This window comes from Janthinobacterium sp. 1L-D-8-B-C4 (assembly GCF_057291295.1).
Genome location: NZ_JBXAVX010000006.1, coordinates 113,264 through 170,069, shown reverse-complemented (window position 1 = coordinate 170,069; position 56,806 = coordinate 113,264). Strand labels below are relative to the sequence as shown.

Below are 56,806 nucleotides of genomic sequence, written 5' to 3'. Positions count from 1 at the left end.
TGGGCTGGGACGCCGATCCGGTGGCCGAAAAGGCGCCCGAACGCGTCATCCCGCGTATCGAGGCCCTGCTCGGCAAGCAAGCGCAGTTCGAACTCGAATGGGTCAGCATCTACACCTTCTGCTGCCTGCGCATGGACAAGTTCCGCCATGGCCGCGTGCTGTTTGCCGGCGATGCTGCGCATGGCGTGTCGCCGTTTGGTGCGCGCGGCGCCAACAGCGGCGTGCAAGATGCCGACAACCTGGCATGGAAGCTGCGCCTGGTGATCGAAAACAAGGCGCCGGACGCGCTGCTCGACAGCTACGGCCAGGAACGCGAATACGCCGCTGACGAGAATATCCTGAACTCGACGCGCGCCACCGACTTCATCACGCCCAAGAGCGCGGCCAGCCGCTTGTTCCGCGACGCCGTGCTGCAGCTGGCCAAGGAACAACCGTTTGCCCGCAAGCTGGTCAATAGTGGCCGGTTGTCGACGCCGTCGGTGTATGCGCAATCGGCCTTGAACACGCCCGATGCGCATGTTTTCCGGCAAGGCTTGCAGCCAGGCTCGCCAGCCGCCGACGCACCGCTGATGTTCGAGGGTCGCGCCGACTGGCTGCTGAGCCATACCGGCAACGAATTTACCGGTATCTATTTTGCCGGCTCCGAACACGATGGCCAAGCCATCGCCGCGGCGCTGGCGCTGGCAGCCGAGGCCGTTCCCGTACGGCTTCTGGTCATCGCGGCGGCTGGCCAGGCGCAAGCGGGTATGCTGGAAGACAGCGCCGGCCTGGTGGCGGCGCGCTACGATGCCGCGCCCGGCAGCTTCTATCTGTTGCGCCCCGACCAGCATGTGTGCGCGCGCTGGCGCAGCTTCGATGCGCATGCGGTGCGCGCGGCGGTGGCGCGCGCCTGCGGCCACCAGGACCTGGCGACCAACGCCACACCGACCCGAAACCAGATGGAGCCCGCATGAACCGGCACCTGAATCTTGAACCAAACCTGGCCGACCCCGATGCCTACTACGAGATGCTGGTCGACACGCATCAGGACCTCAGCGACGAGCAGAGCAAGATGCTCAATGCCCAGTTGATCCTGCTGCTGTCGAACCATATCGGCGACCCGGAGGTACTGCGCGTGGCGTTTGCCATCGCGCGGGGAAACGTTGAGACAGCGATGACGTGATCGGTCGGCGATTCGGTTATGCTGGTGCTTTCCCTTCGGCATAACTTATATCGGCATCGTCATGACCATCCATCTCCTGAAATGCTTCGGCGCCGCCCCCGGTGGCGGCAACCCGGCGCTGGTCGTCGAGCACGACGGCGGCACGGAAAGCGAACGCCAGCAGTTTGCGCTTGCAAACCAGGTCAGCGCCTGCGTCTTTATCGACCGCCAGCCCGGTGGCGCCATCGTGCTCGACTATTTTTATCCGCACACGCGCAGCCCGCTGTGCCTGCACGCCACCCTGGCCGCCGCGCATGTGCTGCTGGCGGCGCCCGATGCGCCAGCGGGCCTGACTGTGCATACTGCGATGCGCAATCAGCCTTTGCGGCTGGCGCGCCGCGCGCAGGGCCTGTTTATCGGGCTGGCGCCGCAAGCGGCGCCCTCGGTTGAAATAGAACGGTATGTGCCATCAGAACTGATGGGCCAGCACATGCACTTGCTGTCGCCGCCGGTCGTCGCCTCCATCGGCAGCCCCAAGCTGCTGCTGGAAGTGGCTGACAGCACCACCTTGCGCGCGTTGCGGCCGAATCTTGAACTGATTGCCGACTGGGGCCGCTTGCATGGCGTCAACGGCTGCTATGTGTATTGCAAGCTGGCCGAAGGGCAGTATGAAGGGCGCAACTTCAACCATCCGGATCCGGCCATGGAAGACAGTGCTACCGGCGTGGCGGCCGGCGCGCTGGCATATCATTTGCAACAGTCGCTGAGCCTGTCCCAAGGCCATGTCACCGATCAGCCTTGTTTGATCCGGGTCGAGTATGCAGAAGGTGAGATTTGGGTGGGCGGAATGGTGCAAAGCAGCACCTGAACGGGGCATGCTGCACCAAGGCAATGCAGACAAAGAGGCAACAAAACAGCTGCGTACCAGGAAACAACAGTTACGCTTTATTTGTAATAAGAAAATACGGTATTGCTGGCAGATAGTTAAAAAGTGGCACTAGAATCAAGTGACAAAATCACTTGGAGATACCCGCGTGCCAACCCTGACCATCTTGCGTAAAGCCGTTCTGATCAGCCTGTATGGCAGCGCCGCCCTCGGCGTTCTCGGCATCTTCGCCGCGCCCGCCATGGCGCAAACCGCCGAGTCCGCCAGCGCAGCCGACGCCGTGCAAACGGTCAGCGTGGTCGGTTCGCGCCGCGTCACCGCCAGTTCCGCCACCGACACCATGGTGCCGGTCGATATCATCCCGATGACGAAGGTCGCCGAACAGGGCGGCCAGTTCGACCTGGCGCAGTCGCTGCAATATATTTCGCCGTCATTCAACTCCACCCGCCAGACCGGTGCCGACGGCGCCGACCTGGTCGATTCAGCCGCCCTGCGCGGCTTGGGTTCCGACCAGACCCTGGTGCTGGTGAACGGCAAGCGCCGCCACACGACGGCGCTGGTCAACCTGTTCGGCGCGCGCAACCGCGGCAACACGGGCACCGACATGAATGCGATTCCGCTGCTGGCGATCAAGAACGTGCAGGTGCTGCGCGACGGCGCCGCTGCCCAGTACGGCTCGGACGCGATTGCCGGCGTGATCGATATCGAACTGAAGAAAAGCCTGGGCTGCGAAGCGGTGGCCGGCTACAGCCAGTATTCGGAAGGCGACGGCAAGAACTACATGACCTCGGCCTACTGCGGCATGGCGCTGGGTGACAAGGGCACGATTGCGATTACCGGCGAATACCTGGACCGTGGCCGCTCGAACCGCGCCGACGCCGACAGCATGCGCATCATTGGCGACACCAAATCGGAAAACAAGACCTTGTACGTGAATGGCGATTACGCCACCAGCGCTACCGGCAAACTGTATTTCACGGCTGGCGCGCAGACGCGCGACGCCTCGAGCGCCGCGTTTGGCCGCGGCGGCATCGGCAGCGACGATATTCCATCGCGCAATTCGGCCGCCATGTATCCGAACGGTTTCGTGCCCTTCATCAATGGCAAGATCGACGACCAGTACGCCACCATCGGCCACCGTAGCCAGATCGGCGAATGGAATGCGGACTTCTCGCAGACCTACGGCTACAACAAGATGCGCTACGACATCAGCAACACCCTGAATGCGTCGATCGCCAACCTCGACCTGCTGAACGGCGGCAAGGGCGTCAGCGCCAGCCGTTATGACGCGGGCGGCTTCTCGTTCCAGCAGCTGACCACCAATGCCGACTTCAGCCGCTACTACGACACCGTGTTGCGCGGCATGAACGTCGCTTTCGGCGCCGAATACCGCAGCGAGGAATACAAGATCATCGCCGGCGAGCCTGGTTCCTACAGCGACGCCGACGGCGTGGGCTTCGGCGGCAATGCGGGCAGCCAGGGCTTTCCCGGCTTCCAGCCCGGCGACGCCACCAAGGCCAAGCGCCACAGCATCGCCGCCTATGGCGACGTGGAACTGGACATTACCGAGCGCCTGAAAACCCAGGGTGCCGTGCGCTACGAAAAATTCAGCGACTTCGGCTCGACCGTCACCGGCAAGCTGGCCGCCAGCTACAAGGCGGCGCCGACGGTGCTGCTGCGCGGCTCGGCCAGCACGGGTTTTCGCGCGCCATCGCTGCAGCAAGTGTATTTCTCGTCGACCTTTACCGACTTTATCGGCGGCGTGCCGACCGACGTGGTGCTGGCGCCGAACGGTGGCGCGGTCGCCAACGCGGCCGGCATCCCGAAACTGAAGGAAGAAAAATCCACCAGCTTTACGCTCGGCACCACCTGGACCCCGACCCAGGCCATCTCGGTCACGGCCGATTTGTACAACATCAAGATCAAGGACCGCATCGTGCTGTCGGGCCGCTTCAATGCCGACAACTACCCGGACCTGGCGGCCCGCTTGTCCCTGCTGGGCGTGGGCGAAGCGCAATTTTTCGTCAACTCGATCGACACGCGCACGCGCGGCCTGGACCTGACCGCCTCGCACAAGGGTGAATTGTTCAGCAACCGCCTGACCACCTTTTTGGCGCTGAACCTGAGCAAAACGGAAGTAACGAAAGTGAAAACCCCGGCTTCGCTGGCCGGCTTCGAAGACGTGCTGCTGTCCGAACGCGAACGCCTGTTCATCGAGCAAGGCGGCCCCCGTTCAAAAGCCACGCTGGGCTTTGATTACCTGACCGGCAAGCTCGAATCGAACTTGCGCGTGATCCACTTCGGCCCGCAAACCCTGGGCACCTTCAGCGGCACCGCCGAAGGCGTACCGAACGCGCGCTACAAGGCCAAGACTTCGGCCGACCTGAGCTTTACCTACAGCATCACGAAAAACACCAAGCTGACTTTTGGCGGCAACAACATCTTCAACGTCAAGCCGACCACGCAGAACGCCGACGAAACCGACAACGGTTTCAAGTATGACAGCGTGCAGTTTGGCCTGAATGGCGCGTCGTATTTTGGACGCTTGTGGGTCAAGTTCTGATGTAGTGGTCATGTCGTAAAAAACAGCGGCTGCGCCAGGGATGGGCAGCCGCTGTTTTGTTGGCGCCGTGATCAGCATGGCATGCATTAAAAGTTGCCTAATCACAACAAAATCACGCTCACATTGCTTTTTGTGATTTTTAGTGAGAAACTAAATTCAACCAATAAAAATAACAAAACGAAATAACTGAACAATTTATTTCGTTATTCCAGCACCCAGCCCCGTGCCCACGATCGCGCACCACCTTGCTCGGCCCCGCCTTCACCATGGCGTTGCCTGACTTGATCGATAGTCCATCACGCCCGTCGACTTCCATCTCGTGCATCCCTGACGTCCTCATATCACGACGGATAAGGATCACATATAAATAATTCCCAAGGGAATGTTATGAAAAACTTATCCGTACGTACCCAGCTTGCACTTGCCTTCGGCGGCATCACATTGCTGCTGGCGGGCATCGCTATCATTGCCATCTTCAGCATGTCGCGTCAGGCAGCCACCTTTGAAAATTATGTGCATGGCGTGCGCGCACGTTCCGAAGCTGCCCACATCGTGCGCGAGTCGGTAGGCATGCGCGCCGTGGCGGCCAGGAACCTGGTCTTCGTCACCACGCCGGCAGACCGCGAGCTGGAGAAGAAAGTGGTCTTCCAGGCACAGGAAGAGGTAGTGGCCAATTTGCGCAAGCTCAAGGAGCTGGCCAGCGATGCCTCCGTCTCGGACGATGCGCGGCGCATGATCACCAAGATTGATGACATCGAAAAACAGTATTCGCCGGTGGCGCTGGCGATTGTCGATCTTGCCCTTAAAGAAAAGAAAGAGGAAGCGATCGCCAAGATCAACCAGGAATGCCGTCCCTTGCTGGCGGCACTGGTTGCCGCTTCCAATCAATACGCGCAATACACGACGCAACACTCGCTGGAACTGATCAAGGCAGCGGAAGAGAAATTTACGGCAGCCAGGAACCAGCTGATCCTGCTCAGCCTGCTCGCCACCGCACTGGCGATTGCCGCCGGCATCCTGATCTCGAAGCGCCTCTTGAGCGCGCTGGGTGCGGAACCCGTCGCTTTATGTGACGCCGTGACCAGGGTTGCCAGCGGCGACCTGACCGGCGAACTGAATGTCAGGCCCGGCGACAGCGGCAGTGTATTGGCGGCGGTACAGCGCATGCAGTCGTCGCTGGTCCAGGTCGTGTCGTCCGTTCGCCAGGATTCGGAACTGGTGTCAACCGCGGCAGTGGAAATTTCCACAGGCAATAACGACTTGTCGAGCAGAACCGAGCAGCAGGCCAGTGCTCTGGAAGAAACAGCCTCTTCGATGGAAGAGCTGACGTCGACCGTCAAGCAGAATGCCGAGAATGCACGCCAGGCCAACGTATTGGCGATCACGGCATCCGATGTCGCGACCAGGGGCGGCGCCGTGGTTTCCCAGGTAGTGGGCACGATGGAATCGATCAGCGAAGCGTCCCGCCAGATCGTCGACATCATCAGCGTCATCGATGGCATCGCCTTTCAAACCAATATCCTCGCGCTCAATGCGGCGGTGGAAGCGGCCAGGGCCGGTGAACAGGGGCGCGGATTTGCGGTGGTCGCTTCCGAGGTACGCAGTCTTGCCCATCGCAGCGCCACTGCCGCCAAGGAAATCAAGGTACTGATCGACAATTCGGTGGAACGGGTCGACCTGGGCACCAAATTCGCCAACGAAGCGGGCGCCACCATGTCAGAGGTGGTCAGCAGCGTGACGCGGGTCACCGATGTGATCGCCGAGATCGTCAGCGCCAGCCAGGAGCAATCGACGGGGATCGAACAGATCAATCATGCCGTCAGTGCGATGGACAATGTCACTCAGCAAAACGCCTCGCTGGTCGAGGAAGCTGCCGCCGCAGCTGAATCTCTGCGTGTTCAAGCCGACAATCTGGTGCGCACAGTGAGTGTCTTCCAGATCCCTGCAGACGGCGCACGCCCCACTACCCGGCCCACGCTGGCCCATGCCGGCAAGGCTGGCGGTGTGGCCAAAGCACCTGCACGCGCGGTGCCTGCAAAGCGCGCGCCCGTGTCGAACGTCATGCCCTTGTCACAGGCAAAGGCACGCAAGGCAGCGGCTGCCGGGGGTGACTGGGAAGAGTTCTAGACATGACAGGCGCAGGGTGGTTGCGTGACGACACCCTGCAAGCAACCACGTCCAGACCAGTCATGAAAATCTGGCCCGTGTAGATGCTGATGGCGCCATGCTCGCCCGCATGGTTGACCTTCATGATGCGTCCAACCAATTGAGCGCAATGGATGGTCACTATAATCGTCCGTCCCTATCGAGGCACTGCTGATGCCTGGCGGCGACTTGTCGCAGCTTGTGCATTGATGAAAAAGACCAGATCCATGACGGTATCCACGCGTCCATGCCAAGGGTTGTCTTCCGTTTTGTCCAAGCAACGTCCTGACCTGGCTGCGATATCCTGCAACAAATCATCCAGCTCGTCCGCCTCAAGTTGAAAGTCCGCAGACAGCCTGTCCGAGGCGCGCACGGGAAAAGCGGGCACGTACGGCTGCAGCCATTGCTGGAGTTCCTGGTAGGTCGCACGTATGATCCAGGTATCTGTCTGGCGCAGGTCAAAGCTGCGGGCAAACTCGCAGATCGATACGCCTTGACGCGACCTTGCCAGCGCTTCGTAGCGGCGCTTTTCTCGCTTGGTCACGGCTGCGCCATAGCAGCAGGCGGCGCAGCATGACATCGCGATCATGCACCGCGCAAACGTCGATGCTGAATACAGAAAGTATCCGAACCCCAACACCAGAACCATCAAAAATAACACTGCGGCATAGCCAAGATTTTCGCTATGGCGGGGTGGCAGTAACCGGGATGGCAATCGCATGGTCTTCATCCTGTTCCTTATCCTGAAGCTTGCAGAAGCAGAAGCAACGGCCAGTATCAGTCAATTATCAAGGGGACTCCGGTGGAGTACCGCTGGTACACCTCATCAATGAATGCCACATCCGTACCTGGAGCAAAGATCAACGCAAACTCCTCATCGGTCGCAGCGAAGATATCGTAGACCGCATTCTCGGCCGCATCAAAAATCTGGATATTCTTCATATTCCAATCTTTATTATTCCTCAGCGGTATAGCTTGTTGCTGATTTTTCTGCGTGTACGGAAAGGCACGATTGATCTGGCAGCAGGCCTCAAAAAGTTGACCATGCACCCAAGCTGGCCTTGTCGACATGGCCATCGCTCAAGGCTTTCAGTGCGCGGATAAAATCATCGAGCAGCGCCGGCTCGGTCAACATATACAAGGTACTTTCGGTAGCGACATGCTTTTTACCGAAGTCAAAATATTCGGACTGGGCGGCAATGGTGATGTACAAATTTCCCATCTCCTGAAAATGCAGGCGGGCATGAAAGGCGCCGGATGCATATTCAGGGCCGAATTCTCCGAATCGCAGGTCATGAATGCCGCCGTGGACATGATTCTTGAAACGGTCCAATCCCGCGGCGGCATCCTTCAAGCGCTGGTGTCCCGCATACACGTTGATGCCGAAGGTTGAGGTGCCGTCGTTGGCCTCGATACGCAACTCGACCATATCCTCATCGGCCCACTTCCTGAGAAAGCTGATTCCTGTTTCCATATCCCCTCTTTTGTCGGCATGTCTGGCCCCATTGGCTGTGCCTGGCTGCTTGCTACTTTAACGTATTGCAGCATGGCGTAGCCTCTTATCGCAACCTTGATCCGTCCGGATTGGCAGCTTCTTCCTGGATATTCTTCATGTACTCATCTTCGTCAGGCTGGCATGGACAGGCAGCGATCGGCTTGAAATAGCCTCGTGGGCAGCACGGCGAATTCACTCATCCCTGAGCCGAAGCCTTGCCGCTTCCAGCATGTCCGGGTAGCCGGTATCGGATGGGAAAGACACCTGCTTTTCGAAGATGCAGCACAAATTCCACAGTGCCCGCTGCTCGGCCCCATCTTCGATCGACAAGGTGTCAGTGTTACTGAAGCGCTGCAGGAATGCGAACAGCACCAGCGCCTCGTCCGTGGTCAAGGTAATCGTCACATCGGCTGATGGCGCTGTCATTGTCGACGCCAGGCTCAGGCCACCGCCAGCGCCACAATCTCGCGCTGCATGTTCTCGATCGCCCGCTGGTTGTATTGATTGGAGAAGTACGCATCGCCAAACAGCTGCCCGGCCTGCGCCTTGGCCGAGAGGTGCTGCAGGGCCAGTCCCCGCTGCTGGTTGAAACGGGCCGGCTCGACATGCGCGTATTCGCGCGCTATGGCTTGCGTGTACGCCTGGTAGACCTCTTCATCCTGGCCCAGGATGGCCAGGTCGGCGCTCAGCATCACGTCCTTCAGCACATGCGCAATCGATAGGACCTGGAAGTGGTCGGTGGCGCGTATCAGCTGGGCGACTTCCTGGTTGTCGCCGGCATCGAGGCCGCTGCCCAGCCATAGCTGGGCGCTGGCTTCTTCGCTTGAATACAGGGCGTCTTCGTCGTGGCTGTAGACGGCGTCGTGGAACCAGAAGGCTTTTTTGACCAGCGCGCTGTCGCGTGGCGCAGCGTAGGTATTGTCGGCCCAGACGCGGATTTCGGACAGGCCGTGCACCAGGTGGTCGAGGTTGTGATAGTGGCGGTCCGCGCCGCCATACGCGTCCGGCCCGGTCAGGTGGGCGAACCAGCGATCGAACAGGGCGATCTGGTCAAGCGAGGCGGTGGCGTACTGCCACAGCGCTTCCCACTCCTTGCGCAGGCAGTCGAGTATCCAGGCCTGGTAGGCAGGGCCGGGGACGAATTTTTTCATGGTCCAGTTCCAGCCGACCGGGCCTTCCAGCGCTTTGACGAAGCTGGAGCTGACGGAACCCAAGTCGCGCGGTGGCATCACGAAGATGGTTTTGGCGCCCTGCAGCACGTCGACATTGGTCTGCTGGATCAGGTTTTCATAGTCGAAATCGGCGGTGGTGCGGATACCGCGGATCAGGTAGTCGCAGCCGTGCTTTTTCGCCGCGCGCGCGGTGTAGTCGCCCTTGACGATCACTACCTGCACATTGTCCCAGCCGCACTCGCGCGCGCTCTGCTCGATGATGCGCTTGCGGTCTTCGGCCGGGAACTGCGGCTTTTTGGCGGGGTTCTGCGACAGGAAAACGATCACCTCGTCGGCCAGTGAGCGCGCTTCGCCGATCACCCACATATGGCCGTTGGTGATGGGGTCGAGGGTGCCTGAAAAACCGATCTTCTGCATGCTGCGCTCCGTTCATTAATGTACTTATTGGGCAGACAATATAGGCCTGCGCCGCGCACGTCAATGCAGCATGCCAAAGATCCGTATCAAATCGCTATTTTTTCAGCGGCAGCGGGAACTCTACCCGCACGCACAGGCCGCCGAGCCGTTCGGAACTGTCCAGCACCAGGCGCGCGCCATGGCGCTCGGCAATCGCCTTGATGATGGCCAGGCCCAAGCCGCTGCCGTTGGCGTCGGTGCCGGGCACGCGGTAGAAGCGGCTGAACACCCGTTCGCGCTCTTCCTCGGGAATGCCGGGGCCGCTGTCTTCCACCGACAGGGTCACGCCAACCGGCGTCGAACGCAGGTCGATATCGACCGTGCCGCCCTGCGGCGTGTATTTGATGGCGTTGTCGACCAGGTTGCGCAGCAAGATGTTCAGGGCGTCGGCCTGGCCGGCGGCGCTGGCCGGGTCCATATGGTGCAGGCCCAGGTCGATCTTGCGCGCCTGCGCCACGCCGGCCATGTCGCCCAGCGCGCGCTTGACGACATCGTTCAGGTCCACCAGCTGCAGCTGGTCGCCGCTGGCCGCGCTGGCCTCCTGGCGCGCCAGCACCAGCAACTGCTCGACCAGCCGCGTGGCCCGTTCGATGCCGGCGCTGACGCGCGAAATAGCCAAGCTGCGCTTGTCTTCCGACTCGGCGCGCTCCAGGCTCAGCACCTGCAACTTGAGCGCCGCCAGCGGCGTGCGCAATTCATGCGCGGCGTCGGCGACGAAATGCTGCTGCGCGTCGAAGGCGGTTTTCACGCGGTCGAACAACAGGTTCAATTCATGCACCAGCGGGCGCACTTCGTCGGGCAGGCCGGACTCCGACACCGGCGACAAATCGTCGGCCTGGCGCGCCGCCACCTGCTTGCGCACGCGAGACACGGGCGCCAGCGAACCGCTGACCACCCACCACACCACCAGCATCAATATCGGCGCCATCAGCGCGATCGGGCCCACCGTGCGCAGCGCCAGGCTGCCGGCCATGCGTTTGCGCACCGCCATGTCCTGCGCGATCTGCACGGTCTGTGAACTGGTCTGCACCGAGAAGATGCGGTAGGTGGTGCCGTTCGCCTTGACGTTCGAAAAACCCAGCACGGCGCGTTGCGGCAGTTCGGCGCGCGTGATCGAACGGAACACCTGCACCCCGTCCGGCGTCCAGACCTGCACCACCATGTCGTTATTGGCCGGATCGGCCGGCAAGGCTTCGGCGTGATTGGCCAGCGGCGCGCCCGAACGCAGCGACAGCGCCATCTGCTGCATGTGATAATCAAAAATCTGGTCGGCGTCGTACAGCGCGCTGCGGTAGGCGATCGACGCCTGCGCCAGCGCCGCCATGATGATGGCGGCCAGCAGGAACCACAGCAAGCGGCCGCGCAGCGAGTGCGTCACGGTCACCTTCACCTTCATTCTCATGCCTTGGGCACCATGTAGCCCAGGCCGCGCACGTTCTGGATCAATTCGCTGCCCAGCTTCTTGCGCAGGCCGTGGATATACACCTCGACGGCATTGCTGTTGACTTCATCCTTCCAGCTGTACAGCTTTTCTTCCAGCTGCGCGCGCGACAGCACGATGCCGGGCCGCGCGATCAGCGCTTCGAGCACCGCCCATTCGCGCGCCGACAGGTTGACCGGATGGCCATCAGCGATCACTTCGCGCGTGAGCGGATTGATCGACACGCCCTGGTGTTCGAACACCGGTTCCGGCCGGCCCGAAGCGCGCCGCAGCAAGGCGCGGATGCGCGCCAGCAGTTCGTCGAGGTCGTACGGCTTCAATACATAGTCGTCGGCACCGGCGTCGAGGCCGGCGATGCGCTGCTCGATGGCGTCGCGCGCGGTGGCCACCAGCACGGGCGTATCGAGTTTGCGCAGGCGCATCGAGCGCAGCACTTCCAGGCCATCCTTGCGTGGCAGGCCCAGGTCCAGTAGCACCAGGTCATAGGTTTGCGTTTGCAGGGCCGTGTCGGCCATGTCGCCATCCTTGACCCAGTCCACCGCGTAGTGCTCGGCGCGCAGCAGGTCCAGCACCACTTCGCCGATCATTGTGTCGTCTTCTACCAGCAGTAAGCGCATGGTTGCTCCTTGTTTTATTTTTTACCCCAACAGCGAAAATGCCGGGGTCGGACCCTAGGGTCCGACCCCGGTATTGCCATTGGGTTTGCTTCTTCATTATCCTAAACGCACCGGTATAAAAATCTTGTCCGGTCCACGCTGTATCAGCAAGGCGACCGACTTGGCCGATTTGTCGACCACGTCGCGCACTTGCTCGACGGTGTTGACGGGGCGGCCGTTGACCGACAATAACACGTCGCCCGGCTGCACTCCGGCATTGGCCGCCGCGCCGCCCGCGTCTTCCACCAGCAGGCCGGCGCTGATGCCCGCTTCGCGCTTTTCATCCGATTGTAACGGACGCAGCGCCAGGCCCAGTTTCACCTTGCCGGCTGCGCCATGCTCGGGCGCCGCTTCGGCCACCTTGTCGGCGGCATTGCCCAGCGTGGCCGTGATGGTGACGATCTTGCCGTCGCGCCAGACATCCATGTTGATCTTGTCGCCCGGCAGCGCAATACCGACCATGGCCGGCAAGTCGCCCGAGGCGATGATGCGCTCGCCATTCATCTTGCGGATCACGTCGCCGGACTTGAGGCCCGCCTTGTCGGCCGGGCTGCCGCGTTCCACATTGGCAACCAGGGCGCCTTCCGGCGTGGCCAGCTTGAACGAGTCGGCAAAACCCTGGTTCACTTCCTGCACCGTCACGCCCAGCTTGGCGTGGCTGGCCTTGCCGGTAGAAACGATCTGGTCCTTGATGCGGCCGGCCAGGTCGATCGGGATCGCGAACGACAGGCCCTGGAAGCCACCCGTCTGGCTGTAGATCTGCGAATTGATGCCGACCACTTCGCCGCGCGTATTGAACAGCGGGCCGCCCGAGTTGCCGGGGTTGACCGCCACGTCGGTCTGGATGAAAGGCACGTTGCTGTCGTCGGGCAAGGAGCGGCCCTTGGCGCTGACCACGCCGGCCGTCACCGTGCTGTCGAAGCCGTACGGCGAGCCGATGGCCAGTACCCACTCGCCCACTTTAAGGTCGTTCGAGTGGCCCAGCGGCACTACCGGCAGGTTGCTGGCGTCAATTTTCAGCACCGCGATATCGGTCTTCGGATCGGAACCGAGCACCTTGGCGCGGAACTCGCGGCGGTCGTTCAGCTTGACGGTCACTTCGCGCGCATCGCGCACCACGTGGGCGTTGGTCATGATGATGCCGTCGGAGCTGACGATAAAGCCGGAACCGAGGCCGTGCGTGGGCACGTCGCGCCCGCCGCGCTGGCCGCCTTGCGGACCCTGGAAGCGACGGAAGAATTCAAGGAAAGGATCGTTGCTGAAATCGTCGGCGCCGGCCTGGCCGGAGTTGTCAAGCGCCACCTTGGTGCTGCCGGTAACGCTGATGTTGACGACGGCCGGGCTGTTGCGCGCGGCGATCTGGCTGAAATCGGGCAAGGCCACCAACGTGCCTGGCGCTGCGGTAGCTGCGGCGGGCGCCACGGCAGCGGCCACCGGCGTGGCGGGTGCGCCATTGGCGCCGGCGTTGTTCTGATGCACCACCATCGCGCCACCGGCGCCGAGCACACCGATCGCGGCCAGCGCGGCTACGGTGCGTTTGATTTTCAGTGATGGGCTGGCCGTTTTTTGTTCTTGGTGTTCCATGGATTGCTCCTCATTCGATGAGATTTGATGTATGCAATAGTGGGCCACCAGACTTAGGCGCTGCTTAACATTTTTCCCATGAGAAACAGGTGTTCAGTCCTTTTTCAGCCCTTTAAGCATCGCCTAATCTTGTGTTTCAAAGGGGCCAGACGTGACACTGGCCGGATCAACCGGCCAGTATTTTACTGCATCAGCAGGAGGCTCTCCTGCCGCTCAGCGCAAGCTCACGTATCAGGCTGCCTGGCGCTGTTCCAGTGCACTGACATTGTCGCCTACCACTTCGCCGCTGCCGCCGCCGATCTCGATCTTGCGCGGTTTCAGCGCTTCCGGCACTTCACGCACCAGCTCGATGGTCAGCATGCCGTTTTCAAACGTGGCGCCAGTGACCTTCACATGGTTGGCCAGCTGGAAGCGTTGTTCGAAATCGCGTGCTGCGATACCGCGGTGCAGGAAGGTGCGCTCGACGCCATCTTTCTGCTTGCGACCCGTGACATGCAGCGAGTCGCGTTCGGTGATGATGTCGATCTCGGCGCGCGAGAAACCGGCCAGCGCCATCACGATCCGGTATTTGTCTTCCGATACCAGTTCGATGTTGTACGGTGGATAGCTCGGCTGCGCGTCGGCGCGCTGATCGTTGAGCAATTGAGCCAGGCGGTCGAAACCGATGGCGGAACGATACAGGGGAGCGAGGTCAAATGTACGCATGATAAATATCCTTTTCAAGTTAAGCGATAAGAGGGGCGGACCTCACGATGAGCATCCGCCTGCTACCAATATACGACTCTCGCGCCATCTTTCAAGGCCTTGAAAAACACGATTTTTGCCCCAGTCGCCAAAAAAAATTCGCTTTTTTTTCAAAGCACTTTATTGCTCGCTCAGCAGGGCGCAGGACAGCGCCGTGCGGTTGCTCACCCCCAGCTTCTGGTAAATCATGTGCAGCTGGTTGCGCACCGTGGCCGGTGACTTTTCAAGGCTGCGCGCGATGATTTTGTAAGGCGTGCCGTGCATGGCCATCGCCGCCACCAGCCGCTCGGCCGGGGTCAGACGCTGCATGGCGCCACTGCTGTGTAAAGTATTACCGTGTTCTTTGTTCATCATGCATTCCCGATGTGAGGCCACGTTCTTGCGGCCATTCACCGTCTTGTTCGCAGCCGGACACGCTACGGTTCAATCTTTTTGCAGATAATTTTCAAGCCGGCTCACGGCCCGCACCACCGCGCGTGCTCCATCGGACAATGTTTCCCCAATGCTATAATCGCCTGGCCCTGTCGCCTACCCTCTCCCCATGAGTGCATTGCCCGTCAATCCCGCCGAACTGCTTGCCGCCATGGCAGCGGGTGACCAGCGCGCGCTCGATGCTTTGTTCCGCGCCTGGTCGCCGAGGGTGCGCGTGTTTGCGCGGCTGCAGCTGACCGGCTGCGGCCTCGATGCGCAGGCGATCGCCGACGAGGTCACGCTCGACGTATTCCACGATGTATGGCGCGCGCCGATGCGCTACGACGGCAGGGTGGCCTTCGGCACTTGGCTGCTGACACTGGCGCGCAACAAGGCCATCGACCAGATCCGCCGCCATGGCAAGCGCCAGGCGCGCGAAGAGTCGATCGACCGCGATGGCTACGACCAGGCGCAGCTCGATGAATTCAATCACGATCCGGGTCCGCAGGCACAGCACGAGAGTGTGCAGCGGCGCCACGGCATCCTCGACTGCCTGCGGCGGCTGCGCAATCCGATGCAGCGCGAAAGCCTGACCCTGTGGGCCATCGATGAGCTGTCGGTGGCCGATATCGCCCGCATCCAGCAGGCGCCAGCGGGCACCGTCAAGACGCGTTTGTTCCATGGCCGCCTCAATTTGCGCCAGTGTCTGGAGCGCTGGCTGGTACAGGAAGGCCCGGCATGACTGAACCCTTGGCGCCCGAAGACCAGCGCCTGCGCGCCATGCTGCGCGAGGCGCTCGACGCCGAAGCGGCCGCGATGGCGCCCGATGCGGGCCTGGCGCAACTGCACCAGCGCCTGCGGCCGGCAAGCTGGTGGCGCCGCCTGCGCTGGCCCACCTTCCCCACCTTCCCCACCTTCCCCACTTTCCCAACCTTGGCGCCATGGGCGATCACGGCGCTGGCCAGCCTTTGCGTGGCGCAGGCCTGGATGCTGTGGCGGCCGCACGATACCGCCGCCGACCAGCTGCAATGGCGCAGCCTGCCCGGCATGGAAGCGCAGAGCGCGGCAACGCTGCGCGCGCATTTCGCGCCCGGCGCCACGGTCGAACAAGTGAGCGCGGCATTGACGCAGGCTGGCGCGGCGATAGTCGCCGGTCCGCTGGCCGACGGCAGCTATCTGCTCGACGCGCTTGACCCGCAGGCGGCGCTGCGCAGCCTGCAAGCGAACCACACCATCATCCAGACCATCGAGTTGCGCCAGCCATGAAGCGCAGGCTGTGCTGGCTGATACTGCATTGCCTGGCCAGTGGCGCCGCGCTGGCCGGCGAGCGCCATGCGCTGCTGGTCGGCGTGGGAGAATTGCCGGCGCTGCCGCGCGCCGCCTGGCTGGCCGGCCCCGCCAGCGACGTGGCCGCCATGCGCGCCGCGCTGCGCCAGCAAGGCTTTGCCGAGCGCCATATCGCCAGCCTGGCCGATGGCGGTGGCGTTGATGCCGCGCCCACGCGCGCGGCCATCCTGGCGCGCCTGGCGCAGCTGGAAAAAACCCTGGGCAAGGATGACGTGCTGCTGCTGTACTGGTCCGGCCACAGCGTGCTGGCGCCCGGCTATCCGGGCGCAGTGACGCAAAGCCAGCGCACCCGCCTGCTCACGCGCGACAGCCGCCTCGGGCCCTCCAAGCGATTCGATGGCGGTATCGGCAGCGCCGAACTGGGGCGCGCCATCGATGCGCTGTCGGCGCGCCAGGTACAGGTGGTGGCCGTGTTCGACACCTGCCATGCTGCGGCAGGTACGCGCAGCGATGACGGCCTGATATGGCGTGGACTCGCTGCAGCGGACCTTGGCTGGCGCAACGCTGGCGCCAGCGACACCGCAGCGGATGCGGCGCGTGCCCGCCCGCGCTTTGTCGGTTTCTTTGCCGCCGAAGCACAGCAGCGCACGCCGGAAATGCGCAGCGCGCCCGCATCGGGACAGGCGGCGGGCCTGTTTACGCGCGCCGTGATCGCCGGCCTGCAAGCGCAACCTGCCACCTATGCCAGCTGGGCCGGCAACGCCAGCGCGCAGTACCGCACCGCGCTGCAGTCGTATCAGCTACCGCGCTCGGCCTGGCCTTCGCCCGTGTATGCGGGCTTGCTCGACGCGTCCTTGTGGCAGGCAGGCGATGCTGCAAACACCGCAACTTTGTGGCCGGTGCAGCGCAATGCAAACGGCTGGAAACTGCCGTATGGCCTGCTCGATGGCGTGCGCAGCGGTGACGTGTTCGAAGCGGGCGGAGCGCGCTGGCGCGCCAGCGAAGTGCGCTGGAACGATGCGCGCTTGCTGTCCGACAGCCTGCAAAACCTGCCCGATGTGAGTTGGGCGCGCCGCACGCCGGCGCAAACGCCACAGGGCCGCATCGCCGCGCTGCTGGCGCTGCCGCCATCGCACGGCGCGCCGCTGGTCGATGCGCGCATCGAACTGACCTTGCCGGGCCAGGCGCCGCGCCAGCTGCCGCTGGCCGATGGCGACCTGGGCACGCTGCCGGCCGGCACGCGCATCCGCATCAGCGTGGAAAACCGTGGCACGGCTTCGGTCGACTTGGGGCTGGCGCATTTGCCGCTGACCGGCGCCGCCACCCGCATCTACCCGGCGCTGGCAGGCGACAGCAACCGCATGCCGCCCGCCATCGGCAACGGCATCAGCGTTTTTGAACGCAGCTTTGTCGTCAGCGGCCCGGCCTATGGCGTGGAGTGGCTGGCGCTGGTTGCCGCGCCGGCCGCGAACGGCGCCCCACCGCGCCGCTTCGCCATCCTGGAAGCGCTGCCGGCAAGTACGCGCGGTGGATCAATCCCGGCGCCGATCGACACGCCGGACCAGGCGCAGCTGGCGCGCGTATCGTGGAAATCGGTGCCATGAAGCGCCTGTTGCTGGCGTTGCTGCTGGCGTTTCCCGTGAGCGCGATGGCGGCGGGCAGCTGCCAGTCCATCATCGCGCCGTGGCTGGCGCAGGGCAATGAGGCCAGTGCGGCCGAACAGCCCGCCGTGTCGCTGACGCTGTTCCAGCAGGCCTTGGCAGCATGTCGGCAGGCGGGCGACCAGGCCGGCGTGGCCAGCAGCCTGCTGGGCCTGGGCCAGAGCCTGCAAATGCTCAACCGCTACGCCGACAGCGAACAGGCGCTGCTCGAAGGCTGGGCCATCCGCCAGCAGATCGGTGATGGTGATGGCGATCCGGGCCGCGAGAACATGTATTACCCGAGCGAGTTGATGTATCTGTACCGCCAGTGGAGCCGTTTCGAGCTGGCCTGGCAATGGGGCGATATCGCGCTGGCGGCCAAGGCGCGCCTGATAGGCAAGGACACCGTGTCGTATGGCACCAGCCTGTCGAATCTGTCCGGCGTGGCGCTGCAGACCAAAGAATACGCGCGCGGCCTGCCGTACGCGCAGCAGGCGATGGATACCTGGCAACGCACCTCGGGCAAGAACAGCACCGACCATGCGTGGGGCATGCGCGATGTCGGCATACTGCTGCTGCGCATGGACCGCATGCAGGAGGCGTACGGCTATCTGGAACAGGCCTACCAGATACGCCTGGGCGCGTTCGGCGAAGACAGCACCGAAACGCAGACCAGCGTCAACGACCTGGCCAACTGGCACACTCTGGCCGGCAACGACCGCCAGGCGCTGTCGTTCGCCCAGCGCGCGCTGGCCAGCGCCGTGCGCAGAACCGGACCTGACTCGATGCAGGCCAGCGTGGCCCTGGGCCGCTTGAGCGGCATCCATTTGCGCCTGGGCGAAAGCGGCAAGGCGCTGCAGGAAGCCGAAGACGCCCTGCGCATCCGCCGCACCCTGTACGGCGACCGCCACGCCCATACCATCAACGCCTGGCAGGATGTGGCGCAAGCGGCGCTGGCCGACAATCAGCTGGGGCGCGCCGAGGTGGCAGCCGGCGAGGCGCTGCGCCACTGCCGCAGCGTGCAGGGCGACACCGCCCCGGCTTGCGCCTTGCACCAGCTGGCACAGGGCGGCGCGCTGCTGGCGCTGGGCCAGTACCAGGGCGCGCTGGATGCGGCCCAGGCGGCAGCCAGGCTGGCCATGTCGGGCACGCAGGCGCTGCCCGGCGACGAAGCCGAAGCGCTGCTATTGGCGGCGCAGGCGCAGATCGCGCTGGCCCGGCAAGCAGAAGCCGTGGCAACCCTGGGCGCACTGGAAGCGCGCCTGGCGCAGACGCCGCCCGCGTCAAAAGAACTGCTGGACTCGGTGCGCCAGGCGCATCTGCTGGCGCGCGCGGAAAACGCTGACGCCACCACCCTGCAGGCGCTGGCGCAGGACGCGTCGACGATGGCGCAGCATCTCGCCGAAACGCGCGGCCTGTCGCATTCCGCCTACGCGCAGGCGCTGCTTGACGCGGCAAGCTTGCAGGCGCGCGCGGGCGCCTTGGCCACGGCGCGCGAACAGGCGGCGCGCGCGCTGGCCATCGCGCTGGCCAATGACAACACCTTGCTCGAAGCGCGTGCGGCGGCTCAACTCGGTGCGCTGGAAACCGAAGGTGCCGCCATCTTTCTCGGCAAGCAGGCCGTCAATGCGCTGCAAGCGGCGCGCGTGGCAACCGCCGGGCTGCCGGTGGCGCTGCGCCTGGGCTTTGTGCGGCAAAAGCGCGCCGCCTATGGCCAGCTGGCCGACCGCCTGCTCGACCAGCGCCGCATCCACGAAGCCGAAACCGTGCTGGCGATGGTGCGCGAAGACGAGTTTCACAGCCTGGTGAGAAGCGGCGCGGACCCGCGCACCACGCGCCTGGACTACTCGGGCGTGGAGCTGGCGTGGCAGCGCCAGTTCGTCGCCAGCGGCGCTGCCCTGCGCGCCGGCGCCCAGGTATTGGCGGTGGCGCGCGAACAGCAGGCGCAAAACGCGGCGCAAGCCGATGCCGGTGTGGCGGCAGCGCAGGCGTCGATGGCCAGCCTGGTCGACGACGCTGCCAAGGCGCTGCTGGCGCTGCCGTCCGCGCCAGCGGCCACCACGATTCGTGATGCCCCCGCCGCCAGCGTGCAAGCGGCGCCCCTGAAGCGCGGCACCTTGCACCTGACTTACATGGTGACCGGCCAGCGCCTGCGCATCGTTGCCCGGCGCGCCGGCCGCGCCGCCAGCCATGTCTACAACGTCGCCATCGACGAGCGTGCACTGGCCCAGCATATCGCCCGCCTGCGCCGCAGCGCGCAAGACCCGGGCCTGGACCCCAGAACCGAGGCGCAGGCGCTGTATGCGCTGCTGATCGCGCCGGCGCGTGCAGAACTGGCGGGCGCCACCTCGCTGTCGCTGTCGCCAGGCGGCGTGCTGCGCTACCTGCCGTTCGCCATGCTGCATGACGGGCGCCGCTGGCTGGTCGAACGGCTGCCCGTGTCGCTGCACGCCAGCACCGGCACGATGGAAAAAGCGCCGGCACGCGCGCCATCGATGGCGCTGTTCGGCCAGACCGGCGCCAGCGGCGAACTGCCGGCCCTGCCGTTCGTGAAGCAAGAGTTGCTGGCCGTCGACGCCATCGAACGCGCGGCGCGCATCCCCAGCCGCGTCTACCTCGATGGCGAATTCACTGCGGACGCGCTGCAACAGGCGCTGCCCGCCAACAGCAGCGTGCATATCGCCAGCCACTTCGTGCTGCGCTCGGGCGCCGGCCAGGATTCCTATCTGCTGCTTGGCGATGGCCAGAAACTGAGCCTGGCCGAACTGGGCGGCAGTCGCTACCACTTCGATGGCCTGGACCTGCTGACCCTGTCGGCCTGCGAAACCGCCGTGCCGGCCGGCATCGACGACACCGGCCGCGAACTGGAAGGCCTGGCCTGGCTGGCGCGCCAGCGCGGCGCGCACAATGTGCTGGCCAGCCTGTGGCGCGTGTCGGACCAGTCGACCGCCACCCTGATGAGCGATTTTTATGCTGCCCGGAAACAGGGCAAAAGCAAGCCGCAAGCCTTGCGCCAGGCGCAACTGCGCCAGTTGCGCTCTGGCCGGCAAAGTATCACCAGCACCAAGCGCGGCCTGGCGCGGCGCGGCCTGACACCGCTCGACACGGTTGCGCCTTCCTCTACCGGGGAATCGCGCAACCATCCTTTCTACTGGGCCGGCTTTATCCTGCTCGGCTCCTGATTTCTTCTTTGACTGTCTGCCATCCATGCCTTTTTCTCGCCGCCCCTTGTTTGCCCTGCTGTTCGCTGTTGCCTGCCAGGCGCACGCCGCCGCACCGATCGTGCTCAATGTCGACGCCAGCAATGTGGCGCAGCAGATTTTCCAGATCCAGGCCTCGATTCCGGCCACCCCTGGCGAGATGACCCTGCTGTATCCGCAATGGATACCGGGCAACCACGGCCCCAGCGGCCCGCTGAACCAGCTGGCCGGCCTGCGCCTGTCGGCCAACGGCCAGCCGTTGGAATGGCGGCGCGATCCGGTCAACATGTTCGCCTTCCACGTCACCGTGCCGGCCGGCGCGTCCACGGTGGAAGCGCGGTACCAGTTCCTCTCGCCGGTCGAAGCGAACCAGGGCCGCATCACCATGACGCGCGAGATGCTGGGCGTGCAATGGCAGGCCATGACGCTGTATCCGGCCGGGCGCCCGACGCGCGAGATCGCCGTGCAGCCGAACCTGACGCTGCCGGCCGGCTGGCAGTTCGGCAGCGCCCTGGAAGTACAAAGCGAAGCGGCCACGCCAGCCGGCCAGCAGGTGGCGTTCAAGCCGCTGGACCTGGAAACCCTGGTCGATTCGCCCCTGTTTGCCGGCCGCCATTTCAAGCGCATCGACCTCGATCCGGGCGCCAGGTTCCCGGTGCACCTGAACCTGGTGGCCGACAGCGCCGACAGCCTGGAAGCAACGCCCGAGCAGATCGCGCCGCACCGAGCGCTGATGCAGCAGGCCTATAAACTGTTCGCCTCGCGCCACTACAAGCATTACGATTTCCTGCTGGCGCAAAGCGATGAATTCGGCGGCATCGGCCGCGAACACCAGCAGTCGAGCGAGAACGGCGTCAAGCCCGGCTACTTCAGCGACTGGGACAAGACGGCGCCGGTGCGCGTGCTGCTGCCGCATGAACTGACGCATTCGTGGAACGGCAAGTTCCGCCGCCCGGCCGGCCAGGACACGGCGGACTTCAACACGCCGCTGCAAAACAGCCTGCTGTGGGTCTACGAAGGCCAGACCCAGTACTGGGGCAATGTGCTGGCGGCGCGTTCCGGCCTGGTCGACCCGGTGCATATGCGCGACCTGTTCGCCGCCACCGCCGCGCGCTACGACGTGGCGCCAGGACGCAGCTGGCGCACCATGGGCGACACCACCAATGACCCGATCATCAACGCCCGCCGCCCGCAAGGCTGGAGCAGCTGGCAGCGCGACGAGGACTACTACATGGAGGGCGCACTGGTCTGGCTTGATGTCGACACCCTGATCCGCGAACTGTCGCGCGAGCGCCGCTCCCTGGACGATTTCGCGCGCGCCTTCTTTGGCGTCAACGACGGCAGCACCACGGCGCTGCCCTACACCTTCGAGGATGTGGTGGCGGCACTCAACAAAGTGCAGCCCTACGACTGGGCGACCTTTTTGCGCAGCCGCGTCGATGGCCATGGCCCCGGCGCACCGCTGGACGGCCTGGCGCGCGCCGGCTGGAAACTGGTCTACCGCGATACGCCCACGCCAGCCCTGAAAGCCGATGAAGAGCGCGGCAAGAGCACCGACCTGACTTATTCACTGGGCGTGGTGATCGACAAGGACGGCAAGCTGGGCCGGTTGCTGTGGGACGGTCCCGCCTTCAAGGCCGGCCTGTCGGGCAATACGACCTTGCTGGCCGTCAATGGCACGGCCTATACGCCCAAGCTGCTGAAAGCGGCCATCAAGGCCGCCAAAGACAATAGCGAGCCGATCAACTTGCTGGTGAAAAAGGGCAAGCAATTCCAGACGGTGGCGCTCGACTATCACGGCGGCCTGAAGTATCCGCAACTGGAACGCATCGCCAACACGCCGGATCGCCTGAGCACCATCTTGCAAGCGTTGAAATAAGGCTGGCGTGCGCTGGCCGGCGCGACGCCGTTTTAAGATGGCACAGTATTCCACCAAGGAGAAATGATGATCACGCTCTACACCTGGACCACACCCAACGGCCGCAAGCCGATTATCCTGCTCGAGGAATTGAGCATTCCCTACCGCATCGAGACGGTCAATATCGGCGAAGGCCAGCAGTTCACGCCCGAGTTCCTGGCCATTTCGCCCAACAACAAGATCCCCGCCATGGTCGATGAAGGCGCCGAGGGCGGTGCCTTGCCGCTGTTTGAAAGCGCTGCCATCCTGATTTACCTGGCGGAAAAACACCAGCAGTTCCTGGCGCCATCGGGTGCCGCGCGCTACAAGGCGCTGGAATGGCTGAGCTGGCAGATCGGCGGCCTGGGGCCCATGCTGGGCCAGCTGGGCTACTTCGAGCGCGCCGAGGAAAAGTCCGAGCAGGCGTTGAAACGTTTCCGCGAGGAAGCTGAAAGATTGCTCAACGTAATGGAAAAGCAGCTGGCCGCCGCGCCCTACCTGGCCGGCAGCGAGTATACGATTGCCGATATCGCCGCCTACCCGTGGGTGCGCGCCGCCGAAGAGCGCCTCAAGGGTGCGCTGGGCGCCCGGCTTGAAGCGAGCCCCGCGCTGCAGCGCTGGCTGACCCTGGTGGGCGAACGCCCGGCCGTACAGCGCGGCATGGCGCTGCCCAAAGTCTGATTGATTGGTGTATGCTGACACTATGAACAATGATACCGACATCCAGCTCAGCGGCCCTTTCAAGGCCACCGACGGCTCCGGCCGTGCCCACGACATCAAGGCCATCCGCATCTTCGACGAAGGCTACGGCATTATCGACGTCTATGTCGATTTTTCCGCCCCGCTCGAAGCGGGTGCCTACAAGGACAAGACCCTGGTCGGCCATATCCTGGCGCGCCTGCGCAGCCTCGGCTACGTCGGCCCCGACTTCGGCCATGGCGACCTGGGCCTGCAAGACAAGAAACTGATCGTGCTTGAAGCACCGGAAGAGTTCTCCGCCTTTGCCGCCAGCAAGGGCTGGAAGGATCTGTCGGCCGAATTCGACGACGAGTAATCCGTTTCCCACTCCACTGCGCCGCACCCGCTTTTTGCCGGTGCGGCGTTTTTCATCACGCCATCACTATTGATCCCCATGCTCCAGTTCTTCCAGCGTCTCTGCGCTTTGCCCGTCTTGTTACTATTATTATCAGGCTGCCAGCAAGCCGATATGGCCAAGACCATGGATGAAGTTGTGCCCATGCAAGACAAGCAACTAGCCATGCATTACAGCGAACTGCTGCGTGAAAAAAAGCTCGAACTGATCGGCAACGCGATTGACCCCGGCAGCAATGGCGAGGCTGTCACCAACAAACTGCCCGAGCTGAGCGAGATTTTTCCTGATGGCGAACCCAAGTCCATCAAAGTGATCGGCTATCATCGCTTCGAGCAGCCGGGTGCTCCGCAACTTCTCAATATCAGCCTGGAGTATGAATTTTCCGACAGATGGATACTCAGCACCATCATGCTGAAAAGATATGGCAACAATGTCACCGTCACGGATGTGGGCGTGATACCGCAAACGACATCGCTGGAACAGCAGGCTGACTTCAGCTTGCACGACAAGTCAGTACCCCACTATCTGATGCTGTGCATGGTGGCAGCCATCGCGCTGCTGACACTGTCCGCGCTGGTGCTGTGCCTGCGCAGCAAACTGCGTGGCAGGAAATGGCCGTGGCTGCTGTTCATTATCGTCGGCTTCGGCAAACTGGTGCTCAACTGGGGCACCGGACAATGGCTGTTCATGCCGTTTTCCGTGCAATTATTCAGTGTAGGCGCGCAAAGCGGCCTCTATATGCCCTGGTTATTTACCGTCGCCTTGCCAGTGGGCGCGATCGTGTTCCTTCTCTACAGAAAAAGGCTGCTCGCGCCGGCCAGCGAGGCCGCCGTACCAGCAAGCGAGTGACCCTGCTACCTCATGCCGCAGGCGCGGCCTGCAGATAGCGCGCGCTCCAGGCCGCGATTACGTTGGCAACATACGCAGCATCATCGCGCCCGGTCAGCAGATGATCGGCATCGTCGAGCGAGACAAAGCTTTTCGGGTGTTTCGCGGCCGTGAAAATATCCATCGCGTTCGACAGGCTGACGGTGGTGTCGTTCGGCGCGTGCATCACCATCAGCGCACGGCGCAGGCCGGCGATGCATTCCTTCAGGCTGTGGCTGCCCGCATCGTCGACGAATTGCTGGCGGATGCGAAACGGCCGCCCTTGCAGTTGCACCAGCGCCTCGCCATCGGCAGCGATCTGCTCCAGGTGCGCACTGAACATGCGCGTCACGTAGGCAGGCGTGCTCGGTGCTGCCAGGGTGACGATGGCGGTCGCTTCCGGCACTTGCGCGGCGGCCGCCAGCACGGCCGCCCCGCCCAGGCTATGACCGATCAGCAATTGCGGCGCAGCATGCTTTGCGCGCAAGAAATCGGCGGCGGCCACCAGGTCGTCGACGTTCGAGGAAAAATTGGTGGCGGCAAATTCGCCTTCGCTGGCGCCCAGTCCCGTGAAATCAAAGCGCAGCACGGCGATGCCATGTTCGCTCAAGCCTTGCGCAATGCGCCGCGCCGCCAGCACATCCTTGCCGCAGGTAAAACAGTGGGCAAACAGCGCATAAGCGCGGATCGCGCCATCGGGCGCATCGAGCCGCGCCGCCAGCAGATGGCCATGCGCGCCAGGAAAGTCTTGCCGGGTGGATTTCATAAAGTGTTGATCAAAAGCTGCCGGACATGCCGGGCGATGGAGCATTGTAACGCTGCTGGAGCAAGCATGTTTCTAACCACAAGCACGCCCGCAAAACGTATTGAAACCCAGTCGCCTGCACAGGCATCTCGGGCCAAGCGGGCCTGAAAAACGTCGAGGGCAAGGCGCAGCGACGAAGACAGTACGACGAGTACGGCGAGGAGCTGCAACGCCGCCATCGGCGTTTTCTCAGGCGCGCGTCTCCGGCCAGCTGTTTTCAAGCCTTTACTACACCTTGCTCTTAGTGATATGCAATTCAACTGAACAAGCCATGCAAAAACCAGCGCGGCGCTTCTTCCGCATTGCCTGCAATGCGTTCGCGATAAACCCAGTAATGGGCGTGATCGAGCCCTTCGGCAATAAAATAATCGCGCGCCTGCGACTGCCCCCACCAGCCGGCCTCGATGCGTTCGGCCACCGACACCATGCGCAAGGGCGAGCCATAAAATGGCCGGTGTTCGCGCATCAAGAGGGCGATGGGCTGGGCCAGCAGCCAGCCCGGCCGGGGCATGCCGGGCAGGCCCGGCGGCAAGTCGGGCACGGCGCTTTTGGCGGGGACTCGGGCGGGCACGGGCAGCCAGCGGTTGGCCGCTTCGGGCCGGTAGTCGGCTTGCGGCATGGCCTGCAGCACATTCTCCACGCCCAGGCGCGCCACCAGCAATTGCATCAGGCGCTGGCGTTCCTGCGGCGTGCCGCCCGGCTCGGGAAACAGGCTCTCGCTGGGCGGCGCCATCGCCTGCACTTGCGGCGCAGACAAACGCAAGCCGATCACGGGCGCGTCGAGCGTCACTTGCGCCAGCCGCTCGCGCAGCAAGCGCACCAGGTGTTCATCGCGCCAGACCGCCTCGCCCAGCGCCAGCACCAGCACGGTCGGCGGTTTTGCCACCCTGCCCCGTTCGTGTATCAGCAGCAATTCGATGCGTTCGACGGCCAGTTGATGCGCACATAGCCAGCCTGTCATTTGCTGCAGCAAGCGGCGCGCGCCGAACAGCAGCGCGTCGGCGTGCTCGACCCGGTCGAACAGTTCCAGCGCGGCGCAAAAGCTCGGCGGCGCGGCGATCCAGACGAACAATTCGGTGCCGTGGCCGTGGGCGTCGTCGAGCATATCGAGCAAGGGCCGGCCGCAGCGGCGCTGCAGGCCAGGACGTGGCAAACGGCGCAGCTGCCCCAGCGTGTGGCAGCCGATGCCGTCGAACCAGTCCAGATTAGCGCGCGCCGGCGGCAGCAAGGCGCAGGGCAAACGGTCAAGCTGGCGCACCAGGCTGGCCATGCCCAGCGCGCGCCCTGATGTTGCGCCCGCCTTTGCAAGCCCTTGCGCCAGCAGCCAGGCGCCGCGCGCTGTCGGCGCGCACGACAGCACAGCCGTATAGCCAAGTGCGCGCAAACTGGCCTCGATTTGCCGGCACAGCGCGCGCACGCCACCGAACAGGCGCAGGCTGGCGCCGGCGTCAACCAGCAAGGTGGCTTCTTCGGCACTGGCCACCTGCGGCGAATATTGCAGCAGCGCCAGCGCCACCTCCTGCAGCGCCTGCGCTTCCAGTTCCGATGAGCGTGCATGCACGCGCGCCTGCGGCGCCAGCATCAGGACGCCGGCGCGGCGCATGCCCGGCTTGACGCCGGCTGCGCGCGCCAGCGGCGACAGGGCAATCACTTGCTCCTGCTCCAGCACCACGCACAAGGTGTCAGCCGACCAGTTCGGCAAGAACACGTCGAGCGGGAGCCGGGGCAGGCAGAGGCCGATCCAGAGGCGCATGACGCTGCAGTAAAGAAGGAGGTTGCAAGGGCAGGAACAGCGGCGCATCGCGCTGCGGTCCCCGGCGTTTGATAAAGCCGATATCGATGCCGCCGGCGGCCGGCCGTACCGACAGGCGCAGCGGCGCCGGCGAAGCATCCTGCGCGCCATGCAGCGGGCGCAGCATGAAAAACAGGGTGTTACCGCCCTGCGCCGCCAGGTGCAAGCGGCGCAGGCTCTCGGCGCGCACCTGGCTTTGCCAGAACAGCAGTGCGCCGCAACTGCCGCTGCGCAAGATGTTTTCCGCCGCCCATAAGGCATCCTTGCTGCTGGCGCTGCGCAGCCACAGCAGTTGCGACGGGTGCAATCCTTGCGCTGCCAGCGCCAGCGCCTGCGGCGGATGGGGCGGCTGCAGCAGCACGATGGGCAAGCCCGGCAATTGCGCCAGCGCCGGCGCCAGCAGCCGCAATTCGCCGCTGCCGGCCTGCTGCACCAGCAGGTCGACCAGGCTGCCGGTGGGCCAGCCGCCGCCCGGCAGCTGCGCCGACAAGGCGGCAAAGCCCGTGTCGATGCAGCGCACCGCGCCCTGTCCCAGCTGCGAGGCGCGCCACAAGGACGGATGCAAGGCTTCCGGCGAGGCCATCAGTTCGGAATGTTGCATGAAAGTACCTAAGTAAAATACTGTATAAATATACAGTACTATTCACAGGCCATTTTGGCAAGGATTATCTGTCTGTCCATGCCCTGCAAGCCGCCGCGCAGGCCGCTTCGCGGTGTCGAAAAACACTGTTATTGCCCACGATTGCTGTACCATGAGCGCTCTCCTTACCGTCCGGTATTGCACCAGGCGGCTTCACATTTATCAAGGAAATCACATTTGAGCACCATACAATTGATCAGCGCCGTCATCTTCGGCCTCGCCCTCGTCCACACCTTTGCCGCCAAGACGTTTGACCTGCTGGCCGACCGCCACCCGCGCCATGCAGGACTGTTCCACCTGCTGGGCGAGGTGGAAGTGGTGTTCGGCTTCTGGGCGTTTATCCTGATTATCGCCATGGCCTTCGTTTCCGGCAGCGACGCGGCGATCAGCTATGCCGAGTCGCGCCATTACACGGAGCCGCTATTCGTCTTTGTCGTCATGGTGGTGGCCGCTTCCCGCCCCGTGCTCGACGCCGTGCAGCGCCTGTTGAAAGGCGTGGCGCGCGCCCTGCCGTTGCGTACCGAGCTGGCGCTGGCGTGGCTGGGCCTGGCGCTGGTGCCGCTGACCGGTTCCCTGATTACCGAGCCGGCCGCCATGACCCTGGCCGCGCTGATGCTGGCGCCGCAAATCTTTCGCCAAGGCATACCCGAATGGCTGAAATATGGCGCCCTGGGCGTGCTGTTCGTCAACGTCTCCATCGGCGGCACGCTGACCTCGTATGCGGCGCCGCCGGTGCTGATGGTGGCCACCACCTGGAACTGGGACAGCGCCTTCATGGCCAGCCACTTCGGCTGGAAAGCGGCGATTGCCGTGCTGGTCAACGCCACCGGCGCCTGCCTGTTGTTGCGCAAGTATTTGCACAGCAATACGTCCGACATCAAACCGAAACCGGGCGCCGTCGAGCCGCCAAAAGTGCCGCTGGCCATCAGCCTGGTGCACCTGGCCGTGCTGGCCGGCGTGGTGGCGCTGGCCCATCATCCGGTCTTGTTCCTGGGACTGTTTTTATTCTTCCTCGGCTTCGTGCAGGCGTATGAACGCTACCAAAACCCCTTGATCCTGAAGGAAGGCCTGCTGGTCGGCTTCTTTCTGGCCGGGCTGGTGGTATTGGGCGGCATGCAGCAATGGTGGTTGCAGCCGATTGTGTCGAGCCTGAAACCGCTGGCGCTGTTCTTCGGCGCGCTGGGCCTGACAGCGATTACCGACAATGCCGCCCTGACTTACCTCGGCTCGCTGATCGCCGGCATCAGTGCGGAAGCCAAATACATGCTGATGGCGGGCGCGGTCGCCGGCGGCGGCCTGACCGTGATCGCCAATGCGCCGAACCCGGCCGGCGTGGCGCTGTTGCGGCGCGGCTTCGACAGTGAATCGATCGGCGCGCTGGGCCTCCTGGCCGGTGCCCTGCCGCCGACCATGGTGGCGGCACTGGCCTTCCTGCTGCTGTAGGTCTACAAGCGCCGCTGGTGGCGCGCAAAAAAGTCCAGCAGCAGCTTGCTGGCGTCCGGCCCCGCTTTGGCATTGAATGGCAGGCTGGCGTCGCCACCGCTCCAGGCATGCTCCAGCTGTTCGATCTGCGCCACGCGCAGCAGCAACTGCGTTCCCACCTGATAATCATGCAGCGCGTAGCCATGCGCGGGATTGCGGCTGCCCGCCGTACCCGGTGGCCAGCGTTCGGCCGTGACCTGCGTCGTGGCCGGCATGCGATTCAGGCGGATGCTCTGGCGCACCAGCTGAGTCTGGTTAATCGGCCGCACCACATTGTCCTGCTGGCCCTGGATCAGGATGGTCGGCAGGCCCGGAAACAGCGGCTGGCGCGCCAGCACTTCGTCGATGGCGCTGTCGACCCGCATCGCCGCGCCATGCTGCATCACATGCATGGCGCCGATCAGGCTGTGGCCGGCGCCGAACACAGGCCCCGAATGCAGGCCGACGGCGGCAAACAGCTGCGGATGGTTCAGCGCCACGATATGGGCCATGCCGGCGCCGGCGGAAATGCCGCAGATATAAATGCGCGTGCGGTCGACAGGGTAACGCGCGGCCACCTGCGCGATGGCGCCGACGATCAGGCCGACGTCGCCGCCACCATCCTGGGTCAGCTTTTCATACCATTTCCAGCAGCGCCGCGCATGCGAGCGCAGCGACTGCTGCGGGTACAGCACCGCATAACCCTTGCGCTCGGCCAAGCGATTCATGCGCGTACCTTCGGCAAACTGCGTGGCGCTCTGCTCGCAGCCGTGCAGCATCACCAGCAGCGGCCGGCCTCGCGTGCGCATGGCAACATTGGGCGCCTTGTCGGGCAGATACAGATAATACGGCAGGCGCCGGCCCGGCAACTGCCCGGGCTCCCCCAGCGGCGCGTAGTGCGACGCCAGCCATTTTCCCGGCGCGGGTGCGGCCCGCTTGCGCACGCGCGGCGGCGCCAGGGGTGCTGCTGCGGTGGCGGTGGCGGCCTTGGCCGGTTTGCGCCGTGGCTTGGAAGCAGGCTTGGCCACAGGCGGGCCGAACAGCACCTTGGCCAGCCTGGTGGCCGTGCGCTGCTGCGTCTTGCCGACACGCAGCAAGCCGCGAAGCCATGTGGTAGCGGGTTTAACCATGATGGCACAGCCTCCTGATTCGATACCATAGAGTACCGCACTTGCCGCACGACACCGTAGGATCCTCAGCTTTTAAAAGTTCCCCTGACACAATTGAGCTAGCTCAAACGCCGCCAAGTCACCATGCTTAATCTGGATGCTCACCGCGCACTTCCATCCACTTCAACTGGAGAAAAAACCATGAGCTATCTGGACCGCGACATGCTGGGCATGTATCGCAACGACACCGGCCCCGGGCCGGCACTGATGGGTGCCGATACCCTGATCGGCGACGATGTCTACAACCACAGCGAAGAGCAACTGGGCGACATCAAGGAAATCATGCTCGACATGCGCAGCGGCCGGATCGCCTATGCCGTGCTGTCCTTTGGCGGCGTGCTGACCCTGGGCGAAAAGCTGTTTGCCGTGCCTTGGGAAAAGCTGACCCTGGACACCATCAACAAGCGCTTCATGCTGGACGTGGACAAGGAACAACTGAAAAACGCCCCCGGTTTCGACAAGGACAACTGGCCCGACATGGCCAGCGACGCCTGGAATGACCAGATGAACCAGTTCTACGGCACCACCTCGCGCTATGGCATGGGCGACATGAGCAACATGGGCAATATGGGCAACCTGGGCGGCAGTCGCATGTCATCAGGCAGCGACCTGCGCGGCGGCGCCAGCCTGCAATCGGGCACGGGCGGCAGCATGAGCGGCTCGTCGATGTCTGGCTCGTCGATGAGCGGCAGCCGGGCCGGGACCGGGACCGGGACCGGTAGTCTCCAGGATGACCTGGGCTCACGCTCGTCGCTCAGCGATGACGATGAGATGAACCGGCGCAGTTGATCAAGCCACAGGGGTAGCGTAGGTCGGATTAGGCGCAAAGCGCCGTAATCCGACACCACCGTGACGTCAACAATGTTGTCGGATTACGCGAGGCGGAGCCTCGCTAATCCGACCTACGCGACGTCGTCTATCGCTGCATCGACTCCCATACTTTCTGCAGGCGCTTGGCCGACACCGGCATCGGTGTCCTCAGTTCCTGCGCAAACAGCGACACGCGCAGTTCTTCCAGCATCCAGCGGAAATCGACCAGTTTCGGGTCGGTATTCTTGCCGGCCTGGCGGTCTTTCGCCTGGCGCAGATACGGTGCGGCGGCCGATTGCCATTCGGCCATGAGCTTGGTGTCGCGGGCGGGGTCGGCGCGCAGTTTTTCCAGGCGCACATTGATCGCTTTTAAATAGCGGGGAAAATGCGACAGCTGCGTGTACTCGTTTTCCGTCAGGAAACGCTTGTGCACCAGGCCTTGCAATTGCGCCTGGATATCGGCCGCCGCCGGCGCCGCGATATTCTGCAGGCGCTTGGGCAGGCCATGGTATTCCGTCAGCACTTGCGACAGCAAACGGGCGATTTCATTGACCAGCAAGACCAGGCGCGACTTGCCCTCTGCCTGGCGCTTGGCAAACGAGGCGGCGTCCAGCGGCAGCGGGTCTTGCAGGCAGGCGATGTCGATCGCCTTGTTGATGATCTGTTCGCGCAATTCTTCCTGCGAGCCCAGGGCCATGAACTGCATGCCCATCTGCTGCAGGCCGGGAATGCTTTTCTCGACGAACTTGATCTGCTCCTTCATCTGCAAGGCGAACAGCCGGCGCAGGCCCACCTTGTGCGTGCGCGCGGCAACAGTCGGGTCATCGAACACCTCCAGGTCGCAATGCGTACCCTTGTCGACCAGCGCCGGAAAGCCGATCAGGGTCAGCTTGCCCTGCACGATTTCCAGCAGCTCGGGCAGTTCGCCAAAGGTCCAGCCCGTCAAACCCATATGCTGGGCGACGCTATTGCCCGCTGCAGGTGCAGCCGTACCCTTGGCCGGCGCGCCCCCCTTGGCTGGCGCCGCCTGCGCCTGCGACTGCAAGCGCGCGGCAACCTGGCTGCCGGCCACTTTGGCGCCTGGCGTACCGGTGCCGGAGACTCCCGACACCTCGGCCAGTTTCTGGAAACTCTGGCGCGCCTGGCCGCCGAATTCGGCCTGCAAGGTAGCCAGGTTGCGGCCCATGTCGAGTTGCCGGCCATGCTCGTCGATCACCTTGAAATTCATGAAGTGATGGGCAGGCAGGGTTTCCGGCTTGAAGTCGGTAGTCAGCACATTGATGGTGATCTGGGTGCGGATGTCCAGGATGATGGCGTCTATCAGATCGCCGCGGCCAAACACGCCCGCCTCGTGCACGCGCTCGCAGAATTTGGCTGCGTAATCGGGCAGCGGCACGCAGTGGCGGCGCAGCTTTTGCGGCAGGGATTTGAGCAGCAGATGCACTTTTTCCTTCAGCATGCCCGGCACCAGCCATTCGCAGCGCTCGCGCGGCAGCTGGTTCAGCGCATACAGCGGCACCGATAACGTCACGCCATCGCGCAGGCTGCCCGGCTCGAAGTGATACGTGAGCCCCATTTCCAGGCCCGTCACCGACATGGTTTTCGGGAACAGGTCGGTGGTCACGCCTGCCGCCTCATGGCGCATCAGCTCTTCGCGGTTCAGGTACAACAGCTTCGGATTCTCGCGCGTGGCCTCCTTGTGCCACTTCTCGAAACCGGCGCCATTGCAGATGTCCGCCGGCAGCAGCTGGTCATAAAAGGCGGCGATCAGTTCATCGTCGACCAGCACGTCCAGCCGGCGCGATTTGTGTTCGAGGTTTTCAATGTCCTTGATCAGCTTGTGGTTGTGCGCAAAGAACGGCGCGCGCGTGTCGAAGTCGCCGCCCACCAGCGCGTCGCGAATAAAGATTTCGCGCGCTTCCGGCAGGTTGAAATTGCCGTAATTGATGCGGCGCTGGCTGTACACCACCAGGCCATACAGGGTTGCGCGTTCGGACGCCGTCACCTGCGCCGAACGTTTTTCCCAGCGCGGCTCACCCCACGATTTTTTCAGCAGATGCTCGCCGACTTTTTCCAGCCACTCGGGCTGGATCTGCGCCACGCAGCGCGCATACAATCGCGTGGTGTCGACCAGTTCGGCCGCCATGATCCACTTGCCCGGCTTTTTCAGCAGCGAAGAACCTGGCCAGATATGGAACTTGATGCCGCGCGCGCCCAGGTAACCCGCACCCGGTTCGTCTTCGCCCTTGAAGCCGATATTGCCCAGCAAACCGGTCAACAAGGCCATATGCAGATTGTCGTAGGTGGCCGGTGCTTCGTTCAAACGCCAGCCCTGCTCCTTGACGATGGTCAGCAGCTGCGAATGCACGTCGCGCCATTCGCGCAGGCGCATCTGCGACAGGAAATTGGTACGGCAGTTGTCCTGCAGCTGGCGGTTGGTTTTCTTGTGCTCGATGGCGGACTCGAACCAGCGCCAGATCTTCAGGTAGCTCAAGAACTCCGATTTTTCATCGGCAAACTTCTTGTGCGCTTCATCGGCAGCCTGCTGGTGTTCCATCGGCCGGTCGCGCGGGTCCTGTACCGACAAGGCGGACGCCACGATCAGTACTTCTGTCAGGCAGGCGTTGTCCAGTGCTGCCAGGATCATGCGGCCCACGCGCGGGTCGAGCGGCAGCTTGGCCAGCTTGTTGCCCAACGGCGTCAGTTTATTGACCTCATCGACAGCGCCCAGTTCCTGCAGCAGCTGGTAGCCGTCGGCGATCGCGCGCGCCAGCGGCGGCTCGATGAAGGGGAAGGTTTCCACATCCGTCAGGTGCAATGACTTCATGCGCAGGATGACGGCGGCCAGCGACGAGCGCAGGATTTCCGGCTCGGTGAATTTCGGGCGCAGCAAATAATCCTGCTCTTCGTACAGGCGGATGCAGACGCCATCGGCGACACGGCCGCAACGCCCGGCGCGCTGGTTGGCGGCCGACTGCGCGATCGGTTCGACCTGCAACTGCTCCACTTTATTGCGGTAGCTGTAGCGTTTCACGCGCGCCAGGCCGGCGTCGACCACATAGCGGATGCCGGGCACGGTCAGCGAGGTTTCGGCCACGTTGGTGGCCAGCACGATGCGGCGCGCATTGCTGGTCTTGAACACGCGCTCCTGCTCTTCGGCCGACAGGCGCGCGAACAGCGGCAGGATTTCCACGTGCGGCGGATGGTGCTTGCGCAGTGCTTCGGCGCAGTCGCGGATTTCGCGCTCACCCGGCAAAAACACCAGCACGTCGCCCGAGCCGATGCGGCACAGTTCTTCCACGCCATCGACCACGGCATCCATCAGGTCACGCTTTTCGCGCGCGGCGGCGGTCCTCTGGCCAGGCTTGTCGGCATTTGCGGCACCCGGCATGGCCACCTGTTCGCGCTCGACCGGGCGATAGCGTACTTCGACCTGGTACAGGCGACCCGACACTTCGATCACGGGCGCCGGTTTTTCAGGCGTGCCGAAATGGCGCGCAAAGCGCTCGGCATCGATGGTGGCCGAGGTGATGATGATCTTCAGGTCGGGCCGGCGCGGCAGCAGCTGCTTCAGGTAACCCAGCAGGAAATCGATGTTCAGGCTGCGTTCGTGCGCCTCATCGATGATGATGGTGTCGTAGTTTTTCAGCAGCGGATCGGTCTGCGTTTCGGCCAGCAAGATACCGTCCGTCATCAGCTTGACCGATGCGCCCTTCGTCAGGGTATCGGCAAAGCGCACCTTGAAACCGACGGTAACACCGAGCGGTGTGCCGAGTTCCTGCGCGATGCGCTTGGCGGTCGACGAGGCGGCGATACGGCGCGGCTGGGTGTGGCCGATCAGGCCCTTCTGGCCGCGTCCCAGTTCCAGGCAGATCTTCGGCAGCTGGGTGGTCTTGCCCGAACCCGTTTCACCGGACACGATGATCACCTGGTTTTCCGTCAAGGCCTTGGCGATTTCGGCGCGCCGGCCCGACACCGGCAAATCTTCCGGATAGGTGATCGGTGGCAGCGGGTTGCGGAAGGTTTTTTCGGCCTCGCGCGCGGCGCGGGCGGCGTCACGCTGTTGCTGCTGTTGCTGCTGTTCTTCCGTACGAGGCTTTTGCGGCTTTTGCGGCCGTTGCTGGCTGACGGGCGGACGCTGGCGCGGGGCGCGATCGGGCACATTCGCTGGCACATTTGCAACAGTGGAAGGAGGGGAAGACTTATCGCTGGCTGAAGACATTGTTTTTTACAGGTATTTGAGCGCGCACATCGCGCAGCGAATTATAATGCGCTTAATGGAAAACCCTACCCAATTCGTCCAATGGCTGCGCTCCGTCGCGCCCTACATCCACGCCTTTCGCGGCAAGACCTTCGTGGTCGCCTTCCCCGGTGAACTCGTCAGCGCCGGGGCGCTGCAGGTGCTGGCCCATGATCTTTCACTGCTGCATGCGCTCGATATCAATGTGACCGTGGTCTACGGTTCGCGTCCGCAGGTGGCCGAACAGCTGGCGCTGCGTAACGTCGAAGGCCGCTTTCACAACGGCGTGCGCATTACCGACATCGCCGCGCTCGAGTGCGCGAAGGAAGCGGCTGGCGAATTGCGCCTCGATATCGAGGCCGCTTTCAGCCAGGGCTTGCCGAACACACCGATGTCGAACGCGGCGATCCGTATTATTTCCGGCAACTTCATCACCGCGCGCCCGCTGGGCGTGATCGATGGCGTGGACCTGGAACTGACCGGCATCACGCGCAAGGTCGACGCCGAAACCATCCATTCGATCCTCGGCTCGGACGGCCTGGTGCTGCTGTCGCCGCTGGGCTTTTCGCCGACCGGCGAAGCGTTCAACCTGACCATGGAAGACGTGGCCTGCAGCGCGGCCATCGCCCTGCATGCCGACAAACTGATCTTCATTACCGAAACGCCGATGATGGCAGACGCCACCGGCGTGGAAATTCGCGAGCTGTCGTCGCACCAGGCCGAAGCCGTGCTGATGGCGGGCTTTTTGCCGGACGCCACCGCGTTCTACCTGAAACACTGCGTCAAGGCCTGCCATAACGGCGTGGACCGCTCGCACATCGTGCCGTTCACGATGGACGGCTCGGCCCTGCTGGAATTGTTTACCCACGATGGCGTGGGCACCATGATCAGCCATGAAAACCTGGAAAGCCTGCGCCAGGCCACCATCGAAGACGTCGGCGGCATCATCAAGCTGATCGAACCGATGGAAGCGGACGGCACCCTGGTAAAACGCGGCCGCGAACTGATCGAACGCGAAATCGATTATTTCTCGGTCATCGAACACGATGGCGTGATTTTCGGCTGCGCCGCGCTGTACCCGTTCCCGGCCGAGAAAATGGCGGAAATGGCCTGTTTGATCGTCAACCCCGAAGTGCAGACCCAGGGCGACGGCGAACGTATCCTGAAGCATATGGAAAACCGCGCGCGCGCCGCCGGCCTGACCAAGCTGTTCGTGCTGACCACGCGCACTTCGCACTGGTTCAAGAAACGGGGATTCTTGCCGGCTACCGTCGACGACCTGCCGAAGGACCGCCAGCATATGTATAACTGGCAGCGCAAGTCGCAGGTGCTGATCAAGACCTTGTAATATCAGATGCTGATGGCATCAAGTTAGCGTCTTTTCCACCCCAAAGCAAGATCCGGGGTCGGACCCTGAGGGTCCGACCCCAGCATTTTCGCCGTTCCGGGTTCAATTGCGCATGGCGGCCATTTTTTTATTGGACGACTCTTCCCATCACGGTGGAAAAACCCTCTGCCGAACCGAACACGTGCTCCTTGCCTTGCGCCACCAGGATGGCGTCGGCCAGTTCGCGGAAGGCGCCCTTGCCGCCCTCCTTGACCAGCACGGCGCTGGCGCGCGCCTGCACGTAGACGGGGGCATCGGCCACCGCATACGACAGGCCGCAAGCGGCAAATGCGGGCAGGTCGATGCTGTCGTCGCCGATGCACACGGTCTGATTCACCTCCACGCCAGCTTGCGCCATCAGTTCGCGGCAAGCGCCATGCTTGTCTTTCACTCCAAACTGGTACAGGGTGATGCCCAGGTCTGCCACCCGCTTGCGCAAGGTGGGCGAGTCGCGGCCCGACAAGACAGCCACGCGCACGCCGTTTTCTTCGAGCAGGCGCATGCCCAGGCCGTCGCGCACATGGAAGCGCTTCAGGCATTCGCCGGTGGCGTCATAGTAAATGCCGCCATCGGTCAGCACGCCGTCGACATCGGTAATGACCAGCCTGATATCGGCCAGGGTCGGCAATGTCGCAGGCACTTCGCCGGCCATCAGCGCGCGCACCCGCGCCAGGCATTCGGGCGTATCGACGCCGGGGCCACTGGCTTCCACCTTGAACGCGCGGATGCGCAGGCCGGCCGCCAGCAAGCGCAATTGCTCGAGCTTTTCGGCCTGCTCCAGCATCGCCGCCGGCAAGGCCGAATACGCGGCCAGCACTTCGCGCCGGTACGCATACACGCCCACATGTTTCAGATAACTGGCCTGTTCCTCGTCGCGGCCAAACGGAATCGCGGCGCGGCTGAAATACAGGGCGTCGCCATTGGCCGCCAGCACCACCTTGACCGTATTCGGGTTGCGCGCTTCTTCGGCGCCGATGGCGTGGCACAAGGTGCCGACCTGCACCGCGCTGTCCATCCGCATGCCTTCGGCCAGCAGGGCGATGTCGCCCGGGCGCACCATCGGCTCGTCGCCCTGCAGGTTGATATAGATGTCGGCGTTCACCGTCTGCATCACCTCGGCCAGGCGATCGGTGCCCGATGGATGCTCAGGCGACGTCATCACGCAGCGCCCGCCGAAGCCGCGCACGGCGTCAGCCACGCGCTCATCGTCGGTGGCGACCACCACGGTGTCGACGCCGGGCACTTCCAGCGCCCGTTCGTATACATGCTGCACCATCGGTTTTCCGAGGATCTCAAGCAGCGGTTTGCCGGGCAGGCGCGTGGACGCGTAGCGGGCCGGGATCACGATGGCCAGGCGCGTGTTCAATTTACCGTTTTCCATTAATTGATATTGAGTGCAGGGAAAGATTTCACCAGGTCGTCCAGCGCTTTCAGTTGCGTCAGGAACGGTTCCAGCTTATCGAGCGGCAAGGCGCTAGGGCCATCGCAGCGCGCATTGTCCGGATCAGGGTGCGCTTCCAGGAACAGGCCGGCAATGCCGACGGCCAGGCCGGCGCGGGCCAGGTCGGCTACCTGCTGGCGGCGGCCACCGGAGGCGGCGCCGCCGGGATCGCGCTGCTGCAGGGCGTGCGTAACGTCGAAAATAATCGGAGCATCGTTGCAGGTCTGCTTCATCACGCCAAAGCCCAGCATGTCGACCACCAGGTTGTCGTAGCCCAGGCAAGTGCCGCGGTCGCACAGGATCAGCTGATCATTGCCCGCTTCCTTGAATTTTTCAACGATATTGGCCATCTGGCCAGGGCTCAGGAATTGCGGCTTCTTGATGTTGATCACCTTGCCGGTCTTGGCCAGGGCCACCACCAGGTCGGTCTGGCGCGCCAGGAAGGCGGGAAGTTGCAATACATCGACCACTTCGGCGACCTGCTGGGCCTGCCATGGTTCATGCACGTCGGTAATGATCGGCACGCCAAACGCCGCTTTCACCTCCTGGAAAATGCGCATGCCCTCTTCCAGGCCAGGGCCACGGTACGAGTGGATCGACGAGCGGTTGGCCTTGTCGAAGCTGGCCTTGAAAACATAGGGGATGCCCAGCTTTTGCGTGACGCGCACATATTCTTCGCAGGCGCGCAGGGCGAGATCGCGCGATTCGAGCACGTTGATGCCGCCAAACAGCACAAACTTGCCTTCATTGCTGACGCTGATGTCGTTGACTTTGACCGAGACCATAGGGGATTCCATTCTTGTTGGGCGGGCGGGCCGCGGGGTTGATGCAATACAGGCGCAAGATCGCACTTGCGCGACAACACATCTTACTAGCTGGGGCGGCGCAGATCAAATTTGATCTGGCGCAAGGGCGCGCCACAAGCCGCGTCGCCGGCCAAGCACGGCTGCCGGTAGCGCCGCGCAAAGTGCCTTATAATCACGCTTTATCTTTACACCGATTCAGGAGCACAGATGGCCCGCACTATCCATTGCGTCAAACTCAACAAGGAAGCCGAAGGACTGGACTTCCCGCCGTACCCGGGCGAACTGGGCAAGAAAATTTACGAATCGGTGTCGAAAGAAGCCTGGGCCGCCTGGCTCAAGCACCAGACCATGCTGGTCAATGAAAACCGCTTGAACCTGGCCGACGCGCGCGCCCGCAAATACCTGGCCACGCAGATGGAAAAACATTTCTTCGGTGACGGCGCCGACGCCGCCATGGGCTACGTTCCCCCTACCGAGTAAGTTGTATCCCTGCCCGTGACCACGTCACGGGCAGTTTCACGCCTCCCTAAGCCGTTTCACGGCATCCCGCCTTCGTTTCGTCGCAGTCCGCTCGTCACCGTTACCGCTTGCAGGCAAAGTGTCTCCATCGACAACGACTTTCCAAGGCGGACACCATGCAACAGCTCTTCAGCCACACTCCAACCTACGTCTGGGCCATCCTGGCGTTCCTCGTGTATCGCGGCGTGCTCGCCAGCCGTGCGCGTGAAGTAACCTTGCGCAAGCTGTGCATTATTCCGCTGGTGATGCTGGCGCTGTCGCTGTCCGGCGTGCACGGCAGTTTCGGTTTTGACGGTGTGGCGCCTTACGCCTGGGCGGTCGGCGCGCTGGCTGGCGGTATTCTTGCCTGGTCGATGACCAATCCGCGCAAGCTGACGGCCCATCCTGACCGGGGCACGATGCAACTGGCAGGCAGCTGGCTGCCCTTGATCCTGATGATGAGTATTTTCTGCATGAAGTATGCGGTGGCGGTCAGCTTGGCGATCCATCCAGCCTATGCCCATGCCACCGGTTTCGTGCTGGCGGTTTGCCTGTTGTACGGCGTGTTCAGCGGCATCTTCCTGGGAGGTTTGCTGCGTACGCTGGCAGTGTATCGGACGGCGCAAATGACAAGCGGCCCGCAGGGGGCCGCTGTTTAAGACAACGCTGGCGATCAGTAAGCCAGGGTACGCACGCCTTCAGGCATACCCAGTAAACACACATTCGCGCCGCGCGTGGCGAACAGGCCGACCGCGATCACGCCGACGATCTGGTTGATCTGCTGTTCCAGCGCCACCGGATCAAGAATCTGCAAGCCCAGCACGTCGATGATCTCGCCGCCGTTGTCGGTCAAAAAGGCTTCGTCGCTGCTTGGCTTCAGACGCAGGCGCGGCGTGCCGCCCAGTGCAGCCAGCTGGCGCGAGACGCTGGCACGCGCCATCGGCACCACTTCCACCGGCAGCGGAAACGCGCCCAGGGTGGCGACCAGCTTGGAGCCGTCGGCGATGCAGACAAACTGTTTCGCCACCGACGCGACGATCTTTTCTCGCGTCAGGGCCGCGCCGCCGCCCTTGATCATGGCGCCACTGGCCGTGATTTCATCGGCGCCGTCGATATACACGGCAATTTCGCTGACGTCGTTCAGGTCGAACACGGCGATGCCGTGGCCGGCCAGGCGCGCGGCCGTGGCTTCCGACGAGGCGACCGCGCCCTTGATGCTGTCCTTGATCTTGGCCAGTTCATCGATGAAAAAATTGGCGGTCGAACCGGTACCGACGCCGATGATTTCGCCTTTTACTACGTAATCGATCGCGGTGCGGGCTACGGCTTGTTTCAATTCGTCTTGGGTCATGTCAGAGGTGGGTGAAGTGGGAATGGCGCTATTTTACTGGATCGCCGGGCCGGCAAACATCTGGCCTGGCCGCCATACAACAGCGCGCAGGCCGATAAAGATGCATTTTTTTGCCCTAGAGCAATTCGGATGGCGAATTATCGGTTGCCCAGGCAATCTATGCGAAAATGTCAGATTGACAGAAATAACGCTTCAGGAATAGCAAATGGATCACAGTAAACAGGTACTTGTTGTCGATGACAGCCGGGTTTCACGTTTGATGGCGCATCAGTTCATTCTCAGCAAACATGCCGGCTGGCAGATCACCGAAGCGGCCACCGGCGAAGAAGCGCTGGAGAAAGTCAAGGCGCTGGACCCTTACCTGATATTACTGGACGTCAATATGCCCGGCATGGGCGGCGTGGCCGCCGCCGAGCAGCTGCGCGCCCTGTATCCGCAGACCCATATCTTCCTGGTGACGGCGAATGTGCAAAATGCCATCCGCAACCGCGCCAGTGAGCTGAAAGTCGGTTTCATGGAAAAGCCGATCACGGAAACGCGCATCCACCAGCTGATCGATACGCTGGAAGGCTGAACATGGTCAACCTGTCCGAACTGGAAAACGACGCGCTGGTCGAAATCTTCAATATCGGCGTCGGCCATGCGGCCGCCGCCATGAGCGAGATCGTCAGCGAAGAAGTCACCATGTCGGTGCCCTCGATTACCTTTTTGAACCGCGCCGACGCGGCGGCCTTGCTGGGCAGCAAGCGCGACGGCGACCGCATCTGCGGCGTCAGCCAGCATTACGAGGGAGCGTTCGCCACCGAAGCCATCCTGATGTTTCCCGAAGATAAAAGCCTGGAAATCGTGCGCCTGATGGTGGGCGACGCGGTGCCGCTGCAGGAACTGACGGAAATGGAACAGGAGGCGATGAGCGAAATCGGCAACATCATCCTCAATTCCTGCGTGGGGACCCTGGCCAACCTGTTCGACAGCGAACTGCACGGCTCGCTGCCCGTCTACCACGTGGGCACCAGCACGGAAATCCTGTCCGTCTTCGGCGACCAGGCCGACGACGTGGTGCTGATGCTGCATATCGACTTCGTGCTGGCCAAGCACCAGATCCACGGCTATGTTGCCTTTGTGCTGGACCTGTCCGCCTTGCACGACCTGAAGGAACAGGTCAACCGCTACCTGGCCAAGGTCTTCGGAACGGCGTGAGCACCATACCCAACACCTTGCAGCGCTTGACGCTGCTCGAAAGCATTATCGGCGCCGTCAACCTGGGCGCCATCGTGCTCGACGAGAACCGCAGCATCGTGCTGTGGAACCGCTGGCTGGAGCGCCATTCCGGATGGAAAGCCGCTACCGTGCTGGGCCGCGATTTCTTCGACGTATTCCCGGAACTGCAGCACAAGCGCATCGAGTCGGCCATTACCCAGGCCCTGCGCGACAATTTCCAGTCGCTGCTGTCGCAGTCGCTGCACAAGGCGCCATTCCCGCTGTACCAGCAGGCGGCAATGGCCAGCGACACACGCGAGCGCATGCAGCAGGCGGTGGCCGTCACGCCCATCAGCCTGCCCGGCTTGCAGCGCCATTGCCTGATCCAGATTACCGACGTCACCATCGCCGTGGGCCGTGAAAAATTGCTGCGCGAGCAGACCATGGTGTTGCGCTCGCAAACCTTTTCGGACGGCCTGACGGGCGTGGCCAACCGGCGCCATTTCGACGTGGCGATCGACAAGGAAATGCGGCGCGCCAAGCGCAGCGGCAACCCATTGTCGCTGCTGATGATCGATATCGACCGTTTCAAGGACTATAACGACCAGTACGGCCACCAGCAGGGCGACACCTGTTTGAAACAGGTGGCCGGCGCGCTGGCCACCATGCTCAACCGTTCCGGCGACGTGCTGGCCCGCTACGGCGGCGAAGAGTTTGCCGCCATCCTGCCCGACACCGAAGCGGCCAAGGCGCTGGGCCTGGCCGAGGCGATCCGCAAGGGCGTGCGCGCGCTGGCGATCGAAAACGGCCAGCAAGATGGCGCGCCGCGCTACATTACCGTCAGCATCGGCGTGGCCACCCAGAGTGGCGCCGCGCCGCTCGACATCGACCAGCTGATCGGCGCGGCCGACCGTGCGCTGTACCAGGCCAAGGATGGCGGACGCAACCGCGTCGCCAGCAATGGCGCCGTGCCGCTGGCTTCACAGCCCGCCGCCCCGGGCCACGCCGCCATCTGATCATCACGTCCCGGCCACCCAGAGCGTGGTTGGGGCCCATGGAGGCGTGTTTCATGCCGGCCGCTATTGCAGGCGGTATCGCTTTGCCATATTCTGATGCTCCTTGCCTTGCGGCGCTTCCCCGAAGTGCGTCCATCCATGTCAACGCTCCGTCACGCCATCGATCTCCTGCGCAGCTGCCTGTCCCTGCAGCGCTTGCGCGTGGCAGGCCTGGCCGCGCTGGCCGAATTCGCGCTGTTCACGCTGACTTGGGAAGACCCGCTGTGGCTGCTGGCGATGCTGATTTTCCCCACCGCGCTGATGGCCTTGCTGGCCTACGGCCTTTGCGAACACTGGCCACGCCAGCTGCCAGACGCCCTGCCACGCTGGGTGTTGCAGGTGCTGGCCGTGGCACTGGCCATCGTGCTGATGCTGCTTGCCTTCTACCTGCTCATGACCAGGCCCGGCGCGCCACCGTTCTGGCAGGTACCGGTGCGGCTGCAGAGCTTCATGGCGATCACTTTCCTGGGCTTGTTGCTGGGGTCATGGACCGCGATGGCGGCCCTGCTGCGCCAGCGCGACGCCAGCGTGCGCGAGGCGGAACGCCGGCGCGGCGAACTGGAACGTCAGGCGCGCGATGCGCGCATGGCCCTGCTGCGGGCCCAGGTCCAGCCGCATTTCCTGTTCAATACGCTGGCCAGTGTGCAAGCGCTGGTCGATACCGGCTCACACCACGCGGCGCCGGTGCTGGCGCATCTGGTGACGTATCTGCGGGCGGCGGTACCGCGCCTGGACGAAGCGGCCACCCGACTGGAGCAGGAACTGGACATGGCGCGTGCCTACCTGGTGCTGATGCAGATGCGCATGCCCGACCGGCTGCAGTTCGGGTTCGATATTGCGCCCGGATGCGAACAGCTGCAGTGTCCGCCCATGACCGTCATGAGCCTGGTCGAGAACGCGGTGCGCCATGGCATCGATCCCGGCCTGCAAGGCGGACGCATCGATGTGCGCATCAGCCAGGCCCACGGGCGCTGCCATATCGAGGTCCGTGATACGGGCGTCGGCCTGCAAGCGGACAGCCCGGGCCTGGGTACGGGACTGGCCAGCCTGCGCGAGCGCCTGGCGCTGATGTTTGGCAACGATGCGGCCTTGCGCATCAGCGAACCGGCACCGCACGGATTTTGCATCAACATTGAGTGCCCGGCATGGTCATGACCCTCACCGCGCTGATTGCCGACGATGAGCCCTTGCTGCGCGAGAGCCTGCGGCGCCAACTGGCGATATGCTGGCCGGAGCTGGCCGTGGTGGCTGAAGCGCGCAACGGACCGGAGGCGCTTGATCTGTTCGAGCGCCACCAGCCCACGGTCTGCTTTCTCGACGTGCATATGCCTGGCCTGTCCGGGGTCGAAGTGGCCAGCCAGATCGGCCGCCGCGCCCATCTGGTATTCGTCACTGCTTACGATCAATATGCGGTGCAGGCCTTCGAGCGCGGCGCGCTCGACTATCTGGTCAAGCCGGTACAACTGGTCCGCCTGGCCGGCACTGTGACGCGCTTGCGCGAGCGCCTGGCTGCGTCGCCGCCAAACGCGGCCAGCGAGGCGCTGCTGCGGCAACTGGCACAGCACCTGCAAACCGCACAGGTAACAGTCCCAGCAGCAGCGCCGCTACGCTGGTTGCGCGCCTCGGTAGGATCGGCAGTGCGACTGATTCCTGTCGACGATGTCGACTATATGAAATCCGACGACAAGTACACGCTGGTGGCCTGGCGCGACGGTGGCAAACCTGCAGAAGCGCTGCTGCGCCAGACTCTCAAGGAATTGCTGCTGCAGCTCGATGCGCAGCAGTTCCAGCAGATCCACCGCGCCGTGGTGGTCAACCTGCACGCCATCCGCCAGGTCGTGCGTGGCGCTAACGAGACGGCTGAAGTGAGCCTGAAACACCGGCCGGAAGTACTGCCCGTCAGCCGCCCCTTTCTGCATTTGTTCAAGCCGGAATAGCTGCGCCATTCATCGCTTCCCGGCGTGCCCCGGCCCCCTGTGCGCGTGACCCGTCGGATCGGCCTTGCCGGAACGTCATCACGTGCCGACACTAGGCACATCTTTCCACTTCAGACAAGGTGACACGATGTATCTCAATCATTCCACAGCCCTGCTGCCAGGCCGCTGGCTGGGACTCGGCCTGCTGCTCAGTTTTGGCTTGGGTATCTGGTCAAATTTCCAGCTCCAGCAGCAGGTATTTGCCGCTCCAGGCTTCCTGCTGCGTGCGGCCGGCATGCCATTGCAGGTCGGGATGATCGCCATGACCGGGCTGGTCACGGCCGTGATCGCGCTCGTCATCGGGGCGGCTCTGCGCGGCCTGTACGGAACACAGCAACCATTGCTGACGCGCTGCCATGTGGCGATGCTGGCGGCCAGCCTGGCGACCACCCTGTTCGAAGGCACGCTGGTGCTGGCCATGCGCAGCCTGAGCGAGGCCTTTCTCGCATCGGGTGCGGACAGCACGGCTTACGAACCGGCGCGTGCCGTGCTGCGCGGGCTGCGCGATGGCGTGCATTTTGCCGACAAACTGCTGGGCGGGATCTGCGTCGTCTTGATGTATCTACTGCTGTACCGCGCCCGGGCCATTCCGCGCCTGCTGGCCGCAGCCGGCATGCTGGCCGGCATATTGCAATGGATCGCCGTGGCACGCGGACTGTTTGGCCTGGAGGTAGTGCATGTGCTGCTGGTTCCGCTGGGCCTGGCCTATCCGCTGACTGGCCTGTGGCTGCTGGCGCGGGGCCTGGAGGTGCGGCCAGCTTCTGCGGCGATTTCAGGCCGAGCGTGAAGTGCCGCACGCGCACCTGGCCGCCGATATGGTCAACTGCAAGCCTGTCTCGGCATTTGCCGGTCACCACCACGGGAGCACCACATGAGCACAATGACCTTGCCGGAACTGGCAAAAAAGATGGCCGACATCGACTTCCTGATGTTTTCGACGCGCGCCGAAAACGGCCAGCTGGCGGCCCGTCCGATGAGCAACAACGAAGATGTCGATTACGATGGAAGTTCCTGGTACTTCACCTGGAGCGATGCACGCATGGTCGACGATATCCGACGCGATACCGCCGTCGGCCTGTCGTTCCAGGGCAAGCCGCACCTGTTCGGCGCGCCGCCGATCTTTATCGCGGTCGAAGGCACGGCCGAGCTGATCACCGACCGGCAGGCGTTCGAAGAACACTGGGACGACAGCATGGACCGCTGGTTCAAGCAGGGCCCGGCCACGCCAGGCATCATCCTGATCAAGGTGCAAGCGAACCGCATCAACTACTGGGAAGGCGAGGAAGAAGGCGAGATCACTTTATAAACCAGCGCTGCGGCAACAGGGCAGCGTTGCCGGGCGACTGCAAAAAGCCGCCCAGCACCTGGCGCAAAAAAGGCAGCCTGGCTGTCAATGAGGCCAGGCCCAGCTGGGTGGCGCCAAAATAATGCGACACCAGTTCGGCCTGCTGCTCCATGTTGTAGCCGGCAAGCGTCGTGCCCGGGATGGCGCTGTCGTAGCGGTAGGCGCGCTGGCGAAAGTAGCCGCCGAACAGCGCCAGCAGCAAGCCGTGCCAGATGCAGTTGTAGCCCAGCTGCCACTGCCACACATGCACCATTTCATGAATGAAGAACAGCTTGCCGCCCGCGTCCTCGCGTGAGAAATCGTCGCGGTACTGGGCCGGCATGAAATACAGACTGCCGCGCGGCGTCATGGCCGTGTTCTGGTCCTGCAAATTGAAGGGAAGAAAAGAGCCGCGCACCACACGCACGCGCGTGATGTCGATGGCGCCCTGGAAGACGCTGCGCACCATGGCGGTTTCACCAGAAGTCAGTGGACGGCGCAAATCTGGCATGGGAATCCGGGAGGAAAAGAAAACGGCAAGCGTTGAAGCTTGCCGTTGGATAGCAACTCAGGCGGAACGCAGACCGCTGGCTGCCTTGGCGATTTCCGTGATGCGGTCCCAGTTGCCGGCCGCGATCGCATCTTTTGGCGTCAGCCACGAGCCGCCCACGCAGGCGACGTTTTTCAGCGCCAGGAACTGCGACGCGGTTTCCTGCGAAATGCCGCCGGTCGGGCAGAACGTCACGTCCGGCAGCGGGCCGTAGATGGCGTTCAGCATGCCGATGCCGCCGGCTGGCACGGCCGGGAACAGCTTCAGTTGCTGGAAGCCGTTTTCACGCGCCGCCATCACTTCGCCGGGGGTCATGACGCCAGGCAGCAACGGCAAGCCGCTGCTTTTCGCGGCGGCCACCAATGCGGCCGTCAAACCGGGCGAGACGCCGAACACGGCGCCCGCGTCACGCGCGGCAACGAATTCTTCCGGACGGGTCAAGGTCCCCACGCCGACGATGGCGCCCGGCACTTCGGACATGGCGCGGATCGCGGCCAGGCCGTGCTTGGTGCGCAAGGTTACTTCCAGCACGCGGATGCCGCCCGCCACCAGCGCGCGCGCCAGCGGTACGGCGTGTTCAGGATCGTCGATCGCAATCACGGGGATCACGCTCGAGGTGCGCATAATTTCCAGGAGTGTCATTGTCATTTTATTTCCTTGCCAAAAAGTCTTCATCGGAGCCCGGCACAGTATCGCCGACATTCTCGCCTTCGTGCAAGGGCACGGTGGTGGGAATCGGCGATGGCAGACCAAACGTGGTGGCGCCCTCTTCCGCCGCGCTGACGGTGGAGCGGAACATCGAAAACAATTCGCGGCCCATGCCGATATGGCTGGACGACAAATCAGCGGTGACCAGCGAGCGCGCATGCCAGACGTCAAGCGGCACCAGCGCTTCGAGCACGCCGGTGAACGCGTCGAGGCGGATGATGTCGCCGTCGCGCACCAGGCCCAGCGGACCGCCGGCCAGGATTTCAGGCGACACGTGGATCGCCGACGGCACCTTGCCCGACGCGCCCGACATGCGGCCATCGGTGACCAGCGCCACCTGGCGGCCGGCATCCTGCAGGTTGGCCAGTGCCGGCGTCAGCGCGTGCAGTTCCGGCATGCCGTTGGCGCGCGGCCCCTGGAAGCGCAGCACGGCAACGAAATCGCGGTCCAGGGTACCGGCCTTGTAGGCGGCCATGAAATCTTCCTGCGAATTGAAAACGATGGCCGGTGCTTCGACGGTGCGGTGCTCGGGCTTGACGGCCGACACTTTCATCACCGCGCGGCCCAGGTTGCCGGCCACCAATACCATGCCGCCGTCCGGTGCGAACGGGTTCGAGGCCGGACGCAGCACGCTTTCGTCGGCGCTGACCGGCACCGCATCTTTCCAGAACACCTTGCCGTCTTCGCCCAGGAAAGGCTCGCTGCAGTGCGCGCGCAGTCCATGGCCGAGGATGGTGTTGACGTCGTCGTGCAGCAGGCCTGCGTCCAGCAGTTCGCGGATCAGGTAGCCGGTGCCGCCGGCGGCGTGGAAATGGTTGACGTCCGCTTCGCCATTCGGGTAAATGCGCGTCAGCAGCGGCACGATGGCCGACAGCTCATTGAAATCGTTCCAGTCGATCACGATGCCGGCCGCCTTGGCGATCGCCACCAGGTGCAGGGTGTGATTGGTCGAGCCGCCCGTGGCCAGCAGGCCCACGACGGCGTTGACGATACATTTCTCATCAACAATATGGCCGACCGGCAAGTAGCTGCTGCCCTGCGCCGTGATCACGGCGGCGCGCTGGGCGGCGGCGGCGGTCAGCGCATCGCGCAGCGGCGTGTTTGGCGTGATGAAAGCGGCGCCCGGCAGGTGCAGGCCCATCACTTCCATCAGCATCTGGTTGCTGTTGGCGGTACCGTAGAAGGTACAGGTGCCGGCGCCGTGGTAGGCCTTCGATTCGCCTTCGAGCAGGTCTTCGCGCGTCGCCTTGCCTTGCGCATACAACTGGCGGATCTTGGCTTTGTCCTTGTTCGACAGGCCCGAAGTCATCGGGCCGGCCGGCACGAACACGGCCGGCAAGTGGCCGAAGTGCAGCGCGCCGATCAGCAAGCCAGGCACGATCTTGTCGCACACGCCCAGGTACAGGGCAGCGTCGAACATATTGTGCGACAGCGCGATGGCGGTCGACATGGCGATGGCGTCGCGCGAGAACAGCGACAGCTCCATGCCGGGCTGGCCTTGCGTCACGCCATCACACATGGCCGGCACGCCGCCGGCAAACTGCGCCACGGCGCCCACTTCGCGCACGGACTCCTTGATGATCTGCGGAAAACGCTCGAATGGCTGGTGCGCCGACAGCATGTCGTTATACGAGGAGACAATCGCCACCGACGGCTTCTTGTATTCCTTCAGCGCCAGCTTGTCATTGGCGGGAAAGGCGGCAAAACCATGCGCCAGGTTGGTACAGGCCAGCGCGCCGCGCTGCACGCCCTGGATGCGCGCGGCATCGAGGTGCGACAGATAGGCGCCGCGCGAGGGCCGGCTGCGCGCGATGATGCGCGCTGTTACGGATTCGACTACTGGATGCAGCGCCATGATGAATTCCTTAAAAAGTATTTTGTGAAATTTTACTACAAAATGGTAAGGCAGAAGCACTCTTGCTTGGGCCAACACCATAAATACGCCATTTTTTTTCCGCTTTTCAATGCTTGCATGCCACACGCCACCTTTGCGTAAATGCCGCCCCCATCGCCTGACTCAGTGGCTAATCGTCGTGAAAAACACCTGCGTGGACTGGCGCCTCAAGACAAACTGTAGTGAATTTACTTTTTTCTGATGTATGATTCTCATATCATCGTCGGCAGCGCCCTATCGGGTGCGCGCCGAACGCCTAATAACCGAGACCAGTACCCAGCCGACCGCCATGTCCACTCCCGCCCTCACCGCCTTGAACAGTTTTCAACCATTGCAAGCCCACAGCGCCAGCGTGCGCGAAGTGCACCTGCGCCAGCTGTTTGCCGCCAACCCGCAACGCTTTGCGCAAATGACCATCGACGCGGCCGGCCTGCTGCTCGATTACTCGAAGAACCGGGTCGACGCGACCAGCATGGCATTGCTGATGGACCTGGCCCGCGAACGCGGCGTGGAAGCGCAGCGCGAAGCGATGTTCAATGGCGAGAAAATCAATCTTACCGAACATCGGGCGGTTCTGCATACTGCCTTGCGTGCGCCGCGCGGTACAAAGCTGGTGGTCGACGGCCAGGATATCGACGCCGATGTGCAGGATGTGTTGCAACGCGTGAAAGGTTTCACCGACAAGGTACGCAATGGCAGCTGGGTCGGCTACACCGGCAAGCCGATCTCCGACGTCGTCAATATTGGCATCGGCGGCTCGGACCTGGGTCCGAAAATGGCCTGCCTGGCGCTGCGTTCCTATGCCAACCCTGGCCTGGAAATGCACTTTGTGTCGAACGTCGACGGCCACGACATGGAAGCGACGCTGGCGAAAGTCGACCCGGAAACCACGCTGTTCATCGTTGCCTCGAAAACCTTTGTTACTGCCGAAACCATGCTCAACGCCAATACGGCGCGCGCCTGGTTCCTGCTCGAAGCGGAAGAGAAAGACCTGGCGAAACATTTTGTCGCCGTCTCCACCAATGCGGCAGCCATCGTCGAATTCGGCATCGATCCAGCCAATATGTTCCCGTTCTGGGACTGGGTCGGCGGACGCTATTCGGTCTGGTCGTCGATCGGCCTGGCCGTGGCGCTGGCCGTCGGCTTTGAATACTTCAGCGATTTCCTGGCCGGTGCGCATGCGATGGACCAGCATTTCCGCACCGCGCCTTTGGAACAGAACATGCCGGTGGTGCTGGCCATGGTCGGTTTCTGGAACCGCCAGTTCCTCGATTGCGGTTCCGTCTCGATTGCGCCGTATCACCAGGACCTGAGCCGCTTTGCGGCCTATTTGCAACAGCTGGACATGGAAAGCAATGGCAAGCGCGTCACCAAGGACGGCGAACCGGTCGGCGTGCCGACCGGCCCGGTGATCTGGGGCGATTGCGGTACCAATGCCCAGCACGCCTACTTCCAGCTGCTGCACCAGGGCACCGACATCACGCCGATCGACTTTATCGCCGCCCTGCGCGCCACGCACGACCTGCCGGGCCATCACGACGCCCTGCTGGCCAACTGCTTTGCCCAGTCGGAAGCGTTCATGACCGGCAAGACCGGCGAGGAAGTGCGCGCGGATCTGCAGGCGCAAGGCCTGCCGACAAGTGAAATCGAGGCGCTGGTGCCGCACAAGACCTTCCCCGGCAACCGCCCCAGCAATACCATTTTGATGGATCAGCTGACGCCATCGACCCTGGGTGCGCTGATCGCCCTGTACGAACACAAGACGTTTGTGCAGGGCGTGCTGTGGAACGTCAACAGTTTTGACCAATGGGGGGTGGAACTGGGCAAGGTACTGGCCAAGAAAATCCAGGCAGAACTGACGGGCCAAGCGCAGCCGGAAGCACACGACAGCTCGACCAACGGCCTGATCGCCCTCGCACGCGCCGCCAAGGCCGCCTACTAAATGAATATCTACGAAATCAAGGTCGTCAGCGGCCAGCCGATGCAAGTGGGCGAGTGCCCGCTGTGGCACCAGAAGGAAGCGGCCCTGTACTGGGTCGATATCGACGGGCGCGCCGTGCACCGCTTGCATCCGGACAGCGGCAAGCACGTGCAATGGGAGATGCCAACCGAACCGTCGGCGCTGGCGATCAATGCCGGCGGCGGCCTGGTGGTGGCGCTGCGCAGCGGCTTCGTGCACCTGGACACCAGGACCGGCAGCCTGGCGGAAATCGCGCCGGCGCCGTTCGACATGGCCACCACCCGCTTCAACGACGGCAAGGTGGACCCGGCTGGCCGCTTCTGGGTCGGCACGATTTTCGAGCCGCGCAATGCGGATGCGGCGGAAATGTTTGTGCTGGAAAAAGGCAATGTGCGCAAGATATGGTCGGGCGGCATGACGGTGTCGAATGGCCTGGGCTTTTCGCCCGACAAGCGCACCATGTACCACTCGGACACCACCACCCACCGCATCGACCGCTTCGACTTCGATGCCGCCACCGGCGCGATTTCAGCGCCACAACCGTTCCAGCGTTTTTCCACCGATAAAAAAGCGGCGGATTATGGCGGTCGCCCCGATGGCGCGGCCGTCGACAGCGAAGGCAATTACTGGTCAGCCATGTTTGAAGGCGGCAAGATTTTGCGCTTCGCCCCCGATGGCCAGCTGCTTGGCGAAATCACGGTGCCGGCACGCTGCCCCACCATGGTCACCTTTGGCGGCGCCGACCTGCGCACCCTGTATATCACCACCGCCAGCCATAACCGCTCGAAGGAAGAGATCGCAGAGTACCCATTGACCGGTCATGTGCTGTCGGTCAGGGTCGATGTGGCGGGGCAAGTGGAAAACTTGTATCAGGCCTAAAACATCATGTTGACCCCAAAAGCAAGAACTGGGGTCGGACCCTCAGGGTCCGACCCCGGCCTTTCGACGTTGGGTTGAGTTACCTTGCCAACACCTTGCGGATCGTCTCGGCCAATTCCGCCGCCACGAACTTGGCCACATAGCCATCGGCGCCCACGCCCTTGACGTGGTCTTCGTTGGTCGAGCCCGTCAGCGACGAGTGGATCACTACCGGAATGGTCGCGAAGCGGCCATCGTTCTTGATATTGCGCGTCAGGGTGAAGCCGTCCATTTCCGGCATTTCCAGGTCGGTCAGCACCAGTGCGACCTTGTCTTTCGCGGTCTTGCCTTCGGCCGCCGCCTGGGTCGAGATCGCTTGCAGACGCTCCCAGGCTTCCTTGCCGGTCTTGGTCATGATGTACGGCACGCCCATCGCCTCCAGGCCTTTTTCGATCAAGGACCTGGCCAGCGAGGAATCGTCGGCGGCCAGGATCACGGAGCCGGGCGGCAGGTGCACCTGCGGGCCGATGCTGCTCTTGTCGACGTCCGGGTCGCCCGAAGGCAACACATTGCGCAGGATCTGCTCGACGTCGAGCACTTGCGCCAGGCGTGTCTTGTCGGTATCGCCGTCGAGGCGGGCGATGCTGGTGACCAGGCCGCCACCGACGCTGGCTTCGGCCGACAGCACCTGGTTCCATTCCAGGCGCACGATTTCATCGACCTCTTCCACCGCGAAGGCCTGCGTCGAGCGGGCGAACTCGGTCACCATCAGGATCTTCAAGCCATTGCTCTTGCAGCCGACCGCCATCGGCAGGTCGATCACCGGCACGATCTGGCCACGGATATTGACCACGCCCAGCATATGCGGATGCGAACCGGCCACGGCCGTAATGGCCGGCATTTCCATGATCTCGCGCACCTTGAATACATTGATGCCGAACAATTCGCGGCTGGTCGAGTGGTCGCTGGTACCGAGCTTGAACAGGAACAGTTCGAATTTGTTATTGCCTGTCAGGCTGGTGCGCTCATCGATATCTTGCATTGAATTCATTATTTCCCCTTGAGCCGTCTTGTATTGCATGATTGAAGTCCGCCTTGCCGCGCGCTTTCATGGCTGAATGCGTGGTACGGTAGGGTCGGAAGGCGGATTCGGGGCATGGCCGACGCTACAGCGCAGTATATTATCGCCAACATGGTTGCCAGCGTTTTACGCCGATTATACGGTCAATTTATTTCCCGAAAGTTACTTAAATAGGCTCAGGGGCCTTGCGGAGGCTTTTCTTGACCTCCTTGTTGCTACAGCGCAAATATCGACGGTAGTCAGAGAAAATTTCCCCGGCAACCATGGCTTTCCTGGAATGCATGATGAGGTGGCAAGTCGCGTGCGCAGGCATATAATGCAGGACTGGCTAGACTAGTCATGATGTAGTAAAATTTCTTGCAATTGCCAGTTCTACGTAGTAAATTTACACCATGGATTTACAGTAGCATAGACTGCGGCACCACGCGGCGATACCAACGCGGCGGCGCGCCACAGCGCTGTCAGCGATCAGCACCCTCCCGGCTCCGGCTCCTTTACTTTTGCGACGACATCATATTATGGCTCTTACCGATTTTGACCTGGTCCTGTTTGGCGGCAGCGGCGATTTAGCCATGCGTAAATTACTGCCTGCAATGTATGCGCGCGATGTCGCGAACGACCTGCCGCCGACGGCGCGCATCATCTGCGTGGGCCGCCAGGACAGCGGCCAGGACGCGTTCCTGAAAATGGTGGAAACCAATTCCCGCCCGCACATCAAGGCCAGCACCCTCAATGCAGCCACCTGGAGCAAGTTCTGCGCGCGCATCGTGTATGTGTCGCTCAACGCCAGCGACGCCAAGACCTATGCACCGCTGGTCGAAGCGCTGCGCACCGATGCCAACCTGACGCGCGTGTACTACCTGGCGACGCCACCGCATCTGTTCGCGCTGATCTGCGACAACCTGGAAGAAAACGGCCTGGTTACCCCGAATTCGCGCGTGGTGCTGGAAAAACCGCTGGGCCGCGACCTGGCCAGCGCCAAGCAGATCAATGCCGAAGTGGGCAAGGTGTTCCAGGAATCGCAGATCTACCGCATCGACCATTACCTGGGCAAGGAAACCGTGCAGAACCTGCTGGCCCTGCGCTTCGGCAATATCCTGTTCGAGCCGCTGTGGCGCCGCGAATGGATTTCCGATGTGCAGATCACCATCGCCGAAAAACTCGGCGTGGGCAACCGCATGGGTTACTACGACACCTCGGGCGCGCTGCGCGACATGCTGCAGAATCACCTGCTGCAACTGCTGTGCATCGTTGCCATGGAGCCGCCAACCTCGATCGCGCCGGACGCGGTGCGCGATGAAAAGCTGCAGGTGCTGCGCTCGCTGAAAAAATTCACGCCGACCACCCTGGCGCAAAACATCGTGCGCGGCCAGTACCGCGCCGGCCATGTCGACGGCACCACCGTGCCGAGCTACCGCGACGAACCGGATGCGCCGCAACACTCGCGCACCGAAACGTTTGTCGCGATGAAAGCGGAAATCGACACCTGGCGCTGGGCCGGCGTGCCGTTCTACCTGCGCACCGGCAAGCGCATGGCCGACAGCCTGGCCGAAATCGTCGTGCGCTTCAAGCAGATCCCGCACTCGATCTTCAACCAGCCAACCTCGAGCTTCCAGCCAAACTGCCTGGTGATCCGCCTGCAGCCCGACGAAGGCCTGCGCATGAATTTGATGGCAAAAACCCCGGGCGACGGCATGCGTTTGAAGCCGGCCGAGCTGGAACTGGACTTCCGCGAATCGTTCAAGACGCCGCGCATGGACGCCTACGAACGCCTGCTGCTCGACGTCCTGCGTGGCCAGCTGACGCTGTTCATGCGCGGCGACGAACTGGAAGCGGCCTGGGAATGGGTCGAACCCATCCTCGACTACTGGGAACAGAACGACAGCGCGCCGATTCCATACACGGCCGGCACCTGGGGTCCGGCAGCGGCCAGCGCACTGATCGGGCGCGATGGCTTGCAGTGGCGTGAAGAAGCCTTGCCGGAAGACTAAGTCAGCAGGGCAATGCTACCTACCCCGCACCGCAAAAATGCTGGGGTCGGACGGGGTCGCCTAGACCCTGAGGGTCCGACCCCGGTGTTTGCTTTTGGGGTGAAAAAGACGCCAACTTGACGGCAGTACTGCCAGAAGATTAATCCATGCTACTTGACTCCATCCGCACCCAGCTCGACTCGCTCTCCAAGTCGGAGAAAAAAGTCGCGCTGGCGGTGCTGGAACAGCCGAACCAGACGGTCAGCCAGAACATCACCGCGCTGGCGAAAAACGCGCAGGTGTCCGAGCCGACCGTGGTGCGTTTTTGCCGCACCCTGGGCTACGACGGCTGGCATGAATTCAAGCTGCGCCTGGCGCAGGGGCTGGCGCTGGCCATGCCGGGCGCGAACGAGCAGCCGGCGCAGGATGATCTCGCGGCCGACCTGGTCAATAAAATCTGCAGCCGCTCGATCAATACCCTGCTCGACCTGCGCAACAACCTGAACCCGGAAGCGATACAGCGCGCACTCGACATCCTGTCGCGCGCCAGCAAGATCGAATTCTACGGCCAGGGCACCTCGGGCATCGTGGCCGCCGACGCCCAGCACAAGTTCTTCCGCTCGGGCGTGCCGACGGTGGCCTACAGCGACCCGAATATCCACAGCATCGCGGCGGCGCTGCTGCGCGGCGGCGACGCGCTGGTGGCCATTTCGCAGCGCGGCAACAGCCCGGCGCTGGTGCGCTCCGTGAAACTGGCGCGCCGCGGCGGCGCCGACGTGATCGTGCTGGCGCCATCGGGCACGCCGCTGGCCGACCTGGCCACCGTGCTGATCCCGATCGACCTGATCTTCAATACCGACCCCTACACGCCGATCTCGGCGCGCCTGGCGTATCTGGTGGTGATCGATGTGCTAGCCGTGGGCCTGGCGCTGCAGCGCGGGCCGGAGTTCCGCAAGAAGATGCAGAATGCGCAGAAGGCTTTGCAGGAGTTCGACATGCAGTTTGATTCTTTTATAGGATAGGCAATGGAAATCTGGGGTCAGACCCGTCGGGTCTGACCCCGGCCTTAATTACTTTCAGTATAATCTCTCGCCATGAACCAATTAGAACAACTCAAACAGTACACCACCGTGGTGGCCGATACGGGCGACT

At 63.1% G+C, this 56,806-nt stretch carries 53 protein-coding genes (2 of these 53 cut by a window edge); 30 read left to right on the top strand and 23 right to left on the bottom strand.

The features are described from left to right. The 5 genes from AC0Z42_RS12915 to AC0Z42_RS12895 form a co-directional block, all read left to right on the top strand. Positions 1 to 953, top strand: partial view of an FAD-dependent oxidoreductase gene (locus AC0Z42_RS12915; protein ID WP_485468615.1) — the 3' portion only. 739 nt of this gene lie to the left of the window's left edge; 953 of the gene's 1,692 nt are visible here — the last part of the coding sequence; the start codon falls outside the window, past its left edge; its stop codon occupies positions 951 to 953. Further along, the gene (locus tag AC0Z42_RS12910) at positions 950 to 1,162 is read left to right on the top strand and encodes a DUF2783 domain-containing protein (protein WP_485468614.1); all 213 of its coding nucleotides are present in this window, start codon (positions 950 to 952) and stop codon (positions 1,160 to 1,162) included. Before AC0Z42_RS12915 ends, AC0Z42_RS12910 begins: the two co-directional genes overlap by 4 nt. Positions 1,163 to 1,223: 61 nt before the next feature. Beyond that, positions 1,224 to 2,009, top strand: a complete 786-nt coding sequence (locus tag AC0Z42_RS12905; RefSeq protein WP_485468613.1) for a PhzF family phenazine biosynthesis protein — start codon at positions 1,224 to 1,226, stop codon at positions 2,007 to 2,009. Between the two features lie 166 nt (positions 2,010 to 2,175). Beyond that, positions 2,176 to 4,590: a TonB-dependent receptor plug domain-containing protein gene (locus AC0Z42_RS12900; RefSeq protein WP_485468612.1), complete on the top strand. Its 2,415-nt coding sequence runs from the start codon at positions 2,176 to 2,178 to the stop codon at positions 4,588 to 4,590. A gap of 387 nt (positions 4,591 to 4,977) precedes the next feature. Continuing rightward, positions 4,978 to 6,717: a methyl-accepting chemotaxis protein gene (locus AC0Z42_RS12895; protein WP_485468611.1), complete on the top strand. Its 1,740-nt coding sequence runs from the start codon at positions 4,978 to 4,980 to the stop codon at positions 6,715 to 6,717. On the opposite strand, the gene AC0Z42_RS12890 is transcribed toward AC0Z42_RS12895, so the two are convergent. The 11 genes from AC0Z42_RS12890 to AC0Z42_RS12840 form a co-directional block, all read right to left on the bottom strand. Next, positions 6,650 to 6,877, bottom strand: coding sequence for a demethoxyubiquinone hydroxylase family protein (locus tag AC0Z42_RS12890; protein ID WP_485468610.1), 228 nt, complete (start codon positions 6,875 to 6,877; stop codon positions 6,650 to 6,652). The two genes, AC0Z42_RS12895 and AC0Z42_RS12890, sit on opposite strands and share 68 nt — an antisense overlap. Positions 6,878 to 6,892: 15 nt before the next feature. Further along, on the bottom strand, positions 6,893 to 7,465 hold the full coding sequence (locus AC0Z42_RS12885) for a hypothetical protein (RefSeq protein WP_485468609.1): 573 nt from the start codon (positions 7,463 to 7,465) through the stop codon (positions 6,893 to 6,895). A 47-nt stretch (positions 7,466 to 7,512) separates the two neighbouring features. Further along, positions 7,513 to 7,677: a hypothetical protein gene (locus tag AC0Z42_RS12880; protein WP_485468608.1), complete on the bottom strand. Its 165-nt coding sequence runs from the start codon at positions 7,675 to 7,677 to the stop codon at positions 7,513 to 7,515. Positions 7,678 to 7,765: 88 nt separating this feature from the next. Further along, positions 7,766 to 8,209 (bottom strand): hypothetical protein, encoded by a 444-nt coding sequence (locus AC0Z42_RS12875; protein WP_485468607.1) that lies wholly within the window; start codon positions 8,207 to 8,209, stop codon positions 7,766 to 7,768. A gap of 213 nt (positions 8,210 to 8,422) precedes the next feature. After that, a complete protein-coding gene (locus tag AC0Z42_RS12870) occupies positions 8,423 to 8,656 on the bottom strand; it encodes a hypothetical protein (RefSeq protein ID WP_485468606.1) in 234 nt (77 codons plus the stop codon). A 14-nt stretch (positions 8,657 to 8,670) separates the two neighbouring features. Then, positions 8,671 to 9,819, bottom strand: coding sequence for a pantetheine-phosphate adenylyltransferase (coaD, locus tag AC0Z42_RS12865; RefSeq protein WP_485468605.1), 1,149 nt, complete (start codon positions 9,817 to 9,819; stop codon positions 8,671 to 8,673). A gap of 94 nt (positions 9,820 to 9,913) precedes the next feature. Continuing rightward, positions 9,914 to 11,254, bottom strand: coding sequence for an ATP-binding protein (locus AC0Z42_RS12860; protein ID WP_485468745.1), 1,341 nt, complete (start codon positions 11,252 to 11,254; stop codon positions 9,914 to 9,916). 2 nt (positions 11,255 to 11,256) lie between these two features. Beyond that, the gene (locus AC0Z42_RS12855) at positions 11,257 to 11,916 is read right to left on the bottom strand and encodes a response regulator (RefSeq protein ID WP_183675758.1); all 660 of its coding nucleotides are present in this window, start codon (positions 11,914 to 11,916) and stop codon (positions 11,257 to 11,259) included. Positions 11,917 to 12,012: 96 nt separating this feature from the next. Next, positions 12,013 to 13,539, bottom strand: a complete 1,527-nt coding sequence (locus tag AC0Z42_RS12850; protein WP_485468604.1) for a Do family serine endopeptidase — start codon at positions 13,537 to 13,539, stop codon at positions 12,013 to 12,015. 231 nt (positions 13,540 to 13,770) lie between these two features. Then, positions 13,771 to 14,244, bottom strand: a complete 474-nt coding sequence (locus tag AC0Z42_RS12845) for an Hsp20 family protein (RefSeq protein WP_485468603.1) — start codon at positions 14,242 to 14,244, stop codon at positions 13,771 to 13,773. A gap of 159 nt (positions 14,245 to 14,403) precedes the next feature. Next, on the bottom strand, positions 14,404 to 14,592 hold the full coding sequence (locus tag AC0Z42_RS12840; RefSeq protein ID WP_485468602.1) for a helix-turn-helix domain-containing protein: 189 nt from the start codon (positions 14,590 to 14,592) through the stop codon (positions 14,404 to 14,406). A gap of 232 nt (positions 14,593 to 14,824) precedes the next feature. Here AC0Z42_RS12840 and AC0Z42_RS12835 point away from each other — a divergent pair, with 232 nt between their 5' ends. From AC0Z42_RS12835 to AC0Z42_RS12800, 8 genes are all read left to right on the top strand, one after another. Next, positions 14,825 to 15,436, top strand: a complete 612-nt coding sequence (locus AC0Z42_RS12835; RefSeq protein WP_485468601.1) for an RNA polymerase sigma factor — start codon at positions 14,825 to 14,827, stop codon at positions 15,434 to 15,436. After that, entirely contained in the window at positions 15,433 to 15,960 is a 528-nt protein-coding gene (locus tag AC0Z42_RS12830; RefSeq protein ID WP_485468600.1) for a hypothetical protein, read from the top strand. The genes AC0Z42_RS12835 and AC0Z42_RS12830 overlap by 4 nt, the downstream gene beginning before the upstream one ends. After that, positions 15,957 to 17,585: a caspase family protein gene (locus AC0Z42_RS12825; protein ID WP_485468599.1), complete on the top strand. Its 1,629-nt coding sequence runs from the start codon at positions 15,957 to 15,959 to the stop codon at positions 17,583 to 17,585. Before AC0Z42_RS12830 ends, AC0Z42_RS12825 begins: the two co-directional genes overlap by 4 nt. Next, the gene (locus AC0Z42_RS12820) at positions 17,582 to 20,803 is read left to right on the top strand and encodes a CHAT domain-containing tetratricopeptide repeat protein (RefSeq protein WP_485468598.1); all 3,222 of its coding nucleotides are present in this window, start codon (positions 17,582 to 17,584) and stop codon (positions 20,801 to 20,803) included. The genes AC0Z42_RS12825 and AC0Z42_RS12820 overlap by 4 nt, the downstream gene beginning before the upstream one ends. A 25-nt stretch (positions 20,804 to 20,828) precedes the next feature. Further along, positions 20,829 to 22,700, top strand: coding sequence for a M61 family metallopeptidase (locus AC0Z42_RS12815; RefSeq protein WP_485468597.1), 1,872 nt, complete (start codon positions 20,829 to 20,831; stop codon positions 22,698 to 22,700). 63 nt (positions 22,701 to 22,763) lie between these two features. After that, positions 22,764 to 23,399, top strand: coding sequence for a glutathione S-transferase family protein (locus tag AC0Z42_RS12810; protein WP_485468596.1), 636 nt, complete (start codon positions 22,764 to 22,766; stop codon positions 23,397 to 23,399). Positions 23,400 to 23,421: 22 nt separating this feature from the next. After that, on the top strand, positions 23,422 to 23,772 hold the full coding sequence (locus AC0Z42_RS12805) for a hypothetical protein (protein ID WP_065310711.1): 351 nt from the start codon (positions 23,422 to 23,424) through the stop codon (positions 23,770 to 23,772). A gap of 78 nt (positions 23,773 to 23,850) precedes the next feature. Beyond that, on the top strand, positions 23,851 to 24,660 hold the full coding sequence (locus tag AC0Z42_RS12800) for a hypothetical protein (RefSeq protein WP_485468595.1): 810 nt from the start codon (positions 23,851 to 23,853) through the stop codon (positions 24,658 to 24,660). A 10-nt stretch (positions 24,661 to 24,670) separates the two neighbouring features. Here AC0Z42_RS12800 and AC0Z42_RS12795 read toward each other — a convergent pair whose 3' ends face one another. The 3 genes from AC0Z42_RS12795 to imuA all read right to left on the bottom strand — a co-directional run bounded on the left by AC0Z42_RS12795 (position 24,671) and on the right by imuA (position 27,876). Then, a complete protein-coding gene (locus tag AC0Z42_RS12795; RefSeq protein WP_485468594.1) occupies positions 24,671 to 25,444 on the bottom strand; it encodes an alpha/beta hydrolase family protein in 774 nt (257 codons plus the stop codon). A gap of 295 nt (positions 25,445 to 25,739) precedes the next feature. After that, on the bottom strand, positions 25,740 to 27,236 hold the full coding sequence (locus AC0Z42_RS12790; protein WP_485468593.1) for a Y-family DNA polymerase: 1,497 nt from the start codon (positions 27,234 to 27,236) through the stop codon (positions 25,740 to 25,742). Then, a complete protein-coding gene (gene imuA, locus AC0Z42_RS12785) occupies positions 27,166 to 27,876 on the bottom strand; it encodes a translesion DNA synthesis-associated protein ImuA (protein WP_485468592.1) in 711 nt (236 codons plus the stop codon). The genes AC0Z42_RS12790 and imuA overlap by 71 nt, the downstream gene beginning before the upstream one ends. A 216-nt stretch (positions 27,877 to 28,092) precedes the next feature. Here imuA and AC0Z42_RS12780 point away from each other — a divergent pair, with 216 nt between their 5' ends. Beyond that, a complete protein-coding gene (locus tag AC0Z42_RS12780; protein ID WP_485468591.1) occupies positions 28,093 to 29,358 on the top strand; it encodes a putative Na+/H+ antiporter in 1,266 nt (421 codons plus the stop codon). A 2-nt stretch (positions 29,359 to 29,360) separates the two neighbouring features. Here AC0Z42_RS12780 and AC0Z42_RS12775 read toward each other — a convergent pair whose 3' ends face one another. Beyond that, positions 29,361 to 30,506 carry an extracellular catalytic domain type 1 short-chain-length polyhydroxyalkanoate depolymerase gene (locus AC0Z42_RS12775; protein WP_485468590.1) on the bottom strand — a complete coding sequence of 382 codons (1,146 nt, stop codon included), beginning with the start codon at positions 30,504 to 30,506 and terminating at the stop codon, positions 29,361 to 29,363. A 180-nt stretch (positions 30,507 to 30,686) separates the two neighbouring features. On the opposite strand from AC0Z42_RS12775, the gene AC0Z42_RS12770 reads away from it, so the two are divergent. Beyond that, positions 30,687 to 31,334, top strand: a complete 648-nt coding sequence (locus AC0Z42_RS12770) for a PRC-barrel domain-containing protein (RefSeq protein ID WP_485468589.1) — start codon at positions 30,687 to 30,689, stop codon at positions 31,332 to 31,334. A 127-nt stretch (positions 31,335 to 31,461) separates the two neighbouring features. Here the strand turns inward: AC0Z42_RS12770 and hrpA are convergent, their stop codons facing one another. Next, positions 31,462 to 35,577, bottom strand: coding sequence for an ATP-dependent RNA helicase HrpA (hrpA, locus tag AC0Z42_RS12765; RefSeq protein ID WP_485468588.1), 4,116 nt, complete (start codon positions 35,575 to 35,577; stop codon positions 31,462 to 31,464). A 55-nt stretch (positions 35,578 to 35,632) separates the two neighbouring features. On the opposite strand from hrpA, the gene argA reads away from it, so the two are divergent. Then, on the top strand, positions 35,633 to 36,943 hold the full coding sequence (gene argA, locus AC0Z42_RS12760) for an amino-acid N-acetyltransferase (protein ID WP_065310349.1): 1,311 nt from the start codon (positions 35,633 to 35,635) through the stop codon (positions 36,941 to 36,943). Between the two features lie 127 nt (positions 36,944 to 37,070). On the opposite strand, the gene kdsB is transcribed toward argA, so the two are convergent. Both kdsB and kdsA read right to left on the bottom strand, forming a co-directional pair. Then, on the bottom strand, positions 37,071 to 38,348 hold the full coding sequence (kdsB, locus tag AC0Z42_RS12755) for a 3-deoxy-manno-octulosonate cytidylyltransferase (protein ID WP_485468587.1): 1,278 nt from the start codon (positions 38,346 to 38,348) through the stop codon (positions 37,071 to 37,073). Between the two features lie 14 nt (positions 38,349 to 38,362). After that, positions 38,363 to 39,208 carry a 3-deoxy-8-phosphooctulonate synthase gene (gene kdsA / locus AC0Z42_RS12750; protein ID WP_485468586.1) on the bottom strand — a complete coding sequence of 282 codons (846 nt, stop codon included), beginning with the start codon at positions 39,206 to 39,208 and terminating at the stop codon, positions 38,363 to 38,365. A 228-nt stretch (positions 39,209 to 39,436) separates the two neighbouring features. Between kdsA and AC0Z42_RS12745 the strand changes: the two genes are divergently transcribed. Then, complete coding sequence (locus AC0Z42_RS12745) at positions 39,437 to 39,709, top strand: oxidative damage protection protein (RefSeq protein ID WP_065310347.1); 273 nt, start codon at positions 39,437 to 39,439, stop codon at positions 39,707 to 39,709. A 155-nt stretch (positions 39,710 to 39,864) separates the two neighbouring features. Beyond that, the gene (locus AC0Z42_RS12740; RefSeq protein WP_485468585.1) at positions 39,865 to 40,386 is read left to right on the top strand and encodes a DUF6622 family protein; all 522 of its coding nucleotides are present in this window, start codon (positions 39,865 to 39,867) and stop codon (positions 40,384 to 40,386) included. Between the two features lie 14 nt (positions 40,387 to 40,400). Here AC0Z42_RS12740 and rpiA read toward each other — a convergent pair whose 3' ends face one another. Beyond that, entirely contained in the window at positions 40,401 to 41,078 is a 678-nt protein-coding gene (gene rpiA / locus AC0Z42_RS12735; protein ID WP_485468584.1) for a ribose-5-phosphate isomerase RpiA, read from the bottom strand. Positions 41,079 to 41,283: 205 nt separating this feature from the next. Between rpiA and AC0Z42_RS12730 the strand changes: the two genes are divergently transcribed. From AC0Z42_RS12730 to AC0Z42_RS12700, 7 genes are all read left to right on the top strand, one after another. After that, on the top strand, positions 41,284 to 41,652 hold the full coding sequence (locus tag AC0Z42_RS12730) for a response regulator (RefSeq protein ID WP_485468583.1): 369 nt from the start codon (positions 41,284 to 41,286) through the stop codon (positions 41,650 to 41,652). Between the two features lie 2 nt (positions 41,653 to 41,654). Beyond that, complete coding sequence (locus AC0Z42_RS12725; protein ID WP_485468582.1) at positions 41,655 to 42,278, top strand: chemotaxis protein CheC; 624 nt, start codon at positions 41,655 to 41,657, stop codon at positions 42,276 to 42,278. Next, the gene (locus AC0Z42_RS12720; RefSeq protein WP_485468581.1) at positions 42,275 to 43,294 is read left to right on the top strand and encodes a diguanylate cyclase; all 1,020 of its coding nucleotides are present in this window, start codon (positions 42,275 to 42,277) and stop codon (positions 43,292 to 43,294) included. Before AC0Z42_RS12725 ends, AC0Z42_RS12720 begins: the two co-directional genes overlap by 4 nt. Positions 43,295 to 43,432: 138 nt before the next feature. After that, on the top strand, positions 43,433 to 44,488 hold the full coding sequence (locus AC0Z42_RS12715; protein ID WP_485468580.1) for a sensor histidine kinase: 1,056 nt from the start codon (positions 43,433 to 43,435) through the stop codon (positions 44,486 to 44,488). Then, complete coding sequence (locus AC0Z42_RS12710) at positions 44,485 to 45,270, top strand: LytR/AlgR family response regulator transcription factor (protein WP_485468579.1); 786 nt, start codon at positions 44,485 to 44,487, stop codon at positions 45,268 to 45,270. Before AC0Z42_RS12715 ends, AC0Z42_RS12710 begins: the two co-directional genes overlap by 4 nt. Before the next feature lie 127 nt (positions 45,271 to 45,397). Continuing rightward, a complete protein-coding gene (locus AC0Z42_RS12705; RefSeq protein WP_485468578.1) occupies positions 45,398 to 46,096 on the top strand; it encodes a DUF4386 family protein in 699 nt (232 codons plus the stop codon). A gap of 84 nt (positions 46,097 to 46,180) precedes the next feature. Next, the gene (locus AC0Z42_RS12700) at positions 46,181 to 46,615 is read left to right on the top strand and encodes a pyridoxamine 5'-phosphate oxidase family protein (protein ID WP_485468577.1); all 435 of its coding nucleotides are present in this window, start codon (positions 46,181 to 46,183) and stop codon (positions 46,613 to 46,615) included. Here AC0Z42_RS12700 and AC0Z42_RS12695 read toward each other — a convergent pair. Genes AC0Z42_RS12695 through edd form a run of 3 tightly spaced genes read right to left on the bottom strand, consistent with a single transcriptional unit; the run spans position 46,605 to position 49,746 of the window. Further along, positions 46,605 to 47,144: a Rhs element Vgr protein gene (locus tag AC0Z42_RS12695; RefSeq protein WP_485468576.1), complete on the bottom strand. Its 540-nt coding sequence runs from the start codon at positions 47,142 to 47,144 to the stop codon at positions 46,605 to 46,607. The two genes, AC0Z42_RS12700 and AC0Z42_RS12695, sit on opposite strands and share 11 nt — an antisense overlap. Positions 47,145 to 47,201: 57 nt before the next feature. Further along, a complete protein-coding gene (eda, locus tag AC0Z42_RS12690) occupies positions 47,202 to 47,831 on the bottom strand; it encodes a bifunctional 4-hydroxy-2-oxoglutarate aldolase/2-dehydro-3-deoxy-phosphogluconate aldolase (RefSeq protein ID WP_485468575.1) in 630 nt (209 codons plus the stop codon). 1 nt (position 47,832) lies between these two features. Then, entirely contained in the window at positions 47,833 to 49,746 is a 1,914-nt protein-coding gene (gene edd / locus AC0Z42_RS12685; protein WP_485468574.1) for a phosphogluconate dehydratase, read from the bottom strand. A 328-nt stretch (positions 49,747 to 50,074) separates the two neighbouring features. On the opposite strand from edd, the gene pgi reads away from it, so the two are divergent. Together pgi and AC0Z42_RS12675 are read left to right on the top strand one after the other, a co-directional pair. Then, positions 50,075 to 51,727, top strand: coding sequence for a glucose-6-phosphate isomerase (gene pgi, locus AC0Z42_RS12680; RefSeq protein ID WP_485468573.1), 1,653 nt, complete (start codon positions 50,075 to 50,077; stop codon positions 51,725 to 51,727). Next, positions 51,728 to 52,624, top strand: a complete 897-nt coding sequence (locus AC0Z42_RS12675) for an SMP-30/gluconolactonase/LRE family protein (protein WP_485468572.1) — start codon at positions 51,728 to 51,730, stop codon at positions 52,622 to 52,624. A gap of 79 nt (positions 52,625 to 52,703) precedes the next feature. Here AC0Z42_RS12675 and AC0Z42_RS12670 read toward each other — a convergent pair whose 3' ends face one another. Continuing rightward, complete coding sequence (locus tag AC0Z42_RS12670; protein WP_485468571.1) at positions 52,704 to 53,654, bottom strand: chemotaxis protein; 951 nt, start codon at positions 53,652 to 53,654, stop codon at positions 52,704 to 52,706. 548 nt (positions 53,655 to 54,202) lie between these two features. Here AC0Z42_RS12670 and zwf point away from each other — a divergent pair. The 3 genes from zwf to tal all read left to right on the top strand — a co-directional run. After that, on the top strand, positions 54,203 to 55,675 hold the full coding sequence (gene zwf / locus AC0Z42_RS12665) for a glucose-6-phosphate dehydrogenase (RefSeq protein WP_485468570.1): 1,473 nt from the start codon (positions 54,203 to 54,205) through the stop codon (positions 55,673 to 55,675). Between the two features lie 146 nt (positions 55,676 to 55,821). Further along, positions 55,822 to 56,676, top strand: coding sequence for an SIS domain-containing protein (locus tag AC0Z42_RS12660; protein WP_094441527.1), 855 nt, complete (start codon positions 55,822 to 55,824; stop codon positions 56,674 to 56,676). A 72-nt stretch (positions 56,677 to 56,748) separates the two neighbouring features. Beyond that, positions 56,749 to 56,806 carry the start of a transaldolase gene (gene tal, locus AC0Z42_RS12655; RefSeq protein WP_485468569.1) on the top strand. The gene runs 878 nt beyond the window's last position, so the window shows 58 of its 936 coding nt (coding positions 1-58); the start codon lies at positions 56,749 to 56,751; the stop codon falls past the right edge of the window.

Bases quoted from the DNA above. Each gene is read 5' to 3' on its own strand.
- AC0Z42_RS12730 (WP_485468583.1), top strand. From the start codon at position 41,284: ATGGATCACAGTAAACAGGTACTTGTTGTCGATGACAGCCGGGTTTCA.
- AC0Z42_RS12825 (WP_485468599.1), top strand. From the start codon at position 15,957: ATGAAGCGCAGGCTGTGCTGGCTGATACTGCATTGCCTGGCCAGTGGC.
- AC0Z42_RS12840 (WP_485468602.1), bottom strand. From the start codon at position 14,592: ATGCAGCGTCTGACCCCGGCCGAGCGGCTGGTGGCGGCGATGGCCATG.
- AC0Z42_RS12855 (WP_183675758.1), bottom strand. From the start codon at position 11,916: ATGCGCTTACTGCTGGTAGAAGACGACACAATGATCGGCGAAGTGGTG.
- AC0Z42_RS12850 (WP_485468604.1), bottom strand. From the start codon at position 13,539: ATGGAACACCAAGAACAAAAAACGGCCAGCCCATCACTGAAAATCAAA.
- AC0Z42_RS12795 (WP_485468594.1), bottom strand. From the start codon at position 25,444: ATGAAATCCACCCGGCAAGACTTTCCTGGCGCGCATGGCCATCTGCTG.
- AC0Z42_RS12885 (WP_485468609.1), bottom strand. From the start codon at position 7,465: ATGAAGACCATGCGATTGCCATCCCGGTTACTGCCACCCCGCCATAGC.
- AC0Z42_RS12660 (WP_094441527.1), top strand. From the start codon at position 55,822: ATGCTACTTGACTCCATCCGCACCCAGCTCGACTCGCTCTCCAAGTCG.
- AC0Z42_RS12675 (WP_485468572.1), top strand. From the start codon at position 51,728: ATGAATATCTACGAAATCAAGGTCGTCAGCGGCCAGCCGATGCAAGTG.
- AC0Z42_RS12835 (WP_485468601.1), top strand. From the start codon at position 14,825: ATGAGTGCATTGCCCGTCAATCCCGCCGAACTGCTTGCCGCCATGGCA.
- AC0Z42_RS12860 (WP_485468745.1), bottom strand. From the start codon at position 11,254: ATGAAGGTGAAGGTGACCGTGACGCACTCGCTGCGCGGCCGCTTGCTG.
- AC0Z42_RS12830 (WP_485468600.1), top strand. From the start codon at position 15,433: ATGACTGAACCCTTGGCGCCCGAAGACCAGCGCCTGCGCGCCATGCTG.
- pgi (WP_485468573.1), top strand. From the start codon at position 50,075: ATGTCCACTCCCGCCCTCACCGCCTTGAACAGTTTTCAACCATTGCAA.
- AC0Z42_RS12745 (WP_065310347.1), top strand. From the start codon at position 39,437: ATGGCCCGCACTATCCATTGCGTCAAACTCAACAAGGAAGCCGAAGGA.
- AC0Z42_RS12775 (WP_485468590.1), bottom strand. From the start codon at position 30,506: ATGGTTAAACCCGCTACCACATGGCTTCGCGGCTTGCTGCGTGTCGGC.
- AC0Z42_RS12715 (WP_485468580.1), top strand. From the start codon at position 43,433: ATGTCAACGCTCCGTCACGCCATCGATCTCCTGCGCAGCTGCCTGTCC.
- AC0Z42_RS12810 (WP_485468596.1), top strand. From the start codon at position 22,764: ATGATGATCACGCTCTACACCTGGACCACACCCAACGGCCGCAAGCCG.
- rpiA (WP_485468584.1), bottom strand. From the start codon at position 41,078: ATGACCCAAGACGAATTGAAACAAGCCGTAGCCCGCACCGCGATCGAT.
- AC0Z42_RS12705 (WP_485468578.1), top strand. From the start codon at position 45,398: ATGTATCTCAATCATTCCACAGCCCTGCTGCCAGGCCGCTGGCTGGGA.
- AC0Z42_RS12790 (WP_485468593.1), bottom strand. From the start codon at position 27,236: ATGCGCCTCTGGATCGGCCTCTGCCTGCCCCGGCTCCCGCTCGACGTG.
- eda (WP_485468575.1), bottom strand. From the start codon at position 47,831: ATGACAATGACACTCCTGGAAATTATGCGCACCTCGAGCGTGATCCCC.
- AC0Z42_RS12740 (WP_485468585.1), top strand. From the start codon at position 39,865: ATGCAACAGCTCTTCAGCCACACTCCAACCTACGTCTGGGCCATCCTG.
- AC0Z42_RS12725 (WP_485468582.1), top strand. From the start codon at position 41,655: ATGGTCAACCTGTCCGAACTGGAAAACGACGCGCTGGTCGAAATCTTC.
- AC0Z42_RS12845 (WP_485468603.1), bottom strand. From the start codon at position 14,244: ATGCGTACATTTGACCTCGCTCCCCTGTATCGTTCCGCCATCGGTTTC.
- AC0Z42_RS12875 (WP_485468607.1), bottom strand. From the start codon at position 8,209: ATGGAAACAGGAATCAGCTTTCTCAGGAAGTGGGCCGATGAGGATATG.
- kdsA (WP_485468586.1), bottom strand. From the start codon at position 39,208: ATGGTCTCGGTCAAAGTCAACGACATCAGCGTCAGCAATGAAGGCAAG.
- AC0Z42_RS12805 (WP_065310711.1), top strand. From the start codon at position 23,422: ATGAACAATGATACCGACATCCAGCTCAGCGGCCCTTTCAAGGCCACC.
- AC0Z42_RS12880 (WP_485468608.1), bottom strand. From the start codon at position 7,677: ATGAAGAATATCCAGATTTTTGATGCGGCCGAGAATGCGGTCTACGAT.
- AC0Z42_RS12800 (WP_485468595.1), top strand. From the start codon at position 23,851: ATGCTCCAGTTCTTCCAGCGTCTCTGCGCTTTGCCCGTCTTGTTACTA.
- argA (WP_065310349.1), top strand. From the start codon at position 35,633: ATGGAAAACCCTACCCAATTCGTCCAATGGCTGCGCTCCGTCGCGCCC.
- AC0Z42_RS12815 (WP_485468597.1), top strand. From the start codon at position 20,829: ATGCCTTTTTCTCGCCGCCCCTTGTTTGCCCTGCTGTTCGCTGTTGCC.
- AC0Z42_RS12695 (WP_485468576.1), bottom strand. From the start codon at position 47,144: ATGCCAGATTTGCGCCGTCCACTGACTTCTGGTGAAACCGCCATGGTG.
- AC0Z42_RS12820 (WP_485468598.1), top strand. From the start codon at position 17,582: ATGAAGCGCCTGTTGCTGGCGTTGCTGCTGGCGTTTCCCGTGAGCGCG.
- AC0Z42_RS12870 (WP_485468606.1), bottom strand. From the start codon at position 8,656: ATGACAGCGCCATCAGCCGATGTGACGATTACCTTGACCACGGACGAG.
- imuA (WP_485468592.1), bottom strand. From the start codon at position 27,876: ATGCAACATTCCGAACTGATGGCCTCGCCGGAAGCCTTGCATCCGTCC.
- AC0Z42_RS12910 (WP_485468614.1), top strand. From the start codon at position 950: ATGAACCGGCACCTGAATCTTGAACCAAACCTGGCCGACCCCGATGCC.
- AC0Z42_RS12770 (WP_485468589.1), top strand. From the start codon at position 30,687: ATGAGCTATCTGGACCGCGACATGCTGGGCATGTATCGCAACGACACC.
- edd (WP_485468574.1), bottom strand. From the start codon at position 49,746: ATGGCGCTGCATCCAGTAGTCGAATCCGTAACAGCGCGCATCATCGCG.
- AC0Z42_RS12670 (WP_485468571.1), bottom strand. From the start codon at position 53,654: ATGAATTCAATGCAAGATATCGATGAGCGCACCAGCCTGACAGGCAAT.
- AC0Z42_RS12710 (WP_485468579.1), top strand. From the start codon at position 44,485: ATGACCCTCACCGCGCTGATTGCCGACGATGAGCCCTTGCTGCGCGAG.
- AC0Z42_RS12700 (WP_485468577.1), top strand. From the start codon at position 46,181: ATGAGCACAATGACCTTGCCGGAACTGGCAAAAAAGATGGCCGACATC.
- zwf (WP_485468570.1), top strand. From the start codon at position 54,203: ATGGCTCTTACCGATTTTGACCTGGTCCTGTTTGGCGGCAGCGGCGAT.
- AC0Z42_RS12895 (WP_485468611.1), top strand. From the start codon at position 4,978: ATGAAAAACTTATCCGTACGTACCCAGCTTGCACTTGCCTTCGGCGGC.
- AC0Z42_RS12905 (WP_485468613.1), top strand. From the start codon at position 1,224: ATGACCATCCATCTCCTGAAATGCTTCGGCGCCGCCCCCGGTGGCGGC.
- hrpA (WP_485468588.1), bottom strand. From the start codon at position 35,577: ATGTCTTCAGCCAGCGATAAGTCTTCCCCTCCTTCCACTGTTGCAAAT.
- coaD (WP_485468605.1), bottom strand. From the start codon at position 9,819: ATGCAGAAGATCGGTTTTTCAGGCACCCTCGACCCCATCACCAACGGC.